55 protein-coding genes (1 of these 55 cut by a window edge) are annotated in these 54,976 nt (G+C 71.8%); 26 read left to right on the forward strand and 29 right to left on the reverse strand.

Features of this window, described 5'->3' with window-relative positions:
- Positions 1–435 precede the first annotated feature (435 nt).
- The 3 genes from lnt (at position 436) to IEZ27_RS02105 (ending at position 3,583) form a co-directional block, all read left to right on the forward strand.
- On the forward strand, positions 436–2,166 hold the full coding sequence (gene lnt / locus IEZ27_RS02095; protein ID WP_229823086.1) for an apolipoprotein N-acyltransferase: 1,731 nt from the start codon (positions 436–438) through the stop codon (positions 2,164–2,166).
- Positions 2,163–2,909, forward strand: coding sequence for a polyprenol monophosphomannose synthase (locus IEZ27_RS02100; RefSeq protein WP_189645605.1), 747 nt, complete (start codon positions 2,163–2,165; stop codon positions 2,907–2,909). Before lnt ends, IEZ27_RS02100 begins: the two co-directional genes overlap by 4 nt.
- 158 nt (positions 2,910–3,067) lie before the next feature.
- Positions 3,068–3,583: an FxsA family protein gene (locus IEZ27_RS02105; RefSeq protein WP_189645606.1), complete on the forward strand. Its 516-nt coding sequence runs from the start codon at positions 3,068–3,070 to the stop codon at positions 3,581–3,583.
- A gap of 27 nt (positions 3,584–3,610) precedes the next feature.
- Here the strand turns inward: IEZ27_RS02105 and IEZ27_RS02110 are convergent, their stop codons facing one another.
- From IEZ27_RS02110 to IEZ27_RS02150, 9 genes are all read right to left on the reverse strand, one after another.
- Complete coding sequence (locus IEZ27_RS02110) at positions 3,611–4,624, reverse strand: DUF2804 domain-containing protein (RefSeq protein ID WP_189645607.1); 1,014 nt, start codon at positions 4,622–4,624, stop codon at positions 3,611–3,613.
- Between the two features lie 11 nt (positions 4,625–4,635).
- Entirely contained in the window at positions 4,636–6,039 is a 1,404-nt protein-coding gene (locus tag IEZ27_RS02115) for an NAD-dependent succinate-semialdehyde dehydrogenase (RefSeq protein ID WP_189645608.1), read from the reverse strand.
- Positions 6,032–6,697 (reverse strand): GntR family transcriptional regulator, encoded by a 666-nt coding sequence (locus IEZ27_RS02120; RefSeq protein WP_125637421.1) that lies wholly within the window; start codon positions 6,695–6,697, stop codon positions 6,032–6,034. The genes IEZ27_RS02115 and IEZ27_RS02120 overlap by 8 nt, the downstream gene beginning before the upstream one ends.
- 14 nt (positions 6,698–6,711) lie before the next feature.
- Positions 6,712–7,872: a mandelate racemase/muconate lactonizing enzyme family protein gene (locus tag IEZ27_RS02125; RefSeq protein ID WP_189645609.1), complete on the reverse strand. Its 1,161-nt coding sequence runs from the start codon at positions 7,870–7,872 to the stop codon at positions 6,712–6,714.
- 7 nt (positions 7,873–7,879) lie between these two features.
- Complete coding sequence (locus IEZ27_RS02130; protein WP_125637419.1) at positions 7,880–8,698, reverse strand: carbohydrate ABC transporter permease; 819 nt, start codon at positions 8,696–8,698, stop codon at positions 7,880–7,882.
- Entirely contained in the window at positions 8,692–9,576 is an 885-nt protein-coding gene (locus tag IEZ27_RS02135; protein WP_189645610.1) for a carbohydrate ABC transporter permease, read from the reverse strand. Before IEZ27_RS02135 ends, IEZ27_RS02130 begins: the two co-directional genes overlap by 7 nt.
- A complete protein-coding gene (locus IEZ27_RS02140; protein ID WP_189645611.1) occupies positions 9,573–10,931 on the reverse strand; it encodes an ABC transporter substrate-binding protein in 1,359 nt (452 codons plus the stop codon). The genes IEZ27_RS02135 and IEZ27_RS02140 overlap by 4 nt, the downstream gene beginning before the upstream one ends.
- A 30-nt stretch (positions 10,932–10,961) precedes the next feature.
- Complete coding sequence (locus IEZ27_RS02145; protein WP_189645612.1) at positions 10,962–12,086, reverse strand: zinc-binding dehydrogenase; 1,125 nt, start codon at positions 12,084–12,086, stop codon at positions 10,962–10,964.
- 76 nt (positions 12,087–12,162) lie between these two features.
- Positions 12,163–12,798, reverse strand: a complete 636-nt coding sequence (locus IEZ27_RS02150; RefSeq protein ID WP_189645613.1) for a TetR/AcrR family transcriptional regulator — start codon at positions 12,796–12,798, stop codon at positions 12,163–12,165.
- A 75-nt stretch (positions 12,799–12,873) separates the two neighbouring features.
- Here IEZ27_RS02150 and IEZ27_RS02155 point away from each other — a divergent pair, with 75 nt between their 5' ends.
- Genes IEZ27_RS02155 through IEZ27_RS02170 form a run of 4 tightly spaced genes read left to right on the forward strand, consistent with a single transcriptional unit; the run spans position 12,874 to position 18,388 of the window.
- Positions 12,874–14,124 (forward strand): MFS transporter, encoded by a 1,251-nt coding sequence (locus IEZ27_RS02155; protein ID WP_189645614.1) that lies wholly within the window; start codon positions 12,874–12,876, stop codon positions 14,122–14,124.
- The gene (locus tag IEZ27_RS02160) at positions 14,114–15,715 is read left to right on the forward strand and encodes an alpha-amylase family glycosyl hydrolase (RefSeq protein WP_189645615.1); all 1,602 of its coding nucleotides are present in this window, start codon (positions 14,114–14,116) and stop codon (positions 15,713–15,715) included. The genes IEZ27_RS02155 and IEZ27_RS02160 overlap by 11 nt, the downstream gene beginning before the upstream one ends.
- A complete protein-coding gene (locus tag IEZ27_RS02165) occupies positions 15,712–17,418 on the forward strand; it encodes a glycoside hydrolase family 2 protein (RefSeq protein WP_229823093.1) in 1,707 nt (568 codons plus the stop codon). The genes IEZ27_RS02160 and IEZ27_RS02165 overlap by 4 nt, the downstream gene beginning before the upstream one ends.
- Positions 17,405–18,388 (forward strand): DUF2804 domain-containing protein, encoded by a 984-nt coding sequence (locus IEZ27_RS02170; RefSeq protein ID WP_189645617.1) that lies wholly within the window; start codon positions 17,405–17,407, stop codon positions 18,386–18,388. The genes IEZ27_RS02165 and IEZ27_RS02170 overlap by 14 nt, the downstream gene beginning before the upstream one ends.
- Positions 18,389–18,448: 60 nt before the next feature.
- Here IEZ27_RS02170 and IEZ27_RS02175 read toward each other — a convergent pair whose 3' ends face one another.
- The 3 genes from IEZ27_RS02175 to IEZ27_RS02185 all read right to left on the reverse strand — a co-directional run bounded on the left by IEZ27_RS02175 (position 18,449) and on the right by IEZ27_RS02185 (position 20,179).
- Positions 18,449–18,793: an RNA polymerase-binding protein RbpA gene (locus tag IEZ27_RS02175; protein WP_125637410.1), complete on the reverse strand. Its 345-nt coding sequence runs from the start codon at positions 18,791–18,793 to the stop codon at positions 18,449–18,451.
- Positions 18,794–18,946: 153 nt separating this feature from the next.
- Positions 18,947–19,561, reverse strand: a complete 615-nt coding sequence (locus IEZ27_RS02180; RefSeq protein WP_189645618.1) for a hypothetical protein — start codon at positions 19,559–19,561, stop codon at positions 18,947–18,949.
- Between the two features lie 123 nt (positions 19,562–19,684).
- The gene (locus tag IEZ27_RS02185) at positions 19,685–20,179 is read right to left on the reverse strand and encodes a nuclear transport factor 2 family protein (protein ID WP_125637408.1); all 495 of its coding nucleotides are present in this window, start codon (positions 20,177–20,179) and stop codon (positions 19,685–19,687) included.
- Positions 20,180–20,212: 33 nt separating this feature from the next.
- Between IEZ27_RS02185 and IEZ27_RS02190 the strand changes: the two genes are divergently transcribed.
- Both IEZ27_RS02190 and IEZ27_RS02195 read left to right on the forward strand, forming a co-directional pair.
- Entirely contained in the window at positions 20,213–20,692 is a 480-nt protein-coding gene (locus IEZ27_RS02190; RefSeq protein WP_189645619.1) for a winged helix-turn-helix transcriptional regulator, read from the forward strand.
- A 113-nt stretch (positions 20,693–20,805) separates the two neighbouring features.
- Positions 20,806–21,327, forward strand: a complete 522-nt coding sequence (locus IEZ27_RS02195) for a hypothetical protein (protein ID WP_189645620.1) — start codon at positions 20,806–20,808, stop codon at positions 21,325–21,327.
- Between the two features lie 6 nt (positions 21,328–21,333).
- Here the strand turns inward: IEZ27_RS02195 and IEZ27_RS02200 are convergent, their stop codons facing one another.
- From IEZ27_RS02200 to IEZ27_RS02230, 7 genes are all read right to left on the reverse strand, one after another.
- Complete coding sequence (locus IEZ27_RS02200) at positions 21,334–22,767, reverse strand: MFS transporter (RefSeq protein ID WP_189645621.1); 1,434 nt, start codon at positions 22,765–22,767, stop codon at positions 21,334–21,336.
- A gap of 183 nt (positions 22,768–22,950) precedes the next feature.
- Positions 22,951–23,751, reverse strand: a complete 801-nt coding sequence (locus tag IEZ27_RS02205) for a glycerophosphodiester phosphodiesterase (RefSeq protein ID WP_189645622.1) — start codon at positions 23,749–23,751, stop codon at positions 22,951–22,953.
- A gap of 35 nt (positions 23,752–23,786) precedes the next feature.
- Positions 23,787–24,326: a TrmH family RNA methyltransferase gene (locus IEZ27_RS02210; RefSeq protein WP_189645623.1), complete on the reverse strand. Its 540-nt coding sequence runs from the start codon at positions 24,324–24,326 to the stop codon at positions 23,787–23,789.
- The gene (locus IEZ27_RS02215; RefSeq protein WP_189645624.1) at positions 24,323–24,913 is read right to left on the reverse strand and encodes a class I SAM-dependent methyltransferase; all 591 of its coding nucleotides are present in this window, start codon (positions 24,911–24,913) and stop codon (positions 24,323–24,325) included. The genes IEZ27_RS02210 and IEZ27_RS02215 overlap by 4 nt, the downstream gene beginning before the upstream one ends.
- Before the next feature lie 11 nt (positions 24,914–24,924).
- Complete coding sequence (locus tag IEZ27_RS02220) at positions 24,925–25,872, reverse strand: VWA domain-containing protein (protein ID WP_125637402.1); 948 nt, start codon at positions 25,870–25,872, stop codon at positions 24,925–24,927.
- On the reverse strand, positions 25,869–26,801 hold the full coding sequence (locus tag IEZ27_RS02225; RefSeq protein WP_308427244.1) for a DUF58 domain-containing protein: 933 nt from the start codon (positions 26,799–26,801) through the stop codon (positions 25,869–25,871). The genes IEZ27_RS02220 and IEZ27_RS02225 overlap by 4 nt, the downstream gene beginning before the upstream one ends.
- Positions 26,798–27,799: an AAA family ATPase gene (locus IEZ27_RS02230; protein WP_125637400.1), complete on the reverse strand. Its 1,002-nt coding sequence runs from the start codon at positions 27,797–27,799 to the stop codon at positions 26,798–26,800. Before IEZ27_RS02230 ends, IEZ27_RS02225 begins: the two co-directional genes overlap by 4 nt.
- 55 nt (positions 27,800–27,854) lie before the next feature.
- On the opposite strand from IEZ27_RS02230, the gene IEZ27_RS02235 reads away from it, so the two are divergent.
- On the forward strand, positions 27,855–28,616 hold the full coding sequence (locus tag IEZ27_RS02235; protein WP_189645625.1) for a hypothetical protein: 762 nt from the start codon (positions 27,855–27,857) through the stop codon (positions 28,614–28,616).
- Positions 28,617–28,658: 42 nt separating this feature from the next.
- Positions 28,659–29,537 (forward strand): DUF2268 domain-containing protein, encoded by an 879-nt coding sequence (locus tag IEZ27_RS02240; RefSeq protein ID WP_189645626.1) that lies wholly within the window; start codon positions 28,659–28,661, stop codon positions 29,535–29,537.
- Here IEZ27_RS02240 and IEZ27_RS02245 read toward each other — a convergent pair.
- Positions 29,507–30,145, reverse strand: coding sequence for a response regulator transcription factor (locus IEZ27_RS02245; RefSeq protein WP_125637397.1), 639 nt, complete (start codon positions 30,143–30,145; stop codon positions 29,507–29,509). The two genes, IEZ27_RS02240 and IEZ27_RS02245, sit on opposite strands and share 31 nt — an antisense overlap.
- Positions 30,142–31,365, reverse strand: a complete 1,224-nt coding sequence (locus IEZ27_RS02250) for a sensor histidine kinase (RefSeq protein WP_229823096.1) — start codon at positions 31,363–31,365, stop codon at positions 30,142–30,144. Before IEZ27_RS02250 ends, IEZ27_RS02245 begins: the two co-directional genes overlap by 4 nt.
- A gap of 143 nt (positions 31,366–31,508) precedes the next feature.
- On the opposite strand from IEZ27_RS02250, the gene IEZ27_RS02255 reads away from it, so the two are divergent.
- Together IEZ27_RS02255 and IEZ27_RS02260 are read left to right on the forward strand one after the other, a co-directional pair.
- Complete coding sequence (locus tag IEZ27_RS02255; RefSeq protein ID WP_189645627.1) at positions 31,509–32,072, forward strand: ClpP family protease; 564 nt, start codon at positions 31,509–31,511, stop codon at positions 32,070–32,072.
- Position 32,073: 1 nt separating this feature from the next.
- Positions 32,074–32,691, forward strand: a complete 618-nt coding sequence (locus IEZ27_RS02260) for an ATP-dependent Clp protease proteolytic subunit (protein WP_189645628.1) — start codon at positions 32,074–32,076, stop codon at positions 32,689–32,691.
- Between the two features lie 94 nt (positions 32,692–32,785).
- Here IEZ27_RS02260 and IEZ27_RS02265 read toward each other — a convergent pair whose 3' ends face one another.
- Entirely contained in the window at positions 32,786–33,373 is a 588-nt protein-coding gene (locus IEZ27_RS02265) for a TetR/AcrR family transcriptional regulator (protein WP_189645629.1), read from the reverse strand.
- A 72-nt stretch (positions 33,374–33,445) separates the two neighbouring features.
- On the opposite strand from IEZ27_RS02265, the gene IEZ27_RS02270 reads away from it, so the two are divergent.
- The 3 genes from IEZ27_RS02270 (at position 33,446) to IEZ27_RS02280 (ending at position 39,081) form a co-directional block, all read left to right on the forward strand.
- On the forward strand, positions 33,446–34,489 hold the full coding sequence (locus tag IEZ27_RS02270) for an FAD-dependent monooxygenase (RefSeq protein WP_229823098.1): 1,044 nt from the start codon (positions 33,446–33,448) through the stop codon (positions 34,487–34,489).
- A gap of 218 nt (positions 34,490–34,707) precedes the next feature.
- The gene (locus IEZ27_RS02275; RefSeq protein ID WP_189645630.1) at positions 34,708–37,935 is read left to right on the forward strand and encodes a S8 family serine peptidase; all 3,228 of its coding nucleotides are present in this window, start codon (positions 34,708–34,710) and stop codon (positions 37,933–37,935) included.
- A 384-nt stretch (positions 37,936–38,319) separates the two neighbouring features.
- Positions 38,320–39,081, forward strand: coding sequence for a TSUP family transporter (locus IEZ27_RS02280; RefSeq protein ID WP_189645631.1), 762 nt, complete (start codon positions 38,320–38,322; stop codon positions 39,079–39,081).
- Positions 39,082–39,096: 15 nt separating this feature from the next.
- On the opposite strand, the gene IEZ27_RS02285 is transcribed toward IEZ27_RS02280, so the two are convergent.
- The gene (locus tag IEZ27_RS02285; protein ID WP_189645632.1) at positions 39,097–40,233 is read right to left on the reverse strand and encodes an MFS transporter; all 1,137 of its coding nucleotides are present in this window, start codon (positions 40,231–40,233) and stop codon (positions 39,097–39,099) included.
- Positions 40,230–40,982: a DeoR/GlpR family DNA-binding transcription regulator gene (locus IEZ27_RS02290; protein WP_229823100.1), complete on the reverse strand. Its 753-nt coding sequence runs from the start codon at positions 40,980–40,982 to the stop codon at positions 40,230–40,232. The genes IEZ27_RS02285 and IEZ27_RS02290 overlap by 4 nt, the downstream gene beginning before the upstream one ends.
- A gap of 44 nt (positions 40,983–41,026) precedes the next feature.
- Here IEZ27_RS02290 and IEZ27_RS02295 point away from each other — a divergent pair, with 44 nt between their 5' ends.
- From IEZ27_RS02295 to IEZ27_RS02310, 4 genes are read left to right on the forward strand one after another with little or no spacing between them, the layout of a single operon-like run.
- The gene (locus IEZ27_RS02295) at positions 41,027–41,998 is read left to right on the forward strand and encodes a helix-turn-helix transcriptional regulator (RefSeq protein ID WP_189645633.1); all 972 of its coding nucleotides are present in this window, start codon (positions 41,027–41,029) and stop codon (positions 41,996–41,998) included.
- A gap of 42 nt (positions 41,999–42,040) precedes the next feature.
- The gene (locus tag IEZ27_RS02300; RefSeq protein ID WP_229823101.1) at positions 42,041–42,652 is read left to right on the forward strand and encodes a LysE family translocator; all 612 of its coding nucleotides are present in this window, start codon (positions 42,041–42,043) and stop codon (positions 42,650–42,652) included.
- On the forward strand, positions 42,649–43,383 hold the full coding sequence (locus tag IEZ27_RS02305) for an alpha/beta fold hydrolase (protein WP_189645635.1): 735 nt from the start codon (positions 42,649–42,651) through the stop codon (positions 43,381–43,383). Before IEZ27_RS02300 ends, IEZ27_RS02305 begins: the two co-directional genes overlap by 4 nt.
- Before the next feature lie 24 nt (positions 43,384–43,407).
- Positions 43,408–43,620 carry a hypothetical protein gene (locus IEZ27_RS02310; protein ID WP_125637386.1) on the forward strand — a complete coding sequence of 71 codons (213 nt, stop codon included), beginning with the start codon at positions 43,408–43,410 and terminating at the stop codon, positions 43,618–43,620.
- Between the two features lies 1 nt (position 43,621).
- Here the strand turns inward: IEZ27_RS02310 and IEZ27_RS02315 are convergent, their stop codons facing one another.
- Both IEZ27_RS02315 and IEZ27_RS02320 read right to left on the reverse strand, forming a co-directional pair.
- Positions 43,622–44,047, reverse strand: a complete 426-nt coding sequence (locus IEZ27_RS02315; RefSeq protein WP_185844845.1) for an SRPBCC domain-containing protein — start codon at positions 44,045–44,047, stop codon at positions 43,622–43,624.
- A complete protein-coding gene (locus IEZ27_RS02320; RefSeq protein ID WP_229823102.1) occupies positions 44,044–44,358 on the reverse strand; it encodes an ArsR/SmtB family transcription factor in 315 nt (104 codons plus the stop codon). Before IEZ27_RS02320 ends, IEZ27_RS02315 begins: the two co-directional genes overlap by 4 nt.
- Before the next feature lie 86 nt (positions 44,359–44,444).
- On the opposite strand from IEZ27_RS02320, the gene IEZ27_RS02325 reads away from it, so the two are divergent.
- Positions 44,445–44,786: a VOC family protein gene (locus IEZ27_RS02325; protein ID WP_189645636.1), complete on the forward strand. Its 342-nt coding sequence runs from the start codon at positions 44,445–44,447 to the stop codon at positions 44,784–44,786.
- 31 nt (positions 44,787–44,817) lie between these two features.
- Here the strand turns inward: IEZ27_RS02325 and IEZ27_RS02330 are convergent, their stop codons facing one another.
- Entirely contained in the window at positions 44,818–45,666 is an 849-nt protein-coding gene (locus tag IEZ27_RS02330; protein WP_407672805.1) for an SCO6745 family protein, read from the reverse strand.
- Between the two features lie 127 nt (positions 45,667–45,793).
- Between IEZ27_RS02330 and IEZ27_RS02335 the strand changes: the two genes are divergently transcribed.
- Both IEZ27_RS02335 and IEZ27_RS02340 read left to right on the forward strand, forming a co-directional pair.
- A complete protein-coding gene (locus tag IEZ27_RS02335) occupies positions 45,794–46,309 on the forward strand; it encodes a CGNR zinc finger domain-containing protein (protein WP_189645638.1) in 516 nt (171 codons plus the stop codon).
- 65 nt (positions 46,310–46,374) lie between these two features.
- Positions 46,375–46,845: a pyridoxamine 5'-phosphate oxidase family protein gene (locus IEZ27_RS02340; RefSeq protein ID WP_189645639.1), complete on the forward strand. Its 471-nt coding sequence runs from the start codon at positions 46,375–46,377 to the stop codon at positions 46,843–46,845.
- A gap of 40 nt (positions 46,846–46,885) precedes the next feature.
- Here IEZ27_RS02340 and IEZ27_RS02345 read toward each other — a convergent pair whose 3' ends face one another.
- Positions 46,886–47,647, reverse strand: a complete 762-nt coding sequence (locus IEZ27_RS02345) for an SDR family NAD(P)-dependent oxidoreductase (protein WP_189645640.1) — start codon at positions 47,645–47,647, stop codon at positions 46,886–46,888.
- Between the two features lie 125 nt (positions 47,648–47,772).
- Between IEZ27_RS02345 and IEZ27_RS02350 the strand changes: the two genes are divergently transcribed.
- On the forward strand, positions 47,773–50,061 hold the full coding sequence (locus IEZ27_RS02350; protein ID WP_189645641.1) for a HelD family protein: 2,289 nt from the start codon (positions 47,773–47,775) through the stop codon (positions 50,059–50,061).
- 72 nt (positions 50,062–50,133) lie between these two features.
- On the opposite strand, the gene IEZ27_RS02355 is transcribed toward IEZ27_RS02350, so the two are convergent.
- Positions 50,134–50,586, reverse strand: a complete 453-nt coding sequence (locus IEZ27_RS02355; RefSeq protein ID WP_229823104.1) for a MarR family winged helix-turn-helix transcriptional regulator — start codon at positions 50,584–50,586, stop codon at positions 50,134–50,136.
- A gap of 97 nt (positions 50,587–50,683) precedes the next feature.
- On the opposite strand from IEZ27_RS02355, the gene IEZ27_RS02360 reads away from it, so the two are divergent.
- Positions 50,684–53,914: an efflux RND transporter permease subunit gene (locus IEZ27_RS02360; protein ID WP_189645642.1), complete on the forward strand. Its 3,231-nt coding sequence runs from the start codon at positions 50,684–50,686 to the stop codon at positions 53,912–53,914.
- A 233-nt stretch (positions 53,915–54,147) separates the two neighbouring features.
- Positions 54,148–54,976, forward strand: the 5' portion of a protein-coding gene (locus tag IEZ27_RS02365) for a recombinase family protein (RefSeq protein WP_189645643.1). Its footprint extends 149 nt past the window's final position; only the first 829 of its 978 coding nucleotides appear in the window; its start codon is at positions 54,148–54,150; its stop codon lies off the right edge, out of view.

The following is a 54,976-nucleotide window of genomic DNA, read 5'->3' on the forward strand; positions in this document are numbered from 1 at the left end:
GCCGGTTGGCCGTCTCTGACATCGTCGGATCCTGCGTCCGTGACGGAGCGTGACTTCGTCCACACAGCCAGGTGCAGGGCCGTCGGTCCGTCGAGTCGGGGCACCCCAACCGGTTGGGGGGTTGGACCCGGGACGGGTCCGGGAGCCCAGTAGACAACGGAATTCCGCGCTCGCCGCCGACGAGACGGGTCCGGTCCGAAGGGTTTCCGGGCCCTCTTCCCGCTCTCGTGCGCTGGATCGCGGATCGCGCCGGGTGATCCCGTCCCGAACGGGATCACCCAGCCGGCCCGCCCTCGCCTTCGCCGCCCGCCCATCCCCTCCGGGGCTTCTCGGGAAGGGCTGTTTTCGATCTACGTGTGCGCCGCTGGCTTGAGCGCGGCCCCGGGGCGGTAGCGTTTTCGCCAGCAGGCGTGCGATTTTGCGAGGAGACCCGGCGTGGTTCAGGACAAGACGAGCCTTCCGCCCGTCCCCGGGCGCGATGCGGCTCCCGATGCGGCTTCCGGCACGGCTTCTGGCACGGCTTCCGGCGCGGAGCCCTCCCGGCCCGCCGACCCCGCCGCTCCGGCCGAGGACGCCTCCGACGCCGCTCCTGAGCCCGAGGCCGTGGACGAGACCTCCCCGAAGGGGGGCGGAGTCCCCGGCAAGGGCGAGGGGCGCTGGGTGCTCGCCGCGCGGCTCGTCGCCGCGATCGCGGGCGGCGCCCTGCTCTACACCGCCTTCCCGCCTCTCGACTGGTGGTTGTGCGCGCCCCTCGGCATCGGGCTGATCATCGGCTCCCTCTACCGCGCCCGCCCCCGGCGGGCCGCCTGGCTCGGCTATCTGGCCGCCGCCGTGTTCCTGTTCCCCACCCTGGCCTGGGTCCGTACGATCGGCGACGACGTCTGGCTCATGCTGGTGGCCACCGAGAGCGTGTTCTACGCCGTCATGGCGGCCCTGGCCGCCCTGGTGTTCCGGTTGCGCCTGTGGCCGCTGTGGTTCGGGACGTTGTGGGTGGCGATGGAGTGGGCCCGCAGCCTGGTCCCGATCGGCGGTTTCCCGTGGGCGCGGGTGGCCTTCAGCCAGGGCGAGTCCCTGTTCACCCCCTACGCGGCCCTGGGCGGCGCGCCGCTGGTCTCCTTCGCCGTCACCCTGTCCGGCGCCCTGCTGGCCCACGCCGTCCTGGTACGCCCCTCCACGGCCCTGCGCAGGGCGGTCCCCGCGGCGCTGGCGCTGGCCGTGCCGGTGCTCACCCTGGCGCTGCCGAGGCCGGGCGACGAGGGCCGCTCGGTCAACGTGGGCATCGTGCAGGGCAACGTGCCAGGCCGCGGCATGAACCCCCTCGGCGACGAGCCGGCCGTCGTCCTGCGCAACCACGCCGAGGAGACCAAGCGCCTGGCCGACGCCGTACGCGCCGGGCGGCTGCCCAAGCCCGACCTCGTCGTCCTGCCCGAGAACTCCACCGACATCGACCCCTACACCAGCGCCTTCGCCCGCGGCGTCATCGACGAGTCGGTCAAGTACGTCGGCGTCCCCACGCTGGTCGGCGCCGTCGTCGCCATCGGCGAGGAGCAGCGGGCCACGCGCAGCCTGGTGTGGGACCCGGCGACCGGTCCGGGCGCCTACTACGACAAGCAGCACCTGGTGCCGTTCGGGGAGTACACGCCGTTCAAGGAGATCGTGCTGGCGCTGTGGGAGCGGGCCAACCTGGTCGGCCGGCAGTCGGTCCCCGGCACCAAGCCGGGCGACCTGAAGCTCGGCCCGGTGACGATCGGCGCGGTCAACTGCTACGAAGTGGCCTACGACGACACCGTGCGCGGCACCGTACGCGCCGGTGGCACCCCGCTGGTGGTGCAGACCAACAACGCCAGCTACGCGCTGTCCAACCTGCCGCCGCAGCAGCTCGCGATGTCCAAGCTGCGCGCCGTCGAGCACAACAGGGCCGTCGTGACGGCCGCCACGACCGGGATCTCCGCATTTGTCACGCCTGACGGTAAAGTCTCCTGGCAGACCCGTGAACTTGTCCCCGACATGAACGTGGTCACGGTGCCCGTACGCACTCAGGAAACGATCGCCACGAAGGTGGGCGAGCTTCCCGAATGGGCATTGATGGTGATGGGAGCGGCGGCTGTCGGAGTCGCCGTACGGCGCGGCAGGCGGCGAGGCGACCGAATGGGGAACGACTCATGATGGAGACTCTCGGCCGGGTGCTCGTCGTCGTCCCGACCTACAACGAGCGCGACAACCTGCCCGCGATCGTCGAGCGCGTGCGTGCCGCGCTGCCGGACGCCCACGTGCTGGTGGCCGACGACAACAGCCCCGACGGCACCGGCGAGGTGGCCGACGGGCTGGCCGCCGGCGACGAGCACGTCCACGTCCTCCACCGGCCGGGCAAGCAGGGGCTCGGCGCGGCCTACATCGCCGGGTTCAGGTGGGGGCTGGGCGAGGGCTACGACGTGCTGGTGGAGATGGACGCCGACGGCTCCCACCAGCCCGAGGAGCTGCCCAAGCTGCTCCAGGCGCTGGGCGACGGCGCCGACCTGGCGATCGGCTCCCGCTACGTGCCCGGCGGCAAGGTGGTCAACTGGCCCCACCGGCGCGAGCTGCTGTCCAAGGGCGCCAACATCTACACCCGGGTGATGCTCGGCCTGCCCGTACGCGACGCCACGGCCGGCTTTCGCGCCTACCGGGCGGCCACGCTGGAGAAGGTGGGCCTGTCCGGGGTCGAGTCGCAGGGCTACTGCTTCCAGGTCGACCTCACGCTGCGCACGGCCAGGCACGGGCTGCGGGTCGTGGAGGTGCCGATCACGTTCGTCGAGCGTACGGTCGGCAAGAGCAAGATGAACGGCAAGGTCATGTCCGAGGCGTTGTGGCGCATCGGCCTGTGGGGCGTCACCGGCCTGCCCGGACGGCTGCGCCGCTCCCGCGGATGAGACGCGGATGAGACGCGGATGAGAACGCCCGCCCCCGGGACCGTCCGCCTCTAGGACCCTCTAGGACCCGCCCGCCTCCAGGGACACCGGCCTTCAGGAACGTCAGCGGCCCGCCGGACGTTGTCATTGACGTAGGTGTGCGCGGAATCGAGGAAACGATGCGGCTGCTGCTGTTGCTGGCCTTCCTGGCCGTCCCGGTGCTGGAGGTCTGGCTGATGATCCAGGTCGGATCGCTGATCGGCGGATGGCCGACCGCCGGGCTGCTCGTCGCGGGCAGCCTGCTGGGCGCCTGGCTGGTGCGCCGCGAGGGCCGCCGGGTCTGGCGCAGCCTCCAGGCGGCGTTGTCGGAGGGCCGCGTGCCCGACCGCGCGCTGGCCGATGGCGGCCTGGCGATGGCGGGCGGCGTGCTGCTGATGGTCCCGGGCTTCTTCACCGACGTCGTCGGTCTCTTCTTCGTGTTGCCGTTCACCCGGCCGCTGATGCGGCGGCTGGCGTCGGGCTTCTTCGACCGGCGGGTCAGGCGGATGGCGGCGGCCTCCCCGTACGCGGACGTGTTCCCGCCCACGCCCGGCGGCGGCCAGGCCGCGTACGACGACAGGGGTGTGCACGGCGGCAAGGTCGTGCAGGGGAAGGTCGTGCACGGCGAGGTCATCCGCGACGAACGCGACGACTGACCCCGCCGTGATTCACGCAGGCCGCGCCTACCAGCGCCGGTAGACCTCCTCGGCCCAGCCGTACAGGCCGTCGACCGTCACGCTCTCGCCGTCGTCGGCGACGACCGTGCCCCGGTAGTGGCCGAACGCCTGGGCCTCCTGGCTGCGCATGTACAAGGCCCGCCGTACGTCGGCCTCGCGTACGTGCTCGGGCACGAACTCCAGGTCGACCCGGTCGCCGGTGATGTGCCAGGGCGCGCGCCAGTCGGAGGTGTCGTAGCGCCAGACCAGCTCCTCGCTGATCTTGTGCAGGCGGCCGTCGAGGATGAGGGCGTTCTCCACGCTGCCGGTGCCGTCGGTCCATTTGCCGCCGATCTGCAGGGCGACGTCCCGGCCGCCGGGCCGTCCGGCGGCGGCGCCCCAGTTCCAGCGGATGTCGCCGGGCCAGCGCCCGCGCCCGAGGTCGAGCGTGGCGAGGGCGTCGGCGGGGTCGAACTCGTAGGTCAGCCCGTTCACGCGCACGGTGCCCTCGGCGGGCCGGCCGACGTCCTTGACGGTGTACTGGAAGCGGCGGGGGCTCCACGGCACCACGACCGACAGGCTCTCGCGGTCCGGCACCCGGCGTACCAGCACGTCGGCCGCGATCTCGGCGGACTTCAGCCGCAGCCGGGTGCCTTCGGCGGTCTCGTCCACGCTGATGCGCACCGGACCGGCGCCGATGCGCACGCTGCCCTCGCCGCCGCGCTCGGAGAAGGACACGCCCCTGGCCGGGACGAGCAGGCCCCGGCTGGAGACCTGCTCGCCGGTGCGGCGGTCGAGGAAGAACGCCGACTCACCGGCCAGGTAGTCGAGGCTGCTGGCGCTGAAGGCGAACACGTGCCCGGGGCTGGTGACGCACCAGTAGTCCCAGCGCATCGTGCGGCCCCAGCCGCGGATGTTGGCGCGGTGGAGCGGGGTGCGGCTCCAGCCGACCGCCGCCGGGTTGAGCCGCCCGTCGGGCAGGCACAGGTCGACCCGGCGGGTGATCTCGCGCTCGGCGACCGCGCGCGGGCTCGTCTTCATCGTGCTCTCCGTCATCGTCCCAGCCCCACGCTGAGGTATTTGTACTCCAGGTAGTCGGCCACCCCGTGGTGGCCGCCCTCGCGTCCGTAGCCGCTGCTCTTGATGCCGCCGAACGGCGCCTGCGGCGGCGCCAGCGGGCCCCCGTTCACGGTGACCATGCCGAACTGCAGCTCCTCGGCCACCCGTACGGTCCTGCTCAGGTCGTTGGTCCACACGTACGCGGTCAGCCCGTACGGGGTCGCGTTCGCGCGTTCGACGACCTGGTCGCAGTCGTCGAACTCCAGCACCGGCGCGACCGGCCCGAACGTCTCCTCGCGGCAGACCAGCATGTCCTCGCTCACCCCGCCCAGCACGGTCGCCGGGTAGAACGTCCCGGCGCCCTCGGGACGGCGCCCGCCGGTCAGCACGGTCGCGCCGCGCGCCACGGCGTCCTCGACGTGCCGGCTCACCTTGGCCACGGCGGGCTCGTCGATGAGCGGGCCCAGCTCGGCCGCCTCGGCCTGGCGTACCAGCTCGGCGGTGAAGGCGGCGGCGAGCGAGGAGTGGACGAAGATCCGGTTGGGCGAGGTGCAGGCCTGCCCGGCGTTGAGGAACTTGCTCCGGGCGACCGCGCGGGCGGCGGCGACCGGGTCGGCGTCGGGGAAGACCAGGACGGGCGCGTGCCCGCCCAGCTCGACGCTGAGCCGCTTGACGTCGTGGGCGCTCTGCCTGATCAGCTCCCTGCCCACCTCGGTGGAGCCGGTGAAGGAGACCTTGCGCACCCGCGGGTCGGTCATGACCGCCTGGCCGAACCCGGCCGGCCGGGACGTGGTGACCAGGTTGAACACGCCCGGCGGCAGCCCGGCCGCGACGAACGCCTCGGCGACCTCGATCGCCGACAGCGGGGTCTGCTCGGCGGGCTTGAGCACGACCGTGCAGCCGGCGGCCAGCGCCGGGCCGAGCTTGCGGGTGATCATCGAGACCGGGAAGTTCCACGGGGTGATGCCCGCCACCACGCCGACGGGCTCGGGCAGCAGCCAGATCCGGTTGTCGGCGTGGGCGCCCGGCACGGTCTCGCCGTAGAGGCGGCGGGTCTCCTCGGCGGCCCACAGCAGATGGTCGGCGCCCGACAACACCTCGCCCCTGGCCTCGGCGAGCGGTTTGCCCTGCTCGGCCGTCATGGTCGCGGCGATCGTGTCGGCCCGCGCCGTCAGCTCGCGGGCGGCGGCCCGCATGAGGTCGGCGCGTTCGTGCGCGGCCATGGCCCGCCAGCCGGGCAGCGCGGCCGCGGCGGCGTCGACCGCCTGCGTGGCCAGCTCGGGGCCGCAGTCGGCGACCCGCGCCAGCGGCTCGCCGGTGGCGGGGGCATGCACGGTGAACGTCTCGCCGGCCTCCAGCCAGGCGGCGCCGATGAGAGCCCTGCGGGTGTCAGCCATGTGTCTCCTGGATTCCTTCGATGAGGGCCTTCATGGCGGCCATCTCGTGGGCGTGCTGCAGCTTGCCGGCCAGCGGGATGTCGCCCGCGACCAGGGCGTTCCTGATGGCGATGTGCTCGGCGTGCGACTTGGGCAGCCGCCAGGGCACCAGGCGGAAGCCGCGCTGGGCGGTCTCCGTACGGGACCACAGGCTCTGCAGCATGCGGTGGGTGAGCTTGCTGTGCTCGGTGTCGCACAGCAGGGAGTGGAAACGCCGGTTGAGGCGGGCGAAGGCGGCCACGTCCTCGCGGGCGACGGCGGTCTCGCACTCGGCGAGCACGGCGTCGACCTCGGCCAGCCGCGCGCCCTCCAGGGGTACGCCGCCCAGCTCCAGCGCCAGCGCGGTGAGCGCGGCCCGGACGCTGTAGAGCTCGCGCACGTTGGCCACCGTGAGCTCGGCGACCACGGCGCCCACGTGCGGGCGCTCGACCAGCCAGTCCTCCGAGCACAGCTGCTTGATGGCCTCGCGCACGGGCGTCTCGCTGATGCCCACGGCCTCGGCCACGACCCTGGTGGTGATCTTGGTGCCCGGAGGCGCCTCGCCGCTCATGATCAGATGTTTGATGTGCTCCGCCGCCAGATCCGCCTTGGTGCGGAAGGGGGAACGCGATTCGGCCATGGTTGAGGAGCCCTTCAGACCCGCTGGACGGTGAGCGGCTCGATCGCCGCGTGGTCCAGCTCTACACCGATTCCAGGGCTCGCCGGAACGGCGACGAGACCGCGGGAGTCGGGCAGCAGCGGTTCGGTCAGCATGGCGTGGAACACCTCCGGGACGATCACCGGCGGATCGTAGGGGTACTCCAGCCAGTCGCAGTTCGGCAGCGAGGCGCAAAGTTGCAGGTTGCCCGCCACGCCGAGCCCGGTGGCCCAGGCGTGCGGGATGACCCTGCGCTGCCGGGCGGCGGCCATGGCGCCGAAGTCGCGCAGCGCGCCGATCTCCTCGCTCTCGTTCGCGTCGGGCTGAAAGATGTCGAAGCAACCATCCTCCAGCATCCGGACGAGCTGGCCGATGCCGCGGTTGTGCTCACAGCCCGCGATCGGGATCGGCGAGGCCGCGGTCAGCTCGCACAGCGCGCGGTAGTCGTGCCGGGGCAGCGGTTCCTCCAGCCACGCCACGCCCAGGTCGGCCAGCTCCCTGGCCGTGGTGAGGGCGCGTTCGAAGTCCCAGATCAGGCGGGTGCCGTCGGGGGAGTAGCGCCACCGGGCGGCCGCCTGGTTGGCGTCCACCATGATCGCCACGTCGGGCCCGACGGTCTCGCGCACGGCGGCGACCTGGCGTACGTCCTCGGCGACGGTGGCCGCGTGCACGCGCAGCTTGACGCCCTGGAAACCGCGTTCGACGGCGGCGAGGGCGTCCTCGGCCCGCTGCTCGGGGCTGCGCAGCTCGCCGAAGCTGGCGTAGGCGCGGACAGCTCCCGAGTGCCCGCCCCACAGCTTGTACAGCGGCTGCCCGCAGGCCTTGCCGACGGCGTCCCACACGGCGACGCCGACGACCCAGGGCCGCGGGAAGACGTACTCGGCCACGTAGCGCAGCCGGTTGGCGACGTGCGTGGTGTCGAAGGCGTCCAGGCCGACGAGCTGCGGGCGGATCCAGCCGCGGATCGCCTCCAGCAACATCGGCCCGGTGCCGTGCCCCATGTCGCCACCGGACACGCCGACGATGCCCTCGTCGGTCTCGACCTCGACGATGACCGCCGACATCGCCCGGTGCGCGCCCTCCGGGGCCCACGACGGCACGAACGGCCGGGGATAGGGCAGTTCGATGACCCGCGCGCGGACATCTGTGATCCTCATCGGCTCCTCACCCCTTGGTCGCGCCGTCCGCGAGACCCTTGATCAGGTACTTCTGCACCAGCAGCGCGAAGACCACCACGGGCAGCACGGTCAGCACGCCGACCGCGGCCAGCGGCCCCCACATCCCGCCCTTCTCGGTGTCGGCCGCGATCCCGGCGATGGCGACGGGGATCGTGACCGCCCGGTCGTTGGTGAGGATCAGCGCGAACAGCAGCTCCTCCCAGGCCAGGATGATGCAGAAGATCAACGTCGAGACCAGCCCGGTCAGGCTCGTCGGCACGATGATGCGGAAGAACGCCCCGAACCGCGAGCAGCCGTCGATCATCGCCGCCTCCTCCAGCTCCTTGGGCAGCCCGCGGAAGAAGGCCCGCATCAGCCACACCACGTACGGCACCAGGAAGGTCACGTACGCCAGGATCACGGTGATGTACTGGTCGGTCAGCCCGAGCTTCCTGGCCACCAGGAACAGCGGCACCACCAGGGCGATCGGCGGCACCGCGCGCGAGGCCAGGATGAGCCCGCCCACGACGCCCGCGCCGCGCATCCGCAGCCGCGACAGCGCGTACCCGGCCATGGAGCCGGCGACCATGGAGATGGCCGAGGCGCCCGCCGCCACGATGACCGTGTTGATGATGCGGGGCAGGATGCGCGCCTGCTGGAAGTAGCTGACGTAGTTGTCGAGGGTGAACTCGCTCAGCCACCGCGGCGGCACCGTGAAGATGTCCCTGGGCAGCTTGAACGAGATCGAGACCATGTAGAGCACGGGGAACAGGAAGGCCAGCGTCACCAGGACGGCCCCGGTGACGGCCGCGTACCGTCTCACCATCGGTTCTCCAGACGCCGGGTCACGCGGAACAGGACAAAGGTGATCAACATCGTCAGGAGCAGCACGATCGTGGCCATCGAGGAGGCCGAGCCGAACTCCAGGCTCCTGAACCCCTTCTCGTAGATGTAGAGGTTGATGACGTTGGTCGAGTTGCCGGGACCGCCCCTGGTGGCCGCCAGCGCGATGTCGAACATCTTGACCGCGCCCAGCCAGCGCACCACGAACGCGGCGGCCATCACCGGCACCAGCAGCGGCAGCGTGATGCGCCGCATGATGGCCCAGCGGCCGGCGCCGTCGGACCTGGCGGCCTCGTACACGTCGCCGGGCAGCGCCATGATCCCGGCCGAGGCGATGAGCACCACGAACGGCGTCCAGCGCCAGGTGTCGATGACGATCAGGCTGGCCATGGCCAGCGTCGGGTCGCCGATCCACTCGATCGGCCCGACGCCGACCAGGCCGAGGGCGTAGTTGACCACGCCCCACAGCGGGTCGAGCAACATCCGCCACACGCCGCCGGCGACCACGGGGGCCACCACCATCGGGATGAGGAACAGGGCCCGCAGCACGCCCCGCCCCCGCCAGGCGACGTTGAGCAGGAACGCGATGGCGAACCCGAGCACCATCTGCAGCGGCAGCGCGATCACCAGGTAGACGCCGGTGACCTTGAGCGAGTCCAGGAAACCCGGATCGTGCAGCACGGCCTCGTAGTTGCGCCAGCCGACCCATCCGGACGGCTGGAAGGAGGCCAGGTCGAAGTCGGAGACGCTCACCCAGGCCGTGTAGAGGATCGGGTAGAGCAGCATGCCTGCCAGCAGGAGCAGGGCGGGGGCGAGGAAGAGCCAGGCCGTGCCCGGCTCTCCCAGTCGAGCACGCCTCACTGGTTGTAGCCCTTGGACTTCAGCAGGTCGGTGATCTCCTTGGCGGCCTGGTCGATCGCCTGCTGCGCGGTCGCCTGCCCGGACATGGCCCGGCTGGTCTGCAGCGCCAGGATCTGCTGCACGGCGTCGGACTCGGGCAGCCTCGGCCGCCACATCTCACCCTTGGAGACGACGTCGTAGCCCTCCTTGAGCGCCTTGTAGACCGGCTCGGCCCACTCGGCGGGCGGGGTGCCGTCGAGGGTGGAGTTGCGGGCGGGGAAGGTGCCGAACGCCTGGGCGGTGAACTGCTCGCCCTGCTTGGAGGTCACCCACTGCAGCCAGGTCCACGCGGCGGCCGGGTGGGTGGACTTCTTGGAGACGCCCGCCGTCCAGATCCCGCGGTGGGCGCCCGGCGCGGTCGTCCCGGCGGGCAGGGTGGTGATGCCCACCTCCTCGGGGGTGAGGGTGGTGGTCTCCTTGTCCACGGCGGTGCCCTTGAAGACGCTGCCCCACATGAACATGGTGGCCGTCTTGCCCTGCCGGAAGGCCTCCAGCGGCTCGTTGAACTGGTACGTGCTCGCCCCGGGCGGCGCGTACTTGAGCAGGTCCACCTGCGTCTGCAGGGCCTTGACGCCGGCGGGGGTGCCGAAGGCGACCTTCGTGCCGTCCAGGATCTTGCCGCCGTCGGAGTTGAGCACGGTCTGCCACACCGTGGGCGTCAGCGGGTCCTTGGTGAAGTACGTGCCCACGGCCCAGGAGTCGGTCTTGCCGTCGCCGTCGGTGTCCTGGACGAGCTTGGGGGCGTCCTTGAAGTACTGCTCCCAGGTCGTCTGCGCGGTCGGCTCGGTCACCCCGGCCTTCTTGTACAGCGACTTGTTGTAGAACATCAGCAGCAGGTTCGAGCGGACGGGCACCGCGTACTGCTTGCCCTCCCATTCGCCGGCGGCCAGCGGCGAGGCGTTGAAGTCGGCCCAGTCGTAGCCGGGATCGTTCCACTTGGCCAGCTCCGGGCCCTTGAGGTCGTACAGGGCGCCGGTCTTGGCGAGCTGCGGGAGCCAGGGGTCGTCGGCCAGGACCACGTCGTAGGTGGCGGTGGTGCCGGTCAGCTCCAGCATCGTCTTGGCGAGCTGGTCGTTGTAGGGGACGCCGTCGACGGTGACCTTGATGTTGGGGTACTTCTTGGTGAACTCCGGCACGAGCTTGTCCTGCCACTGCTTGGCGAACGCGTCGTTGGCGATCACGCGGATCGACACCGGGGCCTGCGCCGTGCCGAGGCCGCCGCCGTCGGCCGCGACCTCCTCCGACGGCGAGCCGCAGGCGGCGACGCTGAGCGCGAGCACGGCCGCGACCGTGACGAGCCGGGTGCTGTTCAACACTTGTGTCCTCCCGGAGGGGAATGGGGGATTTCAGGCGGAGGGGTCGATGGCGAGCTTGACGACGTCCCGGCCGTCCAGCGCGTAGCCGGAGCCCAGGGCCTCGAGCGCCTCGCGGACCCGGCCGAGCGGCACGCGGTGGCTGACCACCTGCTCGAACGGGCTGCCGCCGCGCTCCAGGATCGTCAGCGCCTCGTGGTAGCGGCGCTGCATGTCGGGACCGGCGCCGTAGACCCCGGCGATGGTGATGTCCCGCTTCAGCAGGTCGCTGAAGGGGTTGAAGGGAACGGTGCCGCGGTCGGTGAAGTTGCCCAGCTCGGCCAGTACGCCGCCGTCGGCGACCAGGCCGAGAGCCTCGGTGAACGACTCGGGCGAGCCCGCGGTGCCGATGACGGCGTCGGCGCCCTCGCGGCCGAGGGCGTCGAAGACCGCCCGGCGGCGCCCGGAGGTTCCCTGGCCGAGATCGACGACGGCGTCCGCGCCGAGCCGCGCGGCCAGCTCCAGGCGGGCGCCGGGCGCGCCGACGGCGACCACCCTGGCCGCCCCGGCGGCACGGGCGGCGGCCACGGCCATCAGGCCGATCGCGCCGACGCCCTGGACCACGACGGTGGAGCCGATCCGGATCGCGGAACGTTCCACACCGTGCAGGGCCACCGACAGCGGCTCCTGCAGCACGGCGACCTCGGCGGGCAGATCGGTCCGGTAGAACACCGTTCCCGCGTTCGAGGCGTACAGGTGGGTGGCGAAGCCGCCGGTCAGGTACGGCGGCCGGTCGGCGGGGGAGGCGAACCCGTAGGACGGCCGCCGGTCCGGGCAGTTTCCCGGCCTGCGGCGTACCTGGCACTCGAAGCACCGGCCGCAGCTCAGCGACGGGAAGACGCCGACCCGGTCGCCGACGGCCACCGGCCGGCCGGCGTGGTCGGTGGCCACGCCCTCGCCGAGCGCCGCCAGGCGGCCGACGATCTCGTGCCCGAGCAGCGCGGGGAAGCGCACGCTGGCCAGGCGGCCCCGGTAGATGTGCGCGTCCGTGCCGCACATGCCGCACAGCTCGACCTCCAGGACGAACTGTCCCGGGCCGGGCCGCGGCAGGTCGTACTCGCGCACCTCCACCGCGCCCGCGACGCCGGTGACGATCGCCGCGCGTGCCGTCGGGTCCATGCACCGCCTCCTGCATTCTGCTTTCTATAGAATGTGGAAGACGGTAGTTCGTCCGGTTTTGAACGGTCAATCCTTGTTACCGGAATGTTTCTGAGGACACGTCCACGAAGTAGGCCCGCAGCAGCCTGCGTCCCTGCTCGACCATGGCCCGATCGCCCTGTGGCGTCGAGGAGAACGACAGGTGCAGCACGGCCGCCGTGGCCTGGATGGCCAGCCGCATCACCCGGTACGGATCGGGCAACGCCGGCAGCCCCGCCTCCTCCAGCGCGAAGTGGTAGAGCCGCTCGGCCAGCACGTCCCCGCTCTCCTGCACGCTCCCCACGGGCAGGAACGAGGCGCCACCCGGCCGGGTGTCGGCGAAGTCGACCACGGTGAAGCCCGGCACGCTCCTGCGCATCGCGACCGTCTCGGCCAGGACCACCTCCGCCGCCCGCGGCCAGGTCAGCGCCGGCTCCGCGGCGATCCTGACCCGCAGCCGGGCCAGCAGGAGCTCCAGGTTTCGCAGGGCCAGCTCGCGCAGCATCCCGGGTCTGCCGTCGAAGAACTGGTAGATGGTGCCGGCGGGCACGCCGGCGCTCCTGGCCACGTCGGAGATGGTGAGGGCGTCCAGGCCCACCTCGTCCAGCAGGCGCGCGCAGGCGTCGAGGATGCGCTCGACCCTGTCGATGCTGCGCCGCTGGACCGGCCGCCGCCGGAGGCCCGGGTTCTCCACGGACAAGTCTTAACATAACGACCCGTCATGTTCTAACGTGACATCCTCTCACGTTCCCCCCAACGGAGGACATGCATGGCCGAAACGCGCCTCGCGCCTGACAGACGGGTATCCGCGGGCTGGATGTCCCTGCTGGCGCTGGCCCAGATGGGGGTCATCATGGCGATGACCGTCGGCAACCAGATCCTGCTCCCCTCCCACGTGGCCCGCATCGATCCCCAGCACAAGGAGGCGTCGCTGGCGGCCGTGTTCGCCGTCGCCGCCGTCTGCACGATCGTGGCCAACCCGCTGTTCGGCGCCCTGTCCGACCGGACCCGCGCCCGGATGGGCCGGCGTCGCCCCTGGATCGCGGGCGGCGCGCTGGTCTGCGCCGCGTCCCTGGTCTTCCTGTCCCGCCAGGACTCCCTGGCCGGGCTGATCATCGGATGGGCGGTCGCCCAGCTCGCCTTCACCGCCGCCCTGGCCACCGCCATCGCCACCGTGCCCGACCAGGTGCCGATCAGCCAGCGCGGCAAGGTGTCGGCGCTGGCGGGCGTGGGCCAGCTCGCCGGGCCGCTGCTGGGCGGCGTCGCGGTCACCGTCGTGGCGACCGGGTCGCAGGCCGGGTTCCTGGCGATGGCGGTCCTGGTGCTGCTTCTCGTGCTGCCGTTCAGCCTGTTCACCCGGGAGCCCGCCACCGGGCCGGCCGACCTGCCGCCGTTCGACGCGCGTTCGCTGCTGCGCAGCTTCCGCGTGAGCCCGCGCAAGCACCCCGACTTCGCCTGGGCCTGGGTGAGCCGCTTCCTGATCACCCTCACGCTCGCCATGGCCATCGGCTACCTGCAGTACTACCTGCGCGACGGCGTCGGCTACGAGGCCCTGTTCCCCGGCTCCACCGTCGAGGAGGGCGTCGTCGTCCTGGTCGCGGTCTTCACGCTGAGCAGCGTCGTGCCCACGCTGCTGGCGGGCTGGCTGTCGGACCGCTCCGGCAACCGCCGGGCCGCCGTCTTCACCGGCGGCCTCACGATGGCCGCCTCCGGGCTCGTGCTGACGTTCCTGACGAGCTGGCCCGCCGCGCTGGCCGCCAGCGTGCTGCTGGGCGCGGGCTACGGCATGTTCGCCGCCGTGGACCAGGCCATGGTCACCCAGCTCCTGCCCGCCGACGCCGACCGCGGCAAGGACCTGGGCATCGTGAGCCTGGCCAACTCCGCCTCCAACACGCTCGGGCCGGTGATCGCCGCGCCCCTGGTCACCTCGGCGGGCGGCTACCCGCTCATGTACGCCGTCGCGGCGGGCTTCGCCGCCCTCGGCGCCTGCCTCATCTGGAGGATCCGCAGTGTTCGATAACGACGCCTGGTGGCGCGACGCCGTCGTGTACCAGATCTACCCGCGCAGCTTCGCCGACGGCGACGGCGACGGCCAGGGTGACCTGCCGGGCGCGCTGGCCCGCCTGGACCACCTGGCCGACCTGGGCGTGGACGCCGTCTGGCTGAGCCCGTTCTACCCCTCGCCGCTGGCCGACGGCGGCTACGACGTCGCCGACTACACCGGCGTCGACCCCCGCTACGGCACCCTGGCCGACTTCGACGCCTTCGTCGCGGCGGCCACGGCCAGGGACATCAAGGTCGTCGTCGACATCGTGCCCAACCACTGCTCCTCGGCCCACCCGCGCTTCCGGAAGGCGCTGGCCGCCGGCCCCGGCAGCCCCGAACGCGACTGGTTCGTCTTCCGCGACGAGCCCAACAACTGGCAGTCCATGTTCGGCGGCCCGGCCTGGACCCGCACGCCCGACGGCCAGTGGTACCTGCACCTGTTCGACGCCGCCCAGCCCGACTGGAACTGGCGGCACCCCGGCGTGACCGCCATGTTCGAGGACGTGCTGCGGTTCTGGCTGGAGCGCGGCGTGGCCGGGTTCCGCATCGACGTGGCCGCCATGCTGTTCAAGGAGGACGGCCTGCCGGACGTCGTCCCCGGCAGCCAGGGCGCCCCGCTGGCCCCCGGCCGCTCGGCGGTGCCGTACGAGCACCAGCCCGAGCTGCTGGAGCTGTACCGGTCCTGGCGCAAGATCCTGGCCGCCTACCCGGGGCCGCGCGGCACCGTGGCCGAGATCTGGTTCGCCGACGCCGCCCAGGCCCGGCCCTACCTGACCGGCGACGGCCTGGCCCAGCTGTTCAACTTCCGTCTCATGCCCCTGCCCTGGTCGGCCGGGGAGTTCCGCGGCGTGGTGGAGGAGTCGTACCGGCTGGCCCGCGAGACGGGCGGCTCGATCCCGTGGGTGCTGGGCAACCACGACGTGCCGCGCATGGTCACCAGGTTCGGCATCGACCAGGATCTGGTCCGCGCCCCGACCCCGGACGTACTGCTCGGCCGGGTCCCCGTGGACGCCGAGCTCGGCACCAGACGCGCCCGCGCGGCCGCGCTGCTGCTGCTCGCCCTGCCCGGCGGCGCCTACATCTACCAGGGCGACGAGCTGGGCCTGCCCGAACACCTCCGGATGCCGGACGAGGCACGGCAGGACCCCATGTTCGAGCGCACCGGCCGCGCCTTCATCGGCCGGGACGGCTGCCGCGTGCCGCTGCCCTGGTCCGGCACCTCCACGCCGTACGGGTTCGGCGCGGGCGGCACCTGGCTGCCCCAGCCGACGGACTGGGCCGCCCTCACCGTCGCCGCCCAGCGGGACGACCCCGGCTCCACGCTCAACCTCTACCGCGCCGCCCTCGCCCTCAGACGCGAGCACCCCGCGCTCGGCGAGGGCGAGCTGACCTGGCTCGACGCGCCGCCCGGCGTGCTGGCCCTCACCCGCGAGCCCGGCTTCACCCTCATGGTCAACTTCGGCCCCGACCCGGTGCCGCTGCCCCCGCACTCCGCCGTCCTGCTGGCCAGCGGCCCCCTGGACGGCGGCACGCTGCCGGCCGACACGGCGGTGTGGCTCTCGTGACCCACGACCCGGCCCCGCTCCCGGAGTACCCCCGGCCCCAGCTCGTCCGCGACAGCTACCTCAACCTCAACGGCCGCTGGCGGTACGCCGTCAACGACGGGACGCGGCCCGGCTCCTACGACGGCGACATCGTCGTCCCGTACTCGCCGGAGGCGCCGCTGTCCGGGGTCGGGCGGCAGCTCCGGCCGGGGGAGACCCTGTGGTACCGGCGCTCGTTCGAGCCGCCCGCCGGGCCCGCCGGCGGGCGGGTGATCCTGCACTTCGGCGCCGTGGACCAGACCTGCCGGGTCTGGGTCAACGACGTCGAGGTGGGCGGCCACACCGGCGGCTACCTGCCGTTCTCCTTCGACGTCACCGACGCCCTGCGCGAGGGCGGCAACACCCTCGACGTGGCCGTACGGGACGACAGCGACACCGGCTGGCACGCGCGCGGCAAGCAGCGGCTGCGACGCGGCGGCATCTGGTACACCGCCCAGTCGGGCATCTGGCAGACGGTCTGGGCCGAACGTGTGCCCGAGACGTACGTGGAACGGCTCACGCTGACCCCCGTGCTCGCCGAGGAGTGCGTGGAGGTGACCGTGCACGCCCCGGCCGGCGAGGCCGCCATCGAGATCCTCGCCGCCGGGGAGGTGGTGGCCCGCGCCACGGCCCCCGCCGGGAGCCCGGTGCGCGTCCCGCTGCCCGGCGCCCGCCCGTGGAGCCCGGAGGACCCCTTCCTGTACGACGTCACCGTCACGCTCGGCGCCGACCATGTCCGCGGCTACTTCGGCATGCGCTCCTTCTCCGTCGGCCCCGACGGCGACGGCGTGCCCAGGCTGCTGCTCAACGGCCGGCCGTACTTCCACGCCGGGATCCTCGACCAGGGCTACTGGCCCGACGGCCTGTACACGCCGCCCTCCGACGAGGCCATGGTGGACGACATCGTCATGATGAAGCAGCTCGGCTTCACGATGCTGCGCAAGCACATCAAGATCGAGCCGCTGCGCTGGTACCACCACTGCGACCGGCTCGGCATGCTCGTCTGGCAGGACCTGGTCAACGGCGGCGAGACCTACCGTCCGCTGGTCATCACCACGCCGGCGATCCTGCCGCTGCGGCTGGACGACCGCCGCCACCACCGCTTCGGACGGGCCGACGCCGACGGGCGCGCCGCGTTCGAGTCCGAGCTGCGCGAGACCGTCGAGCACCTGCGCAACGTGGTCGGCCTGGCGGTGTGGGTGCCGTTCAACGAGGGCTGGGGCCAGTTCGACGCCGCGCGCGTCGCCGGCGAGCTGGCCCGGCTCGACCCCACCCGTACGATCGACCACGCCAGCGGCTGGCACGACCAGGGCGCCGGCGACCTGCTCAGCCTGCACGTCTACTTCCGGCGATTCCGCCCGCCCCGCCCGGACGGCCGCGTCCTGGTCCTGTCGGAGTACGGTGGCTACAGCCTGCCCGTCGAAGGCCACACCTGGGGCGAGAAGGAGTTCGGCTACCGGCGCTATCGCACCGCGGCCGAGCTGGGCGAGGCGTTCGTCCGGCTGCACGAGGAGCAGATCGTCCCGGCCATCGGCAAGGGCCTGAGCGCCAGCGTCTACACCCAGCTCTCCGACGTCGAGGACGAGCTGAACGGCCTGCTCACCTACGACAGGGCCGAGCTCAAGCTGCCCGCCGACCTCATCCGCTCCGTCACGAGAAGGCTCACATTCCATGACCACCCATGAACGGGAGATCACCGCTCCCACCGACCTGTGCCTGCCCGGTGGGCGGCTGAACCCCGCCGCGGTCGGCTGGACCCGCACCCCGCTGCACCGGGCCGGCCTGCGCGGATGGGGACGGCGCAAGCGCTGGGAGTACTGGGGCGTGGTCACCCCCTCCCACATCATCGGCCTGGTCGCCTCCTCCCTCGACTACGCCGGGGTGCACGGGATCTACGTGCTCGACCGGGCCACCGGCGAGGAGTTCGCCAAGGACGTGGTGGTGCCGCTGGCCCGAGGCGCCGTCCTCCCCGACCGCAGCGGCGCGGGCACGGTCTCCGTACGCGGCGGCGGGCTGGCGATCGAGATCCGGCAGGACCCCGGCGGCACGCGCATCCACGCCACCGCCCCGGGCGTGGCGATCGAGCTGGAGGTGCCGCTGCCCGAGGGCCACGAGTCGCTCGGTGTCGTGGTGCCCTGGAGGCCGAACCGGTTCCAGTACACGGTCAAGGACGTCGGCCGCCCGGCCCGCGGACGCCTGCGGCTGGGCACGGCGGAGTTCGCGATCGAGGAGACCGACTCCTTCGCGGTGCTGGACCACGGCCGCGGGAAGTGGCCGTACGCGGTCACCTGGAACTGGGCGGCCGGCAGCGGGCCCGGCAGGGCCGTCCAGCTCGGCGGCAAGTGGACCGACGGCACCGGCGTCACTGAGAACGCCCTGTTCACCGGCGGCCGGCTGCACAAGATCGGCGATGAGCTGGAGTGGTCCTACGACCGCGCCGACTGGCTGCGCCCGTGGCGCATCACCGGCCCGCGGGTCGAGGTGGAGTTCCGGCCCTTCCACGAGAAGGTCGCCCGTACCCAGCTCGGCGTCGTGGCCAGCGAGACCCACCAGTGCTTCGGCCACTTCTCCGGCCGGATCCAGGACGACGACGGCGCGTGGGTGGACCTCGACGGCCTGACCGGCTGGGCCGAGGAGGCCCGTAACCGCTGGTAGCCGCCCCGGACACAGCGAAACCCCCGGGCGCCGCCCGGGGGTTTTCACCGTGAGAGGTCGTCAGGCGCTCTTGCGTCGCTGCGCGCGGAGCACCGCGAGCCTCTCGTTGAGCACCTCTTCCAGGTCCTCGATGGACCGCCGCTCCAGGAGCATGTCCCAGTGTGTCCGCGGGGGCTTGGTCTTCTTCGACTCCGGCTGCTCACCGTCGACCCGCACCGCGGTCACGCCGCACATGCGGCACTCCCAGGTCGCGGGGATCTCGGCCTCGGCGGCAAGCGGAACCTCGAAGCGATGGCCCTTAGGACAGGTGTAGGACACCTCCTGGCGTGGGGCCAGATCCGTGTTACGGTCGTTCTCGTAGCTGGTTGCCCCGAGCCGGGTGCCACGAAGCGCGCGCTCGCCCATGTCTAAATGCCTCCTACAGGGCCCCCATACGTGGGGGGTCTGTCTCCCACGGTGTCTAACGCTTGGTACCGTGATGGGATTCCCACCCGCGGGGTGATCCAATCGCGCTTGGGGCCTCGGTTATTCGAGCCCGCTCCGATCGGCTCCGCGTCCTCAGGCCGCGACCGCCGTGCGACGGGCCCTGACCAGGCTCGATGCCAGCCACAACGCGCCGATCATGATGAGCGCCCCGTGCGCGATCCGCACCGGGTACGGGCTGAAGAACTGCGGGATGAACAGCGCGAAACCCAGCCCGAGCACGATTCCGGCCTGCCTGGGCAGCGTCCCCGTGCGCCAGACGGCCACCGCGGCCATCACCGCGCCGACGCCGAGCAGCGCGAGCCCGGAGGCGAACATGGTGATCGCGACCGGGTGGTAGCGGAACTGCGTGGCCAGCTCCATCAGCGCGGGGTTCCCGTCCGCCAGGGAACGTGCGGCGATCACGTGCAGGCCGAAATCCTCGGCGCCGTAGTAGGGGAGGGTGAGGCCGGCGCCCACCCAGGTGACCGCGGCCGCCCGCAGCGACAGGCGGTTGCCGAGCACCTGGTGGAGCCCGAGCATGCCCAGGCCGAGCAGGACGAAGCCGAGCATCGCGGCCAGGTGGCCGGTGACCCAGCCGGTCGAGGCCATCGCGACGGCGTCGTCGCCGGACGGGCGCAACACCGGATAGGCGAACAACAGGATGCCGCCGAGGGCGAAGGCGGCGGAGGTGAGGCGGGGGGCGGTCATTCGATGCTCCTTGCTGAGGGCGTTGCTCCGTTATGAGAGCAATGCTCTCGTCATGGGCCCGCCATGTCAAGAGCACTGCTCTCTCTTTGGAGCATCGCCTCGGAGCGTCGTCACTTCATGGGGTCACGTCAGAAGCGGCACCAGCGTGCGGTCGCCGAAGTTCGTCATCGCCGCCAGTGGCTTGGAGGCCGCGCTGACCAGCAGCGGAAGGCCCGGCGTGCCCTTGCCTCTGGCGATCCGGGGGCCGAGCGCGGCCATCAGCGCGGTCAGCGCCGGCAGCGGCCTGATCCACATCGTGAGCTCCCGGATCAGGCCGTCGTCGTCCAGGACGAGCTGGGCGACCTCGTTCAGCTCCTGGCGGCCCACCCGGGCGGTCGCCGTGAGCATGCGGACGTTCCCGTCCCCGATGTCGCTCTGGTAGCGCAGGTCCGACAGTACGTCGAAGACGGCCTCGAACAGCTCGCCCACCTGTCTGCGGCCGTCGAAGCGGGCTCTGTAGCTCAGCGGCGAATGGAACACCACCCCGTCGGCGAACGTGGCCTTGATCGCCTGGACGTCATGCGCCTCGCCGGCCTCGCGGTACGCCCGGGCGGGTGAGTCCTGAATGTGAACTGTCATGAGTTCACTTTATCAACCGACTATCCTGGGTGCATGAACAGGTTCGGTGAGATGCACTGCTCCATCGCCCAGGCCGTCGGCGTCATCGGCGAGCCCTGGACGCCGCTGATCCTGCGCGACATGTTCCTGGGCCTGCGCAGGTTCGACGACCTCGCCGAGGACCTGGGCATCTCGCGCAACCTGCTGGCCCGCCGGCTCGACCATCTCGTCGCGACGGGGGTCGTGGAGAAGCGGCCCTACCAGGAACGGCCGGTGCGCCACGAATACCTGCTGACCGAGGCGGGGCGTGACGTCGTGCCCGCGCTGATGACCCTCATGGCCTGGGGCGACCGCTGGTCCACGCCGCCCGGCGGACCGCCCGCGCTGCTCGTGCACTCCTGCGGCCGGCAGTTCACGCCCGTCGTCACCTGCCCTCACTGCGGCGGGGAGGCCACCGCCGAGACCGTGCTGCCGGTGCCGGGCCCCGGAGCCGCGCGCGGGCCGGGGACGATGGTCCTGGCCGCCGATCTGTGACGGTCCGCGTTTGACTCCCGGCCCGGCGTGAGAGGACTCTCATCGGCCGCTCACGGCCACCCAACGGCCTCCGCGCAGCCTGAGGGGACGGGGACGTCGTACAGGAGGCGTAGATGGATCTCGGACCACGGTGGCTCGCGTTGGCGGCCGCGCTCGCGTTCGTCCTGGGCGGCGGGGCGATGCTCCTCCCCGCGCAGGCGTCGTCGCCGCCCCAAGCCCTCGTCCTCGCCGCCGCCGATGACGACGACGATGACGACGATGACGACGGGGAGGCGCGCTCGACCGGGCGGCGCGATCGGGCCAGGGAGCGGACCGGGGATCAGGCGCCCGCGCGGCGGCGCGAGGACGACGTCCGGGGCATCCCCGGTCTGGAGGCGCGTGACCCCGAGCGTGCGCCCGGTTCGTACGACGCCGGCGACCGGGTCGTCCGCGCGCAGGACGACGTCCCCAGGCGGGCCGAGATCCTGCTGGACGGCGACACCATCGGCAACACCGTCAGCGGCACCGTCGGCAACACCGTGGGCGACGGCGTGGGCGCCGGCGGGTACGTCGGCCCGCTGGTGCTGGCGGCCATCCTCGGCACCGGCGTGCTGGTGGGCGCCACGTACTGGTTCTCGCGCAGGTTCGGCCCCTGACGGGGGTCAGATCCGGGAGGGGACCTCGTTGCCGGCCGCCCTGATGGCCTTGGGCAGGTTCGTCAGGGCGAGCAGCACGAAGCCCACCACGAAGAATATGATCATGGACACGATGGCGATCCGGTAGCTGTTGGTGAGCTGCAGCGCGATCGTCACGGTCAGCGACCCGATGAACGCCGACCCCTTGTCGCTGATCTGCAGCAGGCTGAAGTACTCCGCCTCCCGCCCCTTCGGGATCACCTGCGAGAACAGCGACCGCGACAACGCCTGCGTGCCGCCCAGCACGATCGCGATGGCGAAGGCCATCAGGTAGAACTGCAGCGCCTGCCCCTCGCCGACGAACATGGCCACCACCACGATCCCGGTCCACAACACCAGGCTGGCCAGCACCGTGCGCTTGGTGCCGAACCGGCGGGCCAGCCACCCCAGCAGCAGCGCCCCGAAGAACGCCACGAACTGCACCATCAGGATCGCCGTGATCTGTACGGTCTTGTCCAGCTTGAGCGCCTCGGAGGCGAAGGCCGCGCTGTTGCCGATGACCGTCTGCACACCGTCGTTGTAGACCAGGTAGGCCACCAGGAACAGCAGCGTCAGCGGGTAGCGCCGCAGCTCGGCCAGCGTACGGCCGAGCTGGCGGAAGCTGCCGCCCACCGAGCGCAGCGTCGTCGTCTCGTGCGTGGCCACCGGACGGTTGCGCAGCCGCAGCAGCGGGACGATCGTGAAGATCGCCCACCACAGCCCGGCCGACATCATGCTGATGCGCACCGCCATGCCCTCGCTCAGCCCCAGGCTGTCGTGCTGCAGGAACAACCCCAGGTTGAGCAGGAGCAGCAGGCCGCCGCCCAGGTAGCCGATCGCCCAGCCGCGCGAGGAGACGCCGTCGCGCTCCTCGGGGGTGGAGATCTGCGGCAGGAAGGAGTCGTAGACCACCACCGAGGAGCCGTAGGCCAGGTTGGCCACGACGAACAGCAGGCCGCCCAGCATGTAGCGGTCGCCCTCGACGAAGTACAGGCCCATGGTGGCCAGCGCGCCGACGTAGGCGAACCCGCCGAGCAGCTCCCGCTTGCGGCCGGTGTGGTCGGCCAGCGCGCCCACGATGGGCAGGAACACGATCTGCAGGAACACCGCCACCGTCAGCGTCAGCCCGAAGAAGGCCGCGGGCCTGATGTCGACGCCGAGCACGTCGACGTACCCCAGGCCGGGGTGGCGCAGGACGAGCGCGTCGAACTGGGACATGCACGTCTCGGAGGCCAGCTCGGGGAAGTCCTTGGCGCAGGCCGCGGTCTTGGCGACCGGGATCAGGTACGGCCCCAGGAACACCGAGATGATCGTGGTGTAGAAGGCCGAGTTGGCCCAGTCGTAGAAGTACCAGCCGCGCTGTTCCCGGCGGCGCGCCGCGGGGGAGTCGTCGAGGGCCGCGGGGGGTGCGGTGGAGGCCATGGTGTCGTGTCGCTCCTCTGCGGCCGGGCGGCCGGGGGCCTCGCGCGGCCCGGAAACGGGGATGGGACCAAACTTGACGGAGTGACCATCCTCGCAGGTCGCGGGTCACGTCCGGATGTCGTGCCCATGACCTTACAGTGATCACCGCATGAGAGGAAGGTCGCGCCCGCCGGGCCCGTACGGTCAGGCCGCCATGCCGCGCGGATGCCACAGGCCCCGGCGGTCGAGGACCTCGCGCAGGCCGGTGACGTTGTCGGTCATGATGCCGTCGACGCCGAGGTCGAGCAGGCTCTCCATGCGGACGGTGTCGTTGATCGTCCACACGTGCACCTGCATGCCGATGGCGTGCGCCGTACGGATCAGGCGGCCGGTGGTGACGCGCAGGCCGCGGAAGCCGATGGGCACCTGCGCGCACGGGATCCCGGCGCGCGACAGGCGCGTGAGCAGGCGGCCGTAACCGGAGGTGGTCGCGGCGGCCCGCAGCGCGGCCACGCCGCGCGGGCCGAGCGCCGAGCACACCTCGCGGCCCATCGCGGCCCTGGCCATGACCAGGCGTTCGTCGGAGAAGGAGGTCAGGCAGACGCGGTCGTAGGCGTTGGTGCGGCGGATCGCGTCGGCCAGCGGCGCGATGGCCGCGACCTCCTTGACGTCGATGTTGAAGCGCACCTGCGGCCAGGTGCCGAGCAGGTCCTCCAGCAGCGGGATCTCGTGCACGCCGCCGATGCGGGCCTGCCGGACCGCCCGGTAGGGCAGCTCGGAGATGCGGCCCCGCCGGTCGGTCACCCGGTCGAGGGTGTGGTCGTGGAAGGCCAGCAGCACGCCGTCGGAGGTGGCGTGCGCGTCGGTCTCCAGGTAGTCGTAGCCGAGGGCGACCGCCCGTTCGAAGGCCGCGACCGAGTTCTCGGCGCCCTCCAGCGCGCCTCCGCGGTGGGCGAAGGCGAGCGGGCCCGGATGGTCGAGAAAGGCGAAACGACGGCTGAGCACGACCCGAGTATCCCTTCCCTGGGTGAACGGTTAGGTCACGTCTGGGGGAGATTCTCCCACTCCTGGCGGCGGGCCTCGGCCAGCGCGATGGCCGCGGCCACCGACACGTTGAACGAGCCGACCCGCCCGACCTGCGGGATGTAGCACACGCCGTCGACGGCCTCCAGCAGGGCGGGGGAGCAGCCGTGGTCCTCGCTGCCGACCACCAGGCACACGTCGCGGCCGAGGTCGGCGCGGTGCAGCGGCAGGGCCTCGCCAGTCAGCTCGATGGCCAGCACGGTGTAGCCGTCCTCCTTGGCGGCCTTGACCGCCTCGGTGGCCGGGACCGGCTCGTGCCAGGTGACCAGGCGTTCGGTGCCGAGCGCCGTCTTGCCCGCCTTGGGGTTGGTGGGCGGCGTGGCATTGCCCGCCAGCCAGATCTGGTCGACGCCGAACGCCGCCGCGCTGCGGAAGATCGAGCCGACGTTGAACGGGCCCGTCACCGACTCCAGGATCAGCGCGAGCCGGTTCTCGGTGTTCCTGCGCCAGGTGCGGTTGAGCCGCTTGACGTCGGTGGGGCGCAGCTGCCTTCTCATCGGGCCACCTTCAATATGCGATAGGCGGCTCGGGAGGCCTCTCGGGAGGCCTGCCAGCCCTGCTCGCCGAGCCAGCGCTGCAGGGAGTCCGAGCCGAGGTGTTTCTGGACGACCAGGTAGGCGACGCCGTCGGGCGTCAGCCGGGAGAGCCACCTGGTGAGCATCTCGTGCAGAGCCGGCTTGCCAATCCGGATGGCGGGATTGGACCAGATGGCCCGAAATTTCACGTCATCCGGCACTTCATCGATATGCACCGGTCTTACTTTGTAAAGGCGGGCGGTCTGGGCGTTCCGCTCGGTCAGCTCCAGGCTGCGCCGGTTCACATCGACGGCCCACACCGTCGCCTCGGGCGCCCGCGCGGCCATGGTCAGCGCGATCGGGCCGTAGCCGCAGCCCAGGTCGAGCAGGTCGCCCTCCTGCGGCGGCGGCGGGACGGACTCCAGCAGCGCGCGAGTGCCGACGTCGACCCGCTCGGGCGAGAACACGCCCCTGTCGGTCTCCAGCCGCAGATGGAGGTCGGGCAGGACCAGGTCGACCACGCCCGGCCTGCTCGCGGTCTCGGGTCGCTCGGAGAAGTAGTGGGCCACGTGGGAAAACGTTACGGGATCCGGGTGCCGAACAAGACCGCGGCGCCGGCCACCAGCAGCCCGAGCAGGATCGCGGCCACGATGAACCACTGGGTGATCTCCTGGCTGACCAGCTTGAACCCGAGGGAGGTGCCGATCTGCTCGTAGACGTCGCGCAGTTCGCTGCCGGACTCGGCGGTGTAGGCCCGGCCGCTGGTGCCGTCGGACAGCGACTGGAGGGTCTGCTTGTTGACCGGTACGTTCACCGGCCTGCCGTCGATGCTGACGGTGCCCTCCTGGGTGCCGTACGCGATGGTGGAGACCGGGACGCGGGCCTGCTGGGCGGCGTCGATGGCCTCGTTCACCGAGCGGCCGGAGGTGTTGTCGCCGTCGGACAGCAGCACGATCGCGGCGGGCGGCGGGTCGGTGGCGGCCTGCTGGTCGAAGGAGCGCACCGAGTCGAGGGAGTTGAAGACGGCCTCGCCGATCGCGGTGCCGGGGCGGGTGGTCAGGTTGCCGATGGCGGTGACGACGGCCTGGTGGTCGGTGGTGGGGGAGATGACGACGTTGGCCGAGCGGGCGAAGGAGACCACGCCGACGTTGAAGCGGTCGGGCAGCTCCTTGGCGAAGGCCTGGGCGGCGGCCTTGGCGGCGCTGATCCGGTTGGGCTGGACGTCGTCGGCGTCCATGGACAGGGACACGTCCAGGGCGATCATGATGGTGGCCCGGTCGCGGGGGACGCGTACCTGGTCGGCGGGTTTGGCGGCGCCGACCACCAGCAGCGACATCATGACCAGGAACAGCGCGGGTGGCACGTGGCGGCGCCAGCCGGGTCCGGCGGGGGCGACGAGGTTGAGCAGGGCGAGGTTGGTGAAGCGCACGGTGTAGCGGCGGCGGGCGAACTGCGCCACGACGTATCCGGCCACGACCAGCGCCAGCAGGACGAACAGCCACAACCAGCCCGGCGCGAGAAACGTCATACGGGTCTCCGGTGGGCTAGGTGGCTCATACGGCGCTGGCGCAGCACGAACTGCGCCACGTCGAACACCCAGTCCCTGTCGGTTCGCAGCACCAGGTGGGCGATCCCGGCGCGGCGCAGGGCCATCCTGGTGCCCTCACGCTGGAGGGCGGCGGCTTCTGCATATGCTTGCCGGACTTTGGGAGAAAGGTGCACTTCACGTACGTTCCCGGTCTCGGGGTCGGTGAACGCCACCCGGCCGACGTCCGGCAGCTCCAGCTCACGCGGATCGATGATCTCCACGGCCAGGACCTGGTGGCGGGCGGCCAGGCGCCTGATCGGGCGTTCCCAGGGGCGTTCGGCGTCGGGGTCGAGCTCCGGCCGGGCGTCGAGGAAGTCGGAGACGACCAGCCGCAGGCCCCTGCGACGGCGGGTGGCCGCCAGCACGTCGATGCCCTCGGCCAGGTCGGGGGCGTCGGGCACGGCCCGGCCGCGGGGGGCGTCCATGAGGGAGTTGAGCAGCCCGTACAGGGCCGGGCGGCCGGTACGGGCGGGCATGCGGTGGATGAACTCGTCGTGCAGCACCAGCGCGCCGAACCGGTCGCCCATGCGGCTGGACAGGAAGCCGATCGCGCCGACGGCGGCCACGACCAGGTCGCGTTTGTCGGTGTCGGCGGTGCCGAAGTCCATGCTGGCCGACAGGTCGGCCAGCGCCCACGTCTCCAGCTCGCGGTCGGCGATCAGGTCGCGTACGTGCGGGACGGTGGTGCGGGCGGTGACCGCCCAGTCCATGCGGCGTACGTCGTCCTCGCCGGGCACGTAGACGCGGCTGTCGCCGGCCTCGCTGCCGGTGCCGGGCAGCAGCCCCTGGTGGGCGCCGTGCAGCAGGCCGTCGAGCCGCCGGGTGACGGTCAGCTCCAGCCGCCGCAGCGCCTGCTCGGCGGTGTTCAACGGTTCTGGTTCCAGACGACGAGGGGCGGCGGCACGGCGTGCAGGATCTGCTTGACGACCTGCTCGGGGTCGACGCCGTCGGCCAGGGCGTCGAAGGTCAGCATGAGGCGGTGGGACATCACGTCCACGGCGACGTCGCGTACGTCGTCGGGCAGCAGGTAGTCGCGCCCGCGCAGCAGGGCCAGCGCGCGCCCGGCCGAGACCAGGCCGAGTGTGGCGCGGGGGCTGACGCCGATCTCGATGGTCTCGGCGAGGTCGCCGAGGCCGTAGTCGGCGGGCGCGCGGGTGGACATGACCAGGCGCACCACGTAGTCGGCCACGAGCTGGTGCACCGAGACCTGCTCGGCGGCCTTCTGCAGGGCCAGCAGCCGGCCGGGGTCGAGCACCCGGCCGGGCACGGGCGGCGTGACGCTCATCCGGTGGAGGATCTCCAGCTCCTCGTGCGCGCTGGGGTGGGGCACGCGGACGCGGAACAGGAAACGGTCGCGCTGCACCTCCGGCAGCGGGTAGACGCCCTCGGACTCGATCGGGTTCTGGGTGGCCAGCACGATGAACGGCCTGGGCAGCGGATGGGTGACGCCGGCCAGCGTGACCTGGCGCTCGGCCATCACCTCCAGCAGCGCGGACTGGACCTTGGCGGGGGCGCGGTTGATCTCGTCGGCCAGCAGGAAGTTGACGAACACCGGACCGAGCTCGACGTCGAACTTCTCGTTGGAGGGATGGAAGACGCGGGTGCCGACGATGTCGCTCGGCACGAGGTCGGGGGTGAACTGGATCCGGGCGAACGTGCCGCCCACGACGGTGGCCAGGGTGGAGGCGGCGAGGGTCTTGGCGACACCGGGCACACCTTCGAGCAGGCAGTGACCGCGGGCCAGCAGGGCCACGACCAGCCGCTCGACCATGTGCTCCTGTCCCACGATGACACGCCGGACCTCGTCGAGACTTTGACGCAGCAGTGCCGCGTCGTTTCCGCCTGGCAACTCTTCGGCGACGCTCATGACGCCATTCCACCAAACGCGCCGCGAACGTGCACGACGCCACGTCTGTGCTTTCATGGCAAACGTGGCAAGTCCCCTGCAGTACGGTGATCCGCCCCAGCTGGGGCGCTACGTCGTGCAGGCCCGCCTGCACACGGCTCCGGCCGGGTTCGTCTACCTGGGCCAGGGGCCCGACGGGCGCGCGGTGTCGCTGGGCGTGCTCACCCGGGGCGCCGCGCTGGACGCCGCGGCGCGCGACCGGTTCCTGACCGCGGTCAAGGAGTCGTCGGGGCGTTCGGGTGCGCGCGGCTGGCTGGGGATCGGGCGGGCGCGCGGCTCGGTGATCGACGGCGCGCCCGAGGTGCTCGAGGTGGACGACGGGCCCGCGCCGTGGGTGGCGGTGCCGTACGCGCCGGGGCAGGCGGGGGCCGAACGGTTCCTGGAGCCGGTCATGGTGGGCGGGACGTTCATCGGGCAGGCGCACGGGCCGGACTTCGTGCCGTACTGGCTGACCGACCGCGCGCCCGCGCTGCCGGGGCCGCTGCGGCGCGCGCTGCCGCTGACCGAGACCCGCAGGCGGGTGCTGCTGGCGGCGCTGGCGCTGGCGCTGCTGCTGGTCCTGGTGACGACGATCCTGCTGTTGTTGCTGTTCGGCAGGCGCGACAGCGAGCAGATGCCGCGGCAGCTTCCGCCGACGGTGTTCGTGCCGACGCCGCCGCCGACGCCTGCGACGCCGGTGCCGCAGCCCTCCCCGTCGCAGTCGCCGTCGCCGACCCGCACCGGCCCCGGCACGCCGGGGGAGTCGCCGGGTGACGAACTGGGCGAGTCACCGCTTTAAGCGTTTGAGCCTGACGTTACGTGAGGCTTTAGCGTCCGCGGCATGGAGTTCATCATTCACGACACACTCACGGCCATGGCCGACCTGCTGGCCGGGCCGCTCGCCGACCGGCCCGGGGCGCTGCGGGAGATGCTGGCGCCGATCCGGCCGGCGATCCCGGCCCCCGGGGACATCGTGGACGTCCACCACCAGGGTGGCGGCTTCCGCGTCGACGTCGAGGACCCGCGCTACCTGCCCGCCGTACGGGCGATGATCGAGGCCGACGTGCTCGGCCAGGTGCGCAGGGAGCTGGAACGGGCCTCGCGGGCGCTGAAGGACGCCCGGCAGGCCGACTCGCTCCAGGTGATGTTCGTGCTCGGCGACCCGGACAACGAGCACCTGACGAAGGTCGGCGGCGGCTACTACGGGATGGGCGGCTCACCGGGCTGGCTGTACCTGCTGGGCTGGCCGTCGGAGGAGGTCATCGGCAGGATCGCCCACTGCGCGGTGCACGAGTTCCACCACAACGTGCGCTACACCAACGTGGAGTGGGACCCGGCCCGGGTGACCGTGGGCGAGCACGTGGTGGCCGAAGGGCTGGCCGAGGCGTTCGTCCGGGAGTTGTCGGGGCCTGAGGCGATGGGCCCGTGGTCGCGGATGGTCACGGGGGAGGAGCTGGAACGCGCCCACGAGCTGATCATGGACGCGTTCGACCTGCAGGGCATGTGGAACACCCCGGCGTACGTGCTGGGCGACAGCGCCATGCGCCTGTTCGGCCAGGAACCCCGCGGCGTCCCCGACATGGCCGGGTACGCGGTGGGCCTGCGCCTGGTGGACCGGGCCCTGGCCGAGCGCGGGCTGAGCGCCGCCGAGGCCACCCTGCTGCCCGCCGCGCGGCTGCTCGGCCGGGCTCAGCCGGGGGAGACGAACCCCGACTCGTAGGCGGCGATCACGGCCTGCGTACGGTCGCGCGCGCCCAGCTTGGCCAGCACGTTGCCGACGTGCGTCTTGACGGTCTCCTGGCTGACGACCAGCTCGGCGGCGATCTCGGTGTTGGACATGCCCCTGGTCATCAGCCGCAGCACGTCGCCCTCGCGGCCGGTGAGCCGGTCGATCCCGGGCACGTGGCCGCGCGGCCCGCGGCCGGCCAGGGCGCGGATGGCGGCGGGGAACAGCAGCGACTCGCCGGCCGCGACCAGCCTGATCGCCTGGATCAGGTCGTCGGGCCTGGTGCGTTTGAGCAGGAAGCCGCTGGCGCCGGCGCGCAGGGCGTCGTAGACGTGGTCGTCGTTCTCGAACGTGGTCACGACCAGCACCTTGGGCGGGTCGTCGAGCGCCACGAGCCGCCGGGTGGCCTGGATGCCGTCCACGGCGGGCATGCGGACGTCCATCAGCACGACGTCGGGACGCTCGCGGCGCACCACCGGCAGCACCGCGGCGCCGTCGGCGGCCTCGCCGACCACGCGCAGGCCCGGCTCGGCGTCGATGATGACGCGCAGGCCGGCGCGGATGAGATCCTCGTCGTCGGCGATCACGACCTTGAGTGTCATGGGCTCGACCGTAGCGGGAGGCGGACCGACACCGTCCACCCGCCCTCGTCGGGGCCGGCCCGCAGGTCGCCGCGGAGCAGGCGGACCCGTTCGCGCATGCCGCGCACGCCCCTGCCCCCGCCGCCGCCCCTGCGGCGTGCCGCGCCGGGGTTGCTGACCTCCAGCCGCAGGTCGTCGCCCTGGACGGCGGCGGCCAGGCGTACCGGGCCGTGGCCGTGCTTGATCGCGTTGGTGAGCGCCTCCTGGAGGATGCGGTAGGCCTCCCTGGAGACCACGGCGGGCACGCCGGACAGGTCGCCCACCTCCTGACGCACCTCGGCGCCGGAGGCGGCCACCAGCTTGCCGAGGTCGGCCAGCGTGGCCTGCGGGGCGCGCCGCCCGCCGTCGGGGTCCTCGCCGCGTCGGTCCTGGCCGCGGACGTCCTCGCGCAGCACGCCGAGCACGTGGTCGAGGTCCTCCAGCGCGGCGCGGGCCGACTGCTCGATGGCGGCCAGGGCGGTCCTGGCCGTGGCCGGGTCGCGGTCGAGGACGCGGCCGGCCGCTGCGGCCTGCAAGGTGACGACGCTGAGCGCGTGGCCGACCGAGTCGTGCAACTCGCGGGCCAGCCGGTTGCGTTCGGCCAGCGTACGGGCGTGCTCCTCGGCGGCGGCCAGCCGTTCGGCGGGGGTGGGGCCGAGCAGCGGGGAGGCCAGGGCGGCCAGCAGCGCGCCCGCCCCGGCCGCGACCGCCACCAGCAGCGCCAGCGCCGTCACGCCCGCCACGGACCACAACACCGACGGCCACCCCGGCTCGGCCGTGACGCCCAGCACCGGCATGGGTTCGCCCAGGAACGGCAGGACGAGCGTGAACGCGGTGAACGGCACCACCGCCAGCGTGAACCCGCTGACCACGCCGCCGACCGCCAGGTGCAGCGTGAACCACGCGGCGGTGCGCCGCCGTTCCTGCCACGACCTGCGGGCCTGGCGCGGCGGGGTCTCCACGCGCGCGCCCAGCAGCCCCTGGGCGGCGTTCACCTCCAGGCCGCGCACCGGCAGGAACAGCCCGGTCAGCGCCACCACCGGCAGCACCGCGACGAACACCCCGACCTGGACGGGCATCAGCAGGTCGGCCGCCCCGCCGTGCCACATCCCGGCCACCAGCACCCCGGCCATCATGTACGGCATCAGCAGCGCGCCGCCCAGGATGAGGCACGCCCAGCGGCGGGGGAGGTTCCTTCTCACATCAGGGATTGTATGTCGACAGTTTTTCGCGCAGGGAGTAATGCGCCCTGAGTGAAATGCGCCCCCAGCGAAAAGGGACTGGAATTCGCCGCCGCCGGGTCTAGCGTTTTTCGCAGAATTAGTCCGACAGAAAGGCGACGTCAATGACGGAGACCGCGCGCGCAGCCTGGCCTGACCAGCTCAGTCAGCGCTTGCTGAAGGAGCGCATCGTGGTGCTCGGCCAGGAGGTCGATGACGATATTTGCAACCGGCTCTGCGGTGAGCTGCTTTTGCTGGCGGCCGAAGACCCCAAGCGGGACATAACCCTCTACATCAATTCCCCGGGCGGCTCGGTCTCGGCCGGCATGGCGCTCTACGACATGATGCAGTTCGTGCCGTGCGACGTGGCGACGGTGGCGATGGGCTTCGCCGCCTCCATGGGCCAGCTCCTGCTCACCGCGGGCGCGCCGGGCAAGCGTTACGCCCTGCCCAACGCCCGCATCGTCATGCACCAGCCGCTGGGCGGCATCGGGGGCTCGGCCAGCGACATCGAGATCCAGGCCGCCAACATGCTCTACACCAAGCGCAGGATGGCCGAGATCATCGCCCACCACACGGGCCAGCCGCTCGAGCGCATCCAGGAGGACTCCGACCGCGACCGCTGGTTCACCGCGAGCGAGGCTTTGGAGTACGGGTTCGTCGACCACATCGCCGAAGGGATGAACTGACATGAGCGGTCGTTACGTTCTGCCCTCCTTCACCGAGCGCACCTCCTACGGGGTGCGGGAGATGAACCCGTACAACAAGTTGTTCGAGGACCGGGTGATCTTCATCGGCACCCCGATCGACGACACGGTGGCCAACGATGTCATGGCCCAGCTCCTGACGCTGGAGTCGCTCGACCCCGACCAGGACATCAACATGTACATCAACTCGCCGGGCGGGTCGTTCACGGCGATGACGGCCATCTACGACACGATGCAGTTCGTCCGGCCGGAGATCCACACGGTCTGCATCGGCGAGGCGTCCTCGGCGGCGGCGGTCCTGCTCGCGGCGGGCACGCCGGGCAAGCGGGCGGCCCTGACCCACTCGCGCGTCCTGCTCCACCAGCCGGCCACCGAGGGTAGCCGGGGGCAGTCCAGCGACCTGGAGATCCACGCCAGGGAGATCCTGCGCATGCGTGACCAGCAGGAGGAGATCCTTTCCCGGCACACCGGGCGCGGGCTGCTGGAGATCAGGAAGGACATCGAGCGCGACCGCATCTTCACGGCCGAGCAGGCGCGCACGTACCGGCTGATCGACGACATCTACGCCTCCAGGAAGCGCAGCCTCACCCCGGCGCGCTGACCCACCGGCGGGCTGCCCGTCCCTGTCCTGGCCGTACGGCACGGTCACGCAGGTCGGGCAGCCCGCCGTTCTTCGTCCGTACGCCGCCTTTCGCTCAATCCTTCGGCGGGTAGACGGTGTGGACGAGGTCGCGCAGGAAGGCGTCGAGGTCGTCGAGTCCGTAGTCGGCCAGCGTCTCGGGGGGCTGGGTGAGCAGGTAGGTCAGGGCCGTGTTCAGGCACATCGTCACCGTCGCGGCGCTGCGCCGGGTGGCCGGCAGGCCGGCCGCCTCGTGGGTGCGCAGATGCAGGTCCAGGTCGGCGCGGGTGAGCCCGGCCAGGGTCTCGCGCAGCTCCGGCCGGCGCGCCGCCTCGGCGTGCAGCTCGGCGTAGGCCAGGACCCTCGACCTGTTGGCCGTGACCGCCTGGTCGACCAGCCGCCGCAGGAACGCGGCCAGCCCGTCGCGCCCCCGGATCTCCTGTGCCGGCGCCGCCTGGAGATCGGCCCAGTAGCGCTCGACGCAACGTTCGGCGGCGGCGCGCAGCAGGGCGTCGCGGCTGGCGAAGTAGTTCTTGGCCGTGCCCTCCGGCAGGCCGGCCTCGCGGTCGAGCGCGCGGTGGGTCAGGCCCCTGCCGCCCTCCCGGGCCAGCACTTCGATCGCCGCGTCGCGAAGCTGGTCGCGCCGGTCCCGGTTCTCCGCCATGGCCGCCATCCTCCCAGCTTGCCGAACCACCACAACAATGGTACCACAGTTGTGGTGAAACAAGGAGGAGGCATGGCCATGAGAGGAACCGCGGTGATCGTCGGTGCCGGGATCGGCGGGCTGGCGACGGCCGTCGGCCTGCGGCGGGCGGGCTGGGAGGTGACCGTGCTCGAACGCTGGCCGAAGATCCGTCCGGAGGGCACGGCACTCGGCATCCGGCCGGAGGCCCAGGCCGCCCTCGACCGGCTCGGGTTGGGGGAGGGGTTGCGGCGCCGTACCGTGCCCTATCGGTCGGCGCAGATCCGCAGGCCGGACGGGCGCCGGCTGGCCGACCTCCCCCTGGAGCGCGTCGAACGCAAGGGCGGCGCTCCCGTCCTGATGTTGTCCAGGGTCTCGCTGATGGAGATGCTGCTCGACGCCGTGGGCGCGACGACGGTCGAGACCGGCGCGGACATCACCGTCCCCGAGGCCCTGCGCACCCGGTACGACCTGGTCGTGGGCGCGGACGGGCTGCGCAGCACGGTCCGCGAGGCGTTCTTCGGCGACGCCGCCCGGCCGCGCTACTCCGGGATCGTGGCCTGGCGCGGCGTCGCCGGGTTCGAGCCGCCCGTCTACGGCGAGACGTGGGGCGCCGGCCAGGTATTCGGCATCACGCCCCAGGAGCCCGGCTCGACCAACTGGTACGCCGCCGTCGCCACCCCCGAAGGGCGCCGCGAGTCCCTGGAGGAACTGCGGGCCCGCTTCGCCGGCTGGCACGGCCTCGTCACCCGCGTCCTGGCCGAGGCCGACGAGGAGAGCGTGTTGCGGCACGAGATCCACGACCTGTCGCCGCGCCTGCGGTCGTTCGTCAGCGGGAACACGGTCCTGGTGGGGGACGCGGCGCACGCCATGACGCCCTCGCTCGGGCAGGGCGCCTGCCAGGCCCTCCTGGACGCCGCCGCCCTCACCTCCTGCCTGGGGGAGGCCGATGATCTGGGCTCGGCGCTGCGCCGCTACGACGGGTTGCGCAGGCGGCCGGCGCAACGGATGGTCGCCATGTCCCGCCTGATGACCCGCGTGGCCGGCCACCACCTCCAGGGCCCCCGCAACCTCCTCCTCCGCCTCCTCGCCACCTGACCGCCGCAGCAGGCCTCCCGCCGTCACTCCACCTCCTGTCGCGTCGAGAGCACCAGGAGGGACGCCCGCTCGCCGGGTGAGCGCCTTGCCGGGCCGTTCGTCTGTGGTCACCAGCTCGGCAACGTTCCTGAGCACCATGTCGCGTGCGCGTGAAAGAAATTTCCGGAGCGGCAGAGAAGTACTGATCCACTTCTCGTCGATCTGGAGCATCCATGCGCATGAGAAACAGAGCCGGAGCGGCTGGGGCGTTACTGTTCGCCGCCGCTCTGCTCACCCCCGGCCCGGCCATCGCCGTGTCCCCATCCACCGGAACGCAGCCACTTGCCCCACGGACCGTCACGCTGATCAGCGGTGACCGTGTCACAGTCACCGGGCAGCGCGGCGCGGTGATCGAGGCCGGTGAAGGGAGGAAAGGGGTCACCTTCACCACCGACGAGAGCGGCGGGCGGTTGCGCGTCGTACCGAGTGACGCGATGCCGCTGCTGAACGCCGGGCGGCTGGACTCGCGGCTGTTCGATGTGACCACCCTGCTGGAGTACGGCTACGACGATCGGCGAAGGGATCTCCCGCTCGTCGTCACCGGGGCCGCTCAGCCCCGTACGCTGGCCGGAGCCTCGAACGGAACGGCGCTGACCGCGGTCGGCGGGTTCGCGGTGCGGGAGGAGCGGGCGCGCGCCTCCCGTTTCTGGAAGGACCTCACCGGAGGGCAGGAGAAGGCCGCAGCCGGGGGAGCAGGGCTCCTGCGGGACGCCGGCGGGAAGGCCAAGGTGTGGCTCGACGGGCTACGAGAGGTGTCGCTGGACACCAGCGTTCCGCAGATCGGGGCGCCCGCGGCCTGGGCGAGGGGCTTCACCGGGGAAGGGGTCAAGGTCGCGGTGCTGGACACCGGGGTCGACGCCACCCATCCCGATCTGGCGGGCAAGGTGAGCGGCCGGAAGGACTTCACGGATGAGCCCGACGAGCGTGACCTTGTCGGGCACGGCACTCACGTGGCCTCCACCATCGCCGGGAGCGGCGCGGCATCCGGCGGGCGCTACCGTGGCGTGGCCGCGGGCGTCACGCTGCTGGACGGCAGGGTGTGCGCGTCGCGCTTCTGCAGCGACTCGGCGATCCTGGCCGGCATGCAGTGGGCGGCGGAGCAGGGCGCCCGGGTCGTCAACATGAGCCTCGGCAGGCCGGACACGCCCGAGCAGGACCCGCTTGAGCAGGCGGTCGAAGCCCTCAGCGACCAGTACGGCACCCTCTTCGTGACCGCCGCGGGCAACGAAGGGCTGGAGCGCGGGGTCACCTCCCCGGCCACGGCGGACGCCGCACTGGCCGTCGGGGCAGTCGACAAGTCGGACAGGCTTGCCGCATTCTCCAACACGGGGCCCAGGCCGGGCGACGGCGGGCTCAAACCGGATATCACCGCTCCCGGGGTGGACATCACGGCCGCGCGAGGGAAGGACAGCCCCGGGACCGGCTCCTACGTCGCCAAATCCGGTACCTCGATGGCGACGCCGCACGTGACCGGAACGGCCGCGCTGCTGGCGGGGCAGCACCCCGAGTGGAAGGGCGACCGGCTGAAGGCCGCGCTGATGGCCTCGGCCGAGCCGCAACCGGAGATCGGCGTCTTCGCACAGGGAGCGGGCCGGGTGAACGCGGACCGTGCCACGGCGCAGGCGGTGACGGTGCAGCCGCCCGGCCTGGGGTTCGGCGTGCAGGCGTGGCCGCACGACGACGACCGGCCGGTCGTCAGGAAACTGGTCTACCGCAACGATCTCACGACACCGGTCACGCTCACCTTGCAGGCGAGGGCCGGTGCGGTCTTCACCGTGAGCCCGAGCACGCTCACCGTGCCCGCCGGCGGGCAGGCCGAGGCGACGGTCACCGCCGACACCCGTGCCGACGTGGCCGACGGGTTGGTGAGTGGATACGTCCTGGCCACCGGGCCTGGCGGTGTGAGCGTGAGCACGCCGGTCGGTGTGGAGAAGGAGGTTGAAAGTTACGACCTGACGGTGCGCCACACCAACCGGGTCGGCATCGCCACCGGTGACTTCGAGATGTCGATAAAGCGGTTGGACGCCGAGCAGTTGCCCATCGTGGTGTTCGGCGGGCAGAGCGACTTCACCACGCGGCTGCCGAAGGGCAAGTGGCAAGTGGACACCGTCGTCCTGGACGACGCGGGCCTCACCCTGCTCGTCCAGCCCGAGCTGGTCTTGGACCGGGCGCGGACGGTCGAAGCCGACGCCCGGCTCGGCAGAGCGCTTGCCGTGAAGCCGCCGCGCGCCGACGCGATGCCGGTGTCGGCCCAGGTCGTCTATCAATGGCAGGCAGCCGACGGGCCGGCGGCCAGGGGGTGGATCGGCGACGGGTTCGACCGGCATTTCACCGCCCAGCTCGGGCCCGCCCGCGACTACGACGGCCTGCTGACCGAGGTGGCAGGAGAATGGACGGCTGGTACGGACGTCTACCGGGCGGCCTGGTTCCAGCCAGGCCGAATGGTGACCGGCTTCGAACGGTCGGTGGACCCGAAGAAGATGGCGACCGTACGCATGGATTACGCCAGTCACCTGCCCGGCGCGGAGGCCGCGGTGGCCGGCCAGGCCTGGCCACGCAACGCCACCATCCCCTCCTACCTTGTCGCGACCTCGTTCACCACTCCCTCGGTGCGGACGGTACACCTCAACACTGACGGAGGCGTCCGCTGGCAGAACCTGCTGTGGGAGTACGGCTCCGACGGGCGGGTCAATCAGTTCGAATCCGGGTTCACGCGCTACCGGGCGGGCCAGGTCGCCACGGAGTGGTGGAACCGGGGTGTGTTCGGCCCTTCCCTGCCGTCCGGGGACCAGCGCGGTGACAGTGTCAGCCGCACCGGCGACGTCATCTCGGCTGATCTGTGGATGTTCGGCGACGGGCGGGGCTCGCTCGGCTACTCCTCGAGAGCCGGTGAGCACACCGCTCTCTACCGCGACGGCGTGCTCGTCGGCGAGGCGCCGTCCCTGACCGCAGGCTTCTCCGTACCCGCCGGGCGGGCGGAGTACCGGCTGGTCGCCGAGGCGGAGCGGGGAGCTCCGGCGACGCTGTCCACGCGCGTGTCCGCGGCTTGGACGTTCCGCTCCGACACCACGGACGCCCTCGCCCGGTTGCCGGTGTCCGTGGTGAGCTTCGCTCCCGAGCTCGACGCGCGGAACACCGCACCGGCCGGTCGTTCCTTCACCGTCCCGGTCAGCGTGCGTCCGTTGCCTGGCAGCGCGGCGGGCCGCACCCGGGACCTGTCCGTGGAGGTCTCCTACGATGATGGGGCCACCTGGGCGAAGGCGCAGGTCCGGCACTCGGAGGTCGTTCTGCGCCACCCGGACGGTGACGGGTTCGTGTCGTTGCGAGCCAAGTCGATCGACGTGTCCGGCAACGTCGTCGAGCAGACCGTGATACGCGCGTACCGGATTGCCTCGGCGACAAGCTGACAGCGCGCCTGGCACGCTCTCCCGTATTCAGAGGTGCTCTGGACGGCGGCGTCCGAGATCAGCCGGCCGCCGCCGTCCACTGAGCAGGGGGTGACTGCCGATATGACCGCTTCGGACCGCCGGAGCGATGCGGCCTCTCTACTGGCCTGGGTTCCTGTTCGGGAGGAACGCGGCGAACACCCCTGACAACAAAGCCAGTGCCGCCACGCTGACGTCGGTGACCGCGGCGGCGACCGCCAAGCCGACGCGGCCCTCTACCGCGTCGTCCTGTGGCCGCTGGATCCCTGTCCCCCCTTCCGCCGGACGGGGGGTGGGGTGGCGGTGGCGAGTGGGAGAGGGGGTTGTAGTCTTCTGGGCGTTTCTTGGGGGAAATAGGGGGTTGGCGTGCCGCTGGAGCAGGTTGTGGTGTTGCTGGCGGCGGCGGCCGGAGCCGGGTGGATCGACGCCGTCGTGGGCGGCGGCGGCCTGGTGCAACTGCCCGCCCTGCTCATGACCGGCATGCCCCCCGTCCAGGCGATGGCCACCAACAAGTTCTCCTCGGTGTTCGGCACGGCCTCGGCCGCCGTGGCCTACACGCGCTCCACCAAGATCGACCGGCAGGCGGCGCTGCCGGGCGCCGGGCTGGCCGTGCTGAGCGCCGGGCTGGGCGCCTGGGCGGCCGGGGCGATCTCGGCCGACGTGCTGCGCCCGGTCGTGATGGTGGTGCTGCTCGGGGTGGCGGCGTTCGTCACGTTGCGCCCGTCGATGGGCGCGCTGCCCCAGCCGCACCTGCGGACGAACGCCCGCGTGGTGACCGCGGTGGCCGTGGCGGGCGTGGGCGTGGCCTTCTACGACGGCATCATGGGACCGGGCACCGGCACGTTCCTCATCATCGCCTTCACCACCATCCTCGGGCTGGACTTCGTCTCCGCCTCCGCCTCGGCGAAGATCATCAACGTGGGCACCAACCTCGGGGCGCTGGCGGTGTTCGCGTTGCAGGGCCACGTGCAGTGGGCGCTCGGGCTGGGCATGGCCGTGTGCAACGTGGCGGGCGCGCAGCTCGGCGCGCGGATGGCGATCAGGCGCGGGACGGCGTTCGTCCGCATCGTGCTGTTGTGCGTGGTGGTGGCGATGGTGATCAGGCTCGGCTGGCAGCAGTTCGCCTGAGGCCCGGGACGTCCCTCAGGCGGCCGGCTCGGGGGTACGCAGCGCGGTCGCCGTCAGCGCGACGAACGCCGCCATCAGCGCCGGGACGGCCAGCGCCCGCGGCAGCCCGGCGAGCTGGGCCACCGCCCCGATGATCACCGGTCCGGACAGGAACCCCAGGTAGCCGATGGAGGCCACCCGCGCCAGCGCCCGCCCGGCGAAGGCCGGATCGCGATGCCCGGCGGCCGAGAACACCTGCGGCACGATGCACGACAGTCCCGCCCCGAAGAGGGCGAACCCGATCACCCCCGTCACCGGACGCCCGCCGAGCAGCGCCAGCCCGAGCCCCGCCGCGGCCAGCAGCCCGCAACACCGCACCAGCGCCACCGCCCCGAACCTGACCGCCAGCGGGTCCCCGGCCAGCCGCCCGGCCGTCATCGTGATCGAGAACGCGGCGTACCCGGCGGCGGCGAACCCGGCCGACGAGGCCAGGTTCTCGCGCAGGTAGACCGAGCTCCAGTCGGCCGCCGCCCCCTCACCCACCAGGCAGCAGAAGGCCAGCACGCCGAGGAACAGGATGCCCCGGGGCCGTCCGGCCCGCCCGCCGCCGACCGGCAGCGGGGCCGGCACCGAGCGCAGCGCCCACCGCCAGGCCCACACCGCCAGTACGGCGATCACCGCCCCGACCCACCCGAACGTCACCGACGGCGGCACCCCCGCCTGCGCGAACACCCCGCCGGTCGTGGCCCCGGCGAACCCGCCGATGCTGTAGACGGCGTGGAAGGACGACATGAGCGGCCGCCCGTAGGCGCGTTCGACCTCGACGGCGTTGGCGTTCATGGACACGTCCAGGATGCCGTGCACGATCCCGAAGGCCAGCAGGGAGGCGGCCAGCAGGGCCAGGTTCGGGGCGTAGGCGGGCGGCACCAGCACCACGCCCTGCAGCAGGGCGGCCGGGATCATGACGCGGCTGCTGCCGTAGCGGTCGACCAGGCGGCCCACGGTCGTCATGCCCGCGACGGCGCCCGCGGCGATGGCCAGCAGCGCCAGGCTGAGCCGTCCCGCGTCCAGGCCGAGGCCCTCCTTGATGGCGGGGATGCGGGCCGTCCAGGTGCCGATGGCCATGCCGGCCAGGAAGAACAGCAGGTAGACGGCGGTACGTTCGTGTCTCATCCGGCCACCTCGACGATCACCCCGGCCGCGGCGAGCGCGTCGCGCTGCTCAGGCGGCACGTCGTCGTCGGTCACCACGACGTCCAGCCGGGAGATCGGGCAGACCGCGCCGAACGCCGTACGGGAGAACTTGCCCGAGTCGCAGGCCACGATCACCCGGCGGGCGGCGGCGATGGCCGCCCGTTTGACCGCGACCTCCGGCAGGTCGTGCGCGGTCAGGCCGTGCTCGGCCGACAGCCCGCAGCAGCCGATCACCGCGGTGTCGAAGCGCAGCGCCGCGATGGAGCTCTCGGTGAGCGGGCCCATGAAGTTCAGCTCGCCCTTGCGCACCTCGCCGCCGGGCAGGACCAGGCGCACCCGCGGCGCCGCGGCCAGCAGCCCGACCGCCTGCAGCGCCAGCGGCAGTACGGTCAGCCGCCGCCCGGCCAGGGCGCGGGCCACCTCCAGGACGGTGGTGCCGCCGTCCAGCACCACGGCCTCCCCGTCCGCGATCAGGGCCGCGACCTGGGCGCCGATGCGTTTCTTGGCCTCCACGGCCTCCCGCTCGCGCACCCCGAACGGCGGCTCCTCGCCGCGCAGCAGCAGTGACAGCGCCCCGCCCCTGACCCGGCGGACCACGCCCTGCTGGGCCAGTTCGTCCAGGTCACGCCTGATCGTCATCTCCGACACGCCGTGCTCCTCGGCCAGCTCGGTCACCGAGACGCTGTCCTGAACACGCAGGGCGTTCATGATGGCGGTCAAACGTTCCATATGTTCATACAAACACGGAAAATGTGCGCAATACAATGGCGGGTATGCGTGCCAGCCGTCTGCTCTCCCTCCTCCTGTTGCTGCAGACGCGGGGCCGCATGACCGCGCCCGAGCTGGCCGCCGAGCTGGAGGTCTCGATCCGTACGGTCTACCGGGACGTGGAGGCCCTGTCGGCGGCCGGCGTCCCGGTCTACGCCGACCGCGGACCGGCCGGCGGCTACCAGCTCCTGGACGGCTACCGCACCCGGCTCACCGGGCTGACGGCCGAGGAGGCGTCCTCGCTGTTCCTGGCCGGGCTGCCCGGCCCCGCCGCCGAGCTGGGCATGGCCGAGGTGGCCGCGACCGCCGAGCTGAAACTGCTGGCCGCGTTGCCGCCCGAGCCGCGCTCGCACGCCTCCCGGATGCGCGAACGTTTCCTGCTGGACGTGCCCGGCTGGTACCGCTCGGCCGACGACGTGCCGCACCTGAGCGAGGTGGCCGAGGGGGTGTGGGAGCAGCGGCCGCTGCACATGACCTACCGGCGCTGGGGCAGGAAGGAGGTCGACCGGGTGATCCACCCGTACGGGCTGGTGCTCAAGGGCGGCTCCTGGTACCTGGTCGCCGCGCCGCCCGAGGGCTCCCCGCGCACCTACCGGGTCTCGCGCATCCTCACGATCGACCAGCTTCCCGGACATTTCCGCAGGCCGGAGGGGTTCGACCTGACGGCGTTCTGGCGTGAGTACGCCAAGGAGTTCCGCGAGCGCATGTACACCGCCGAGGCCGTCATCCGGCTGGCCCCGGGGCGGGAGGACATGCTGGCGTACACGATGGGGTCGGACGTGGTCACGGCGGCGCTGGCCGCGGCGGGCGAGCCCGACCCCGAGGGGTGGCGGGTGCTCACGGTGCCGGTCGAGTCGATCACGCACGCGCGCTGGCTGCTGCTGCGCATGGGGGCCGACGTCGAGGTACTGGAACCCTCCGACCTGCGGGTATTGATGGCCGAGGCGGTGGCCGGCCTCAGCAAGCTGTACGGATAAAGCAGGAGAGACCAGGACAAAACTTCTGCCATGATGCCTGCCATGTATTTGTTAGCTTTCATCGGCGCGTGCTTCCTGGTGGCCATGGTCCCAGGCGTGAGCACCGCCATCATCCTGCGCCAGACCCTGCGGTCCGGTCGCGGCTCGGGGTTCGCCGCCACGGTGGGCAACGAGACCGGCATCCTGCTGTGGGGGCTGGCCGCCGCGTTCGGGCTGTCGGCGTTGCTGGTGGCCTCGCAGGTCGCCTATGACGTGATGCGCGTCACGGGCGCCGTGGTGCTGGTCGTGATGGGCGTCCAGGCACTGTGGCAGGCACGCAAGGGCTCGCCCCCCGTGGAGGTGGAGGCGGTGGCCGGGCTGCGCGGGGCGTACCTGGCCGGGCTCGGCACCTGCATGGCCAACCCCAAGGCGGCGGTGTTCGCGATGTCGTTCCTGCCACAGTTCGTGCCCGCCGGGCAGAACGTGCCCCTGACCCTGGTGACGCTCGCCGTCGTGTGGGTCCTGGTGGACACCGTCTGGTACGGCCTGCTCATCTGGACGGTCGCCAAGGCCAAGGCCTTCCTCGGCCGACCGTCCGTCAAGCGGCGCCTGGAGCAGATCTCCGGCGTCGTCCTCATCGCACTCGGCGTGCGACTGGTTCTGGAGGCACGATGACCATCTGGTACGAAGAGGCCGGCACCGGCGACCCCGTCGTGCTGCTGCACTCGACGGCGGCCGACTCCGGCATGTGGGACGGCGTCTGGCAGGAACTGACCGCCCGGCACCGGGTGATCAGGGCGGACTTCCGCGGCTACGGCCGCACCCCGCTGCGCGCGGACGGCCCGTACAGCGACTCGGGGGACGTGGCGGACCTGATGGCCGAGCTGGGCGTCGAGCGCGCGGCGCTGGTCGGCGCCTCCGGCGGCGGGATGGCGGCGCTGGAGCTGGCCGCCGCCGGGCTGGCCACGCGCCTGGTGCTGCTCAACTCCCTGGCTCCGCTGACGCCCACGCCCGACCTGCGGGCGTTCTGGGACGAGGAGAACCGCCTGCTGGAGGCCGGCGACGTGGCGGGCGCGGCCGAGCTGAACGTGCGCACCCTGCTCGGGCCCGACGCGGACGACGAGGCGCGCGGACGGCTGCTGGAGATGCAGCGCCACGCCCTTGAGGTGCAGCTCGCCGCCCACCCCGGCCCGGAGCAGATCGAGCACGAGATCGACCTGGCCCGCATCGACGTGCCCGCGCTGGTCGTCTCCGGCGTGCTCGACCTCGCCTTCTTCCGCGAGGGCGCCCGCCACCTGGCGGCCACGCTGCCCCAGGCGCGGCTGGTCGAGCTGGATTGGGCCGGTCACCTGCCGGCCATGGAACGTCCGAAGGAGATCGCCGCCCTGCTCCTGGATCACCTTTAGAGGCTCCTGGACTACCTTTAGGGCATGACGAACGACCTGGCGTCCCTGATGCGGCAGGCGCAGGACGACGATCCGCTGCTGGCCCTGCGCGCCACCACGGCGCTGCGCCGCGAGGTCGAGCGCCTGGAGGCCGTCCAGGTGCGGCGGGCCAGGGTGGCGGGCCTGGCCTGGGCGCTGATCGCCGACGCGATCGGCGTCAGCAAGCAGGCCGTGCACAAGAAGTACGGCCGCCGCTGACTCACGCCTCGGGCCACCGCGCGGCGAACCAGCTCAGGACGATGTTCCAGGAGTAGCCGCGGCGGATGCGCCCGGCCACGTCGGGCGGCAGGGTGTCCAGGCCGCGGTGTTCGAGCAGGACCTCGGTGCCGTCCTCGACCGCGGTGAAGGCCACCTCGATCTCCATCCGGCCGTCCGGGTTGAGCAGGTCGGCCCAGACCACGCGGTGGGGCGGCTCCCAGCGAACGATCCGGCCCATGTCCACGTGCCCGCCGTCGTCCCACAGTTCGCGCAGGTGGCCGTCCTCGAAACGGATGGCCACCGCGCGATCGGGGTCGATCCAGCTGTGGCGGCCGCGTACGTACCACTGGTCGATCTCGTCGGTGAACAGCCGGAAGGCCGTGGCGGGATCGACGGGCACGGTGACGGTCGCCCTGACCGCGTTCACCGCCCGCGCTCCACGTGCTCCTTGAACGCGCCGAGCTGCTCGGCCCAGAACGCCTGCACCTGGTCCAGCCACGCCTGCAAGGCGGTGAACGGCTCCTGGCGCAGGGTGTAGAGCCGCAGCCGGGCGTCGGCGCCCCCGGCCTCGGCGCGCACCAGCCCGCCGGCCCGCAACACGCGCAGGTGCCTGCTGAGCGCGGGGGCGCTCATCTGCACGGCCTGGGCCAGCTCGCCGGCCGGGCGCGGCCCGTCGCGCAGCAGGTCGATCACCTTGCGCCTGGTGGGGTCGGCGAGGGCGGCCAGGGTCGCGTCCAAGTCGTTAACGTTGCTGTTAATTATTGCCCGCTTCCGTTATGGTGTGAGTCCTTAACGCTGAAGGCAATTATTGCGGAGGGTCGTACATGAGTGTCGAGCTGGGTTACTACACCCTGTCCGTACGGGACCTGGAGCGGGCGGCGGCCTTCTACGGGCCGCTGTTCGGCTGGGAGTTCAGGCGTGAGCACGAGACCTACCTGCACGTCACCAACACCGCCGTGCCGATGGGCCTGCGCGCCGGCGGCCCATCCTCGCAGCCGAACCTCTACTACCACGTACAGGACATCGACGCCGCGGTCGAGCAGGCGCGCGAGCTCGGCGGCACGACCGGCGAGGTGTACGAGAGCAAGTCCGGCCGCGGCTGCACCTGCACCGACGACCAGGGCACCGAGATCAGCCTGTGGCAGCCCGCCCCCGGCTTCGACTGACCCCGGTTTCGGCCGATCGCAGCCGTCCGGCTCAGTCGGGGGCCTTGACCGTGGTGATGCCCAACGTACTGGTCATGGGCAGCAGCCCGGCCTTGAAGATCGCGCCCAGCAGCGGCGCGCCGAGCCCGGCCAGCCGGTCCGCGCGTTCCTCGCCGAGCTCCCGCCAGGGCTGGGCGGCCAGCTCGTCGGTCAGGCGTTCCACCTGGTCGCGCAGTGCCCGGCCGCGTTCGGTGGCCTGGCCCTCGGCGTCGACCAGGCCGCGCGCGGCCAGCCGTTCGGCGGCCTCGGCCCACTCCTGGTCGTTCCAGCCGCGTCCGGCGAAGTTCTCCGGCGGCGCGGCGCCGATCGCGGCGAAGGACACCAGCGACTCGCACGGGTCCAGCCCGGCCGTCAGCAGCGCCGCCACGTGCCCGTCGCCACGGTGCTCGCGCAGCACGGTCGCGGCCTGCCACAACACCAGGTGCGGTTCGTCGGGCCAGGGCAGGTCGAGGTTGGCCGCGGTGAACGGCCGCCCCGCGACCTCCACGCTCTCGGCGGCCCGCCGGGCCAACCCGGCCGCCTCGGCGATCTCCGGCCCGCCCGCCCGGTCGCCGAGCAACGCGCGGTACGTACGGTCGACCGCCGTCAGCCGCGCCTCCAGCACCCGCTCGGGCGCGGCGACCTCCCACACGCCCGGCACGTGCTCGCCGACCGTGCGCGGGCTGAAGCTGTAGTACGCGGCGGTCGCCAGACGCGCGCCCGCGCGGCCGAGCGGCGCGGTGCGGTAGGCGAAGTAGCTCGGCCAGCGTGACTCCACGTCGTAGCCGAGGGCCGCGGCCTCGGCGAACGCCTCGGGCGCGAAGTACAGCACGGCGTGCAGCGGCTCAAGCTGGTGCCACATGCGGCGGGAAAGTCTCGACCATGCGCTCACGACGAACACCTCACTGTCTAGATAAGCTTCGGCAGTGACGATAGACGCGTGGCGCATCACTGGTCAATCTCAAATAGACAGTTATGTTGGGAGGTGGGTGGATCTGGCGGTGCTGCTGGTCAACGAACTGGCCGTCACGCGGGCGCGCGGCCGTACCACCGGCGTGCCCGAGGACCGGCGGGCCGCGCTCGACGCCGCCTTCGCCGAACGCGGCTGGACGTCGAGCCGGGCGCTGACCGGTTCCGACGCCGACCGCCTGGCCGGGGTGGCCGCCGAACTGCACCCCGCCTTCACCGCCGGTCCCGACGCGACCGCCGCGCTGAACCAGGCCCTGGTACGGCACGGCGCGGTGCCCAACCTGCACGGCGACCCGCCCGTCCTGGCCTTCCACGGCCCCGGCGCCGACCTGGTGGACGCCTGGGCGGCCGACACCGCCACGGCCCTGGCCATGGTGATCGGGGTCGGCCAGGGAGTACGGCTGCGCTCGTGCGAGGCGGCGGCGTGCGAGCTGGTCTTCTTCGACGTCACCCGCAACACCTCGCGCCGGTTCTGCGGCCTGTCCTGCCAGAACCGCGCCAAGGCCAGCGCCTACCGCGCCCGCCGCCGTGCCTGACCTCCGGGCTCTTCGAACCTGGGGACCGGCCGGGTTCTGTCGGCGGCGGCGGGCAGGATGAGGGCATGGGTTCATGGCAGGAGTTCGAGCAGCAGGCGCCCGAGCTGGCCGCGGCGGCGCGCCGGCTGATGGACCGGCGCAGGCACAAGGTGCTGGCGACGCTGCGCAGGGACGGCTCGCCGCGGGTGAGCGGCGTGGAGACGCAGTTCAAGGACGGGGAGTTGTGGTCGGGCTCGATGCCGGGCGCGGTCAAGGCCCTCGACCTGCGGCGCGATCCGCGCATGGCGATCCACGTGAGCGCCGACGATCCCGACGAGGGCGATCCGTCGTCATGGGAGGGCGACGTGAAGCTGGCCGGGCGGGCGGTGGAGGTCCTCGACCCGGCGGTGCTGGCCGCCTTCGAGCTGCCCGACGGCGGGTCCCACCTGTTCCGGCTGGAGCTGACCGAGGTGGTGCGCACGTGGGTGGAGGGCGACGAGCTGGTCATCGAATCGTGGCGCGAGGGCGTGGGCGTACGCCGGTTCCGCCGTAAGTGATCTACAACGTAAAGGCGTCGGGCCGGCCGGACGCGGGCGGTCAGTGCACGGAGAAACCGCCGTCGACGAAGAGTATCTGACCGGTGACGAACGCGCTCGCCTCCCCGGCCAGGAACACCGCCGCGCCCGCGAAGTCGCCGGGCAGGCCGTTGCGGCCGGTCATGTGGCGGGCGGCGAGCTCCTCGACGCGGCCGGGCACCGCCTGGGCGGGCTCGGTGAGCGGGGTGAGCACGAACCCGGGGATGATCGTGTTGACGCAGACGCCGCGGGCCGACCAGGCCTCGGCCTGGGAGCGGGTGAGGCCGGCGACGGCGGCCTTGGCGGCGCCGTACACGCCGCTGTCGCCGAAGGCGCTGATGGTCTGCTGGGAGCCGATGTTGATGATGCGTCCCCAGCCGCGGGCGGCCATCCTGGGGCCGTGGTGCTGGCCGAGCAGGTAGGGGGCGGTCAGGTGCACGGCGACGGTCTGCTCGTAGTCGCCGGGGGTGAGCTCGGCCATGGGTTTGCGGATGTTGTTGCCGGCGGCGTTGACCAGGATGTCGATCTCTCCGGCGGTGGCGCAGAGGCGGGCCAGGTCGTCGCGGTCGTGCAGGTCGGCGGCGATGCCGGTGACGGTGACGCCGTGGGCGCGCAGCCGGTCGGTGGCCTGTTCGAGCTGGGCGGGCCGGCGGGCCGCGAGCACGACCTCGGCTCCGGCGCGGCCGATCGCCTCGGCCATGGCGAGCCCGATCCCGGAGCTGCCGCCGGTGACGAGCGCGCGCCGGCCGTGGAGGGAGAACAGGTCGCGTAGATAGTCCGGCATGACCGCTCAAGCTAGCACGCGGGCGCGGGGAGTCGGTTGCCGGGACGCTGAAGGAGGGCTAAGCTCGTAGGCTCGACACGCTAAACGTCGACTCCACAAGCATCCCGTTAGGAGTATAGCACGGAATGGCGAATCGTCAAGATGGTCTCGCGGAAGCCCTTGACAACGAGCAGCGCACGGTCCAGCGCCTGTACGCCAGGCTCGACGCGGCAAGGGAACGCGCGCAGGCGGCCCTGCGCCAGGTCTACGCCGTGGGTGGCGCGCTGGGCGGCAGCCGGCAGGCGATGGTCGAGCGCGAGGTGGCGGCCTCGGAGCAGGCGCGGCGGCTGGCCCAGCTCAACGCCGTCGAGCGCGGCCTGTGCTTCGGCCGGATCGACGACTCCGGCGGCGCGAGCACGTACGTCGGCAGGATCGGGCTGCGCGACCAGGACCACGAGTCGGTGCTGATCGACTGGCGGGCCCCGGCGGCGCGCCTGTTCTACGTGGCCACCGCCACCGACCCCGGCGGCCTGGTCCGCCGCCGGCACCTGCACCTGAAGGACCGCGCGGTGGTCGGCATCGACGACGAGGTGTTCGACCTGGAGGGCATGTCCGACGGCGACCGGCGCACGCTGGTGGGGGAGGCGGCGCTGCTGGCCGCGCTGCGGCGGGGCCGTACCGGCCGGATGGCCGACGTGGTGGCCACCATCCAGATCGAGCAGGACCGGGTGATCAGGTCCGGGCTGCAGGGGGCGCTGGTGGTGCAGGGCGGGCCGGGCACCGGCAAGACGGTCGCGGCGCTGCACCGGGCCGCCTACCTGCTCTACACCCACCGCGACACGCTGGAGCGGCGCGGTGTGCTGGTGGTGGGGCCCAATCCGATGTTCCTGCGCTACATCGGGCAGGTGCTGCCGGCGCTGGGGGAGACGCAGGTGGTGATGGCCACGGTGGGTGAGCTGTTCCCGGGCGTGCGGGCGGTGGCCGCCGATCCGCCGGTGGCCGCGGTGGTCAAGGGCGACCTGCGGATGGCCGAGGTGGTGGCCGCCGCGGTGGCCGACCGGCAGCGGGTGCCGGCGGGTGATCTGGAGGTCGAGCTCGACGGCCTGCGGCTGCGGGTGCCGCACGGGGTGTGCGCCCGGCTGCGCGAGCGGGCGCGCTCGGTGCGGCTGCCGCACAACATGGCACGCAAGCTGTACGTGACGGAGCTGCTGAAGGAGCTGGCGCGGGCCGAGGCGCGGGCGCTGGAGGAGTCGCTGCACCTGGAGGAGCTGGCGGTCGACGACCCGGAGCTGGCCGAGCCGCTGGACCTGGAGGGCGACCTGGACGAGGTGGACATCGCGCTGGCGGCCGAGCGGCTGTGGGGGGAGGAGCCGGTACGGCGGGCGGTGTCGGAGTTGTGGCCGGAGCTGACGCCGCAGGAGCTGGTCGCCGGCCTGCTGTCCTCGCCGGAGACGTTGTGGGCGGTGTGCCCGCCGGGCCTCGACTGGACGCCGCTGGTGCGTCCGCGCGAGTCGCCGTGGACGGTGGGCGACGTGCCGCTGCTGGACGAGGCGGCCGAGTTGCTGGGCCGGGACGACTCGGCCGACCGGGTGGCGGCGCGCCGCGCGGGGGAGGAGTGGGCCGAGCAGGAGCTGTACGCCCGTGAGGTGCTGGAGACCACCGGCCTGCTGGAGGGCGGCGTCTTCGAACGGGCCGACGTGCTGGCCGAGCGGCAGGCCGACGACGGCGGGGGCCTGACGACGGCCGAGCGGGCGGCGGCCGACCGCGCGTGGGCGTACGGGCATGTGATCGTGGACGAGGCGCAGGAGTTGTCGCCCATGGCCTGGCGGACGGTCATCAGGCGGGTTCCGGCGCGGTCGCTGACCGTGGTGGGCGATCTGGCCCAGACGGGGTCGGCGGCGGGGGCGCGGTCATGGGGCGAGGTGCTCGACCCGTACCTGGAGGGGCGCTGGCGGGAGGAGCGGTTGCTGGTCAACTACCGTACGCCGGTGGAGATCATGCTGGTGGCGGCCGACGTGCTGGCGGCGGTGGCGCCGTGGCAGGAGCCGCCGGAGTCGGTGCGGGATGGCGGCGACGAGCCGCGCGCGGTGCGGCTGCCGGTCGCGGAGCTGCCGGGGCTGGTCGCGGCGGAGCTGGCCGAGCTGGGCGAGGGCCGGTTGGGGATCATCACGCCCGACGCGCTGCACGCGGGCGTGGCGGCGCTGTTCCCGGGGGCGAAGGACCTGGACGCGCCGGTGGTGGTGCTGACGGTGAACCAGGCCAAGGGGCTGGAGTTCGACGGGGTGGTGGTGGTCGAGCCGGCGGGCATCCTGGAGCAGTCGCCCATGGGCGGCCACGACCTGTACGTGGCGGTGACGCGCGCCACCCGGCGGCTGACGGTGGCGCACGAGGACGATCTTCCGGCGATGTTGTCCCGCTTGAAATCTACAATGTAAAGCCGCTCGGACCGGGAAATTTCCCGGTAATTCACCAAAAAGGCAGCCCCGGCCGGGAGAACACCGGCCGGGTCAGTCGTTGTAGAGCTTGTCGGCGACCTCGCGCATGCGGCGCGTGACGAGGTCGAGGGCGCGCAGGGTCTCGGTGTCGAGGTGGGACATGATGCGCTTGTAGTGTCTGAGGCCGGCGTCGTTGATCTCGGCGATCAGTGTGGCGCCGGCGGGGGTGAGCTCGACCCGGCGCACGCGGCGGTCGCTGGGGTCTTCGTGCCGGCTGACCAGGCCCTGGGCAACCAGGCGGTCGACGATGCCGGTGACGGTGCCGAGGCCGACGCCGAGGGTGTGGGCGAGATCCTGGCCTGAGGCCGAGCCGTTCGTCGAGAGCTGCATGACGACGCGGAGCTGGCGGATGGTGAGGTTGGAGCTGAACAGGGGCGACTGGTGCTGGGTGAACAGTCGTCCCAGGTCGTGTTGTGTGTCGTTGATCCGGCGGATCAGGTCTTCGCGTTCGTCGTTCACGCTCACCTCTCGCTTCCTGAGAAGGTTATCAGGAAAGTCGCATCACGCTAAATATTCGTGCAAGGCAAAGTGTTAGTCTGGGGCGAACTTTGGAGGGGAGCCTATGACCGCTTTCGCCCGGTTGAGTCTGGTCAACCGCAGTCTTGTGATCATGATCGCGGTGGTGATCACGGCGTTCGGCGCGTTCACGATCCCGCAGTTGAAGCAGCAACTTCTGCCGTCCTTGGCGTTTCCGGGCGCGTTCGTCATCGCGCCCTTCCCCGGCGCCTCGCCGGAGATCGTCGAAGACCAGGTGACGAAGCCGATCGAGGACTCCTTCCAGGGGATTCCCGGCATGGAGCAGATGACCTCCACGTCGAAGGAGGGCATGGCCCAGATCCAGGTGGCCTTCGAGTACGGCACCGACATCGAGGCCTCGCTGAACAAGATGCAGCAGGCCGTCGGCCGGATCGCGCTCCCGCAGGGTGTCGATCCGCAGGTGGTGGCGGGCAACACCGACGACATCCCGGTGCTGGTGCTGGCGGTGGGCGACGGCGGCGACGAGCGGGCGATGGCCGACAAGCTGCGCCGGATCATGGTGCCGGAGTTGCAGAGCGTGGAGGGGGTGCGCGAGGCCACGGTCACCGGCACCCGCGACGAGGTCGTCACGATCGAGCCGGACGTCAAGAAGATGGCGCTGGCCGGGGTGTCGGCGGCGCAGATCCCCGAGGTACTCAAGGCCAACGGCACGCCGATCCCGGCGGGGTCGCTGACCGCCGACGGCAGGTCGCTGACCGTCCAGGTGGGGGCGCGGGTCGACTCGCTGGAGAAGCTGAAGAACCTCTACCTGACCCCCGTCCAGCCGCAGGCGGCCCAGCCCTCGCAGCCTCAGCAGCCCTCCCAGCCTCAGGGCCGCCCGCAGGCCGGTCAGCCGGCTCAGACGGGCCGGACGGCCGTGCCGCAGCAGGCGGTCAGGCCCAAGCCGCTCAAGCCGGTCAAGCTCGGTGACGTGGCCGAGATCAAGCGCGGGCTGGCCGACGCCTCGACGATCACCCGTACCGACGGCAAGACGAGCCTCGGCCTGTCGGTGACGATGACGCCCGACGGCAACGCGGTGACGATCTCCCACGAGATCCGCGAGAAGCTGCCGGAGCTGACGCGGTCGCTGGGCGACTCCTCCGACACGCAGGTGTCGGTGGTGTTCGACCAGGCGCCGTACGTGGAGGAGTCGATCGAGAACCTGACCACCGAGGGCCTGCTGGGTCTGGCGTTCGCGGTGCTGGTCATCCTGGTGTTCCTGCTGTCGGTGCGTTCGACGCTGGTGACGGCGGTGTCGATCCCGCTGTCGGTGGTGATCGCGCTGATCGTGTTGTGGGCGGGCGACTACTCGCTCAACATGCTGACGCTGGGCGCGCTGACGATCGCGGTGGGCCGGGTGGTCGACGACTCGATCGTGGTGCTGGAGAACATCAAGCGCCATCTCGGTTACGGCGAGGCCAAGTTGCAGGCGATCCTCACGGCGGTGCGTGAGGTGTCGGGGGCGGTGACGGCCTCGACGCTGACGACGGTGGCGGTGTTCGCGCCGATCGCGATCGTGGGCGGCATGGTGGGCGAGCTGTTCCGGCCGTTCGCGGTGACGGTGGCGGTGGCGTTGCTGGCCTCGCTGGTGGTGTCGCTGACGGTGGTGCCGGTGCTGGCGTACTGGTTCCTCAAGGCTCCGGCGTTGTCGCCGGAGGAGGCGCGGGCCCAGCGTGAGGCGGCCGAGGCCAAGGAGCTGCGTAGTCCGTTGCAGCGGGCGTACCTGCCGGTACTGCGGTTCGCCACGCGGTTCAAGCTGGTGACGGTGCTGATCGGCGTGGCGGTGTTCATCGGGACGATGGGCCTGGCCGGCGGGCTGCGGACGAACTTCCTGGACTCCTCCGGCCAGAACACGATCTCGCTGACGCAGAAGATGCCGGTGGGCACCGACCTGGCCACGACGGACAAGGCCGCCGCGAAGGTGGAGGGCGTGTTGTCGGGTGTGTCGGGGGTGGAGACGTACCAGGTGAACGTGGGTGGCGGCAACGCCATGCAGGGTGGCCTGGGCGGCGGCGCGGACCGGGCGTCGTTCTCGGTGACGGTCAAGGACGGCGCCGACCCGGCGAAGGTGGAGCAGCAGCTCCGGGAGAAGATCACGGGTCTGTCCGGGGTCGGTGAGGTGACCGTGGGCGGCTCGGGCGGCGGCGGGTTCTCCTCCGACACCGTCAGTGTGATCGTCCAGGCGCCCGACGCCGAGACGCTGCGTACGGCGACCGACTCGGTCAAGAGCGCGATGGGCGGGGTGAAGGGCCTGCGGGACCTGTCGTCCAACCTGGAGGCCAGCGCTCCGCGCATCGAGGTCGCGGTGGACCGGGAGAAGGCGGCGGCCAAGGGGCTGTCGGAGGCGCAGGTGGGTCAGGCGGTGGCGCAGGCCTTCCGCGGCGCGCCGCTGGGCCAGATCACCCTCGACGGGCGCAGCAGCGACCTGGTGCTGCGCGGTGCCGATGCTCCCGAGGACATCAAGGCGATCGAGAACCTGAAGTTGCCGACCGCGGCGGGGCTGGTGAAGTTGTCGTCGGTGGCCGAGGTGGAGCAGGTGGCCGGTCCGACGCAGGTGACCAGGATCGACGGTGAGCGTTCGGCCACGGTGTCGGGCAAGGTCGAGGCGGCTGACCTGGGCACTGTGACGCAGGAGCTGACGACGAAGATGGAGTCGGTGACGCTGGCCTCGGGTGCCCGCTACGAGATCGGCGGAGCCTCGGCCGACCAGGCTGACGCGTTCTCCGACCTGGGCATCGCGATGCTGGCGGCGATCGCGATCGTGTTCATGATCATGGTGGCGACGTTCCGGAGTTTCGTGCAGCCGCTGATCCTGCTGGTGTCGATCCCGTTCGCGGCGACCGGCGCGGTGGGGCTGCTGGTGGCGACCGACACCGCGATGGGCGTGCCGGCGCTGATCGGCATGCTGATGTTGATCGGCATCGTGGTGACGAACGCGATCGTACTGATCGACCTGATCAACCAGTACCGGGAGCAGGGGCTGGGGGTGGTCGAGGCGGTGATCGAGGGCGGCCGGCGCAGGTTGCGGCCGATCCTGATGACGGCGGTGGCCACGATCTGCGCGCTGACGCCGATGGCGCTGGGGGTGACCGGATCGGGCGGGTTCATCTCGCAGCCGCTGGCGATCGTGGTGATCGGCGGTCTGGTGACCTCGACGCTGCTGACGCTGGTGCTGGTTCCCACGTTGTACACGGTGGTGGAGCGGACGAAGGAGCGGATGCGGCGCAAGCCGTCGGCTCCCAAGCACGAGGCGAAGGTGCTCACGCCGACGCCGTGAACATGACTCCCCGGCGCCGACCTCATGCGGCGCCGGGGACAGTTCGGTCAACCCGGCATCCGGGCCGGGAGACGTCCGGCAGAAGGCCTCCAGCGGACAATCCTGGAGGCCTTCTCCTGCATCGAATCGGGGATGGCCAAGGCGATCCTCGTCTGGAAGTACTCGCGTTCCGGCCGGAACCGGACCGGCGATCAGCTCAACCTCGCCAGGGTGGAACCGCCGGTGGCGAGCTGGTGCCGGCGACCGAAGAGGTGGACGCCAGCACAGCGGTTGGGAAACTGACCCGCGGCATGCTGATGGAGCTGTCCGCGTTCGAGAGCGATCGATCCGGTGAGCAGTGGGCCGAGGCTTACCACAACCGCCTCGCCCGTGGCCTGCCACCGTCCGGCGCTCAGTACTTCGGGTACGTGCGCCGAGGCCGGCAGCCTCATCCGCTGGATCCGAAGCGCACGCTGCGAGACCCCTCCGATGGCGAAGAACGCTACGAGCCGGACATCGACTCCGGCGCAGCAAAGGCGCTAGCCGACTGCTACGAGACCTACGTGGCCGATCAGAATTTCGCTCACCTGGCCCGCGGACTCAACCGGGATGGGTACACCACCGAGGGCGGTCTGCAGTGGAGTGCCGAGACCCTTCGCCAGGTCATGGATCAGGGGTTCGCTGCGGGTCTGCTCCGAATCCACGATCCTGAGTGCAGGTGCCGCAGAGCGGCCCGATGCCAGCGGAAGGTGTTCCGGCCTGGGGCGCACCAACCGCTCATCAGGCCTGGGCTGTGGGACCGGTACGTCAAGCCGAGGGACGCGAAAGTCACGCGCCCCTCGCGCTCGGTGCATGAGTTCACCGGCTTCATCGGCTGCTGGCACTGCGGCGGCGGCATGCATCTGATTCAGCAGGATGCCTCCTTCATCTGCGGCTCGCGGGCTCGTAATGACCTCGTTCTGTGCGGGTCACGGCACGTGTCCCTCAAGGCCGTGCAAACCGCCCTGCTCGAAGTCCTCGCCGCCTGGGCACCCGAGATCGAAGCCCGCGCGGCCACGGCTGCCATAAAGCCGGAGCCGTCCA

The organism is Nonomuraea spiralis (genome assembly GCF_014648435.1).
Classification (GTDB): Bacteria; Actinomycetota; Actinomycetes; order Streptosporangiales; family Streptosporangiaceae; genus Nonomuraea; species Nonomuraea spiralis.

Bases quoted from the DNA above. Each gene is read 5' to 3' on its own strand.
- IEZ27_RS02100 (WP_189645605.1), top strand. From the start codon at position 2,163: ATGATGGAGACTCTCGGCCGGGTGCTCGTCGTCGTCCCGACCTACAAC.
- IEZ27_RS02105 (WP_189645606.1), top strand. From the start codon at position 3,068: ATGCGGCTGCTGCTGTTGCTGGCCTTCCTGGCCGTCCCGGTGCTGGAG.
- IEZ27_RS02110 (WP_189645607.1), bottom strand. From the start codon at position 4,624: ATGAAGACGAGCCCGCGCGCGGTCGCCGAGCGCGAGATCACCCGCCGG.
- IEZ27_RS02115 (WP_189645608.1), bottom strand. From the start codon at position 6,039: ATGGCTGACACCCGCAGGGCTCTCATCGGCGCCGCCTGGCTGGAGGCC.
- IEZ27_RS02120 (WP_125637421.1), bottom strand. From the start codon at position 6,697: ATGGCCGAATCGCGTTCCCCCTTCCGCACCAAGGCGGATCTGGCGGCG.
- IEZ27_RS02125 (WP_189645609.1), bottom strand. From the start codon at position 7,872: ATGAGGATCACAGATGTCCGCGCGCGGGTCATCGAACTGCCCTATCCC.
- IEZ27_RS02130 (WP_125637419.1), bottom strand. From the start codon at position 8,698: ATGGTGAGACGGTACGCGGCCGTCACCGGGGCCGTCCTGGTGACGCTG.
- IEZ27_RS02145 (WP_189645612.1), bottom strand. From the start codon at position 12,086: ATGGACCCGACGGCACGCGCGGCGATCGTCACCGGCGTCGCGGGCGCG.
- IEZ27_RS02155 (WP_189645614.1), top strand. From the start codon at position 12,874: ATGGCCGAAACGCGCCTCGCGCCTGACAGACGGGTATCCGCGGGCTGG.
- IEZ27_RS02170 (WP_189645617.1), top strand. From the start codon at position 17,405: ATGACCACCCATGAACGGGAGATCACCGCTCCCACCGACCTGTGCCTG.
- IEZ27_RS02175 (WP_125637410.1), bottom strand. From the start codon at position 18,793: ATGGGCGAGCGCGCGCTTCGTGGCACCCGGCTCGGGGCAACCAGCTAC.
- IEZ27_RS02180 (WP_189645618.1), bottom strand. From the start codon at position 19,561: ATGACCGCCCCCCGCCTCACCTCCGCCGCCTTCGCCCTCGGCGGCATC.
- IEZ27_RS02185 (WP_125637408.1), bottom strand. From the start codon at position 20,179: ATGACAGTTCACATTCAGGACTCACCCGCCCGGGCGTACCGCGAGGCC.
- IEZ27_RS02190 (WP_189645619.1), top strand. From the start codon at position 20,213: ATGAACAGGTTCGGTGAGATGCACTGCTCCATCGCCCAGGCCGTCGGC.
- IEZ27_RS02195 (WP_189645620.1), top strand. From the start codon at position 20,806: ATGGATCTCGGACCACGGTGGCTCGCGTTGGCGGCCGCGCTCGCGTTC.
- IEZ27_RS02200 (WP_189645621.1), bottom strand. From the start codon at position 22,767: ATGGCCTCCACCGCACCCCCCGCGGCCCTCGACGACTCCCCCGCGGCG.
- IEZ27_RS02210 (WP_189645623.1), bottom strand. From the start codon at position 24,326: ATGAGAAGGCAGCTGCGCCCCACCGACGTCAAGCGGCTCAACCGCACC.
- IEZ27_RS02220 (WP_125637402.1), bottom strand. From the start codon at position 25,872: ATGACGTTTCTCGCGCCGGGCTGGTTGTGGCTGTTCGTCCTGCTGGCG.
- IEZ27_RS02230 (WP_125637400.1), bottom strand. From the start codon at position 27,799: ATGAGCGTCGCCGAAGAGTTGCCAGGCGGAAACGACGCGGCACTGCTG.
- IEZ27_RS02235 (WP_189645625.1), top strand. From the start codon at position 27,855: ATGGCAAACGTGGCAAGTCCCCTGCAGTACGGTGATCCGCCCCAGCTG.
- IEZ27_RS02240 (WP_189645626.1), top strand. From the start codon at position 28,659: ATGGAGTTCATCATTCACGACACACTCACGGCCATGGCCGACCTGCTG.
- IEZ27_RS02245 (WP_125637397.1), bottom strand. From the start codon at position 30,145: ATGACACTCAAGGTCGTGATCGCCGACGACGAGGATCTCATCCGCGCC.
- IEZ27_RS02255 (WP_189645627.1), top strand. From the start codon at position 31,509: ATGACGGAGACCGCGCGCGCAGCCTGGCCTGACCAGCTCAGTCAGCGC.
- IEZ27_RS02260 (WP_189645628.1), top strand. From the start codon at position 32,074: ATGAGCGGTCGTTACGTTCTGCCCTCCTTCACCGAGCGCACCTCCTAC.
- IEZ27_RS02265 (WP_189645629.1), bottom strand. From the start codon at position 33,373: ATGGCGGAGAACCGGGACCGGCGCGACCAGCTTCGCGACGCGGCGATC.
- IEZ27_RS02270 (WP_229823098.1), top strand. From the start codon at position 33,446: ATGGCCATGAGAGGAACCGCGGTGATCGTCGGTGCCGGGATCGGCGGG.
- IEZ27_RS02275 (WP_189645630.1), top strand. From the start codon at position 34,708: ATGAGAAACAGAGCCGGAGCGGCTGGGGCGTTACTGTTCGCCGCCGCT.
- IEZ27_RS02285 (WP_189645632.1), bottom strand. From the start codon at position 40,233: ATGAGACACGAACGTACCGCCGTCTACCTGCTGTTCTTCCTGGCCGGC.
- IEZ27_RS02290 (WP_229823100.1), bottom strand. From the start codon at position 40,982: ATGGAACGTTTGACCGCCATCATGAACGCCCTGCGTGTTCAGGACAGC.
- IEZ27_RS02295 (WP_189645633.1), top strand. From the start codon at position 41,027: ATGCGTGCCAGCCGTCTGCTCTCCCTCCTCCTGTTGCTGCAGACGCGG.
- IEZ27_RS02300 (WP_229823101.1), top strand. From the start codon at position 42,041: ATGTATTTGTTAGCTTTCATCGGCGCGTGCTTCCTGGTGGCCATGGTC.
- IEZ27_RS02305 (WP_189645635.1), top strand. From the start codon at position 42,649: ATGACCATCTGGTACGAAGAGGCCGGCACCGGCGACCCCGTCGTGCTG.
- IEZ27_RS02310 (WP_125637386.1), top strand. From the start codon at position 43,408: ATGACGAACGACCTGGCGTCCCTGATGCGGCAGGCGCAGGACGACGAT.
- IEZ27_RS02325 (WP_189645636.1), top strand. From the start codon at position 44,445: ATGAGTGTCGAGCTGGGTTACTACACCCTGTCCGTACGGGACCTGGAG.
- IEZ27_RS02330 (WP_407672805.1), bottom strand. From the start codon at position 45,666: ATGTGGCACCAGCTTGAGCCGCTGCACGCCGTGCTGTACTTCGCGCCC.
- IEZ27_RS02340 (WP_189645639.1), top strand. From the start codon at position 46,375: ATGGGTTCATGGCAGGAGTTCGAGCAGCAGGCGCCCGAGCTGGCCGCG.
- IEZ27_RS02345 (WP_189645640.1), bottom strand. From the start codon at position 47,647: ATGCCGGACTATCTACGCGACCTGTTCTCCCTCCACGGCCGGCGCGCG.
- IEZ27_RS02350 (WP_189645641.1), top strand. From the start codon at position 47,773: ATGGCGAATCGTCAAGATGGTCTCGCGGAAGCCCTTGACAACGAGCAG.
- IEZ27_RS02360 (WP_189645642.1), top strand. From the start codon at position 50,684: ATGACCGCTTTCGCCCGGTTGAGTCTGGTCAACCGCAGTCTTGTGATC.